The following is a 54,679-nucleotide window of genomic DNA, read 5'->3' on the forward strand; positions in this document are numbered from 1 at the left end:
ACGGATCGAGTGAACGACGAATGAGGTCGGTCATGCCGTCCAGCAGTGAGGAGATATTGACCGCTCGTGGCCGGAGGTCCTGGCGCCGGGCGAAGGCAAGGAGACGTTGCACCAGGGTTGAGGCACGGCTCGCTGCCTGCAGCGCGGCATCGATCAACCGGTGCGACTTGTCGTCGGGCGAAAGTCGCCTGCGGATCAGGTCCAGATTGCCGATCACCGGGGTCAGCAGATTATTGAAGTCGTGCGCAACTCCGCCCGTCAGTTGGCCCAGCGTTTCGAGCTTCTGCGCCTCGTGCAGCTTGGCCAGTGCAAGCTCATGCTCGCGGGTCCGCTCGTCAACGCGCGCCTCGAGCGTCTCGTTGGCTGTACGGAGCTGGTCTTCCCTTTCCTGTAGCTCCTTGAGCCGCGCCCGCGCGTCATATTGCCTCCGCCGGGCGCGAAGCGCCGCCCGCGCTAGGCTGACTAGGGTGGTGGGATGAAATGGCCGCTCAAGGAAAGTGACGTTGCCAAGCGCGTCGAGGAAACGCCCGGCCTCGGGATTGCGCTCGAGCCCGCCGCCGCGATGGGTCAGCAGCACGAACGGCAAATCCGACCATTCCGGCTGACCGTCGATCCAGCTCGCAACTGACCGCAGGTCGCGGCCGGCCAATGCTTCTTCGGTAACCAGCACGAAACCGACCTCGTGGGTCAGTTCCTCGGCCAGGCAATCGAGGTCGGGGCAGATGAGCGCCGAGATCGCCGATTCCTTGAGCATGCCGGCCGCAATGGCCGCATCTCTGCCAACCGGCGCCAGGATAAGCGCCATCTCGGACCCTTTAGGGGCCGTCACCTGCTTTTCGCCTCCATCAGCGCCTCGTCGATCCCGATCATCTCAGGAACGCCGCGAAGTACGCCCTGGAAGTTTGTAAGCGGTTCTCCGAGGGTGATTCCATTCTCCCCGATCCGATACTCGCGGATCGTGTCTTCGTGCGCGCTGGTCCGCTTCTTGATGACAGAAATCGCGCGGCGGACTCGGCCCATCGCTTCGAAGTAGCGGAGCAGGATCACGGTGTCGGCAAGATAGGTTACATCGACTGGAGCCTTCATGTCGCCGACCAGCCCATGCTGGGCGACGGTCAGGAAGGTGCTCGCGCCCTGCCGGTTCAGGAACTGCAGAAGCTCGTGCATGTGCAGGATCAGCTGCTTCTCCTCGGGCATCGCGGCCTGATAGCCGTTGAGGCTGTCGATGATGACGGTCCTCGCCTGATGATCCTCGACGCACTTGCGGACCCGTTGCGCGAATTCGCCCGGCGCGAGTTCCGCGGCATCGATTTGCTCAATGATCAGGTCGCCCCTTTCGGCGAGCCCGGCGAGATCGAAACCGAGGCCCTTCGCGCGCTCGAACAATAGGCCGAGATCTTCGTCGAACACGAACATTGCCGCCTTCTCGCCGCGTGAGATCGCTTGAATCGCGAACGACAGCGTGAGCAGCGACTTGCCGGTGCCGGCCGGGCCGAGCACCAACGTGCTCGATCCGCGCTCGACGCCGCCCCCAAGCAGGGTGTTGAGCTCGGCAGAGTGCGACTTAAGCGTTTCGCGCTCGAAGTCGGTCTTATGCTCGCCGGAAACCAGTCGCGGAAAAACCTCCACGCCGCCGGTCTTGATGATCATGTCGTGATAGCCGCCGCGGAAGTTCTGCCCACGATATTTGATTACGCGCATCCGCCGCCGGTCCGACCCGTAATCGGGCGCCAGTTCTTCCAGCCTGAGCACGCCGTGAGCGACGCTGTGCACAGTCTTGTCGTGGCTGTCGCTGGTCAGGTCGTCGAGCATGATGACCGTAGCGCCGTTGCGCGCGAAGTAATGCTTAAGTGCGAGAACCTGCCGCCGGTACCGCAACGAACTCTGCGCCAGCAGACGGATCTCGGACAGGCTATCGACGATGATGCGCTGCGGCTTGGCCTCTTCGATCGCCTCGAAGATCCGCTTGGTCGTTTCGCCCAGCTCCAGGTCGGAGGAATAGAGCAGGCTTTGCTGCTGATCTTCGTCGAGCAGGCTCTCTGGCGGCATCAGCTCGAACACCGAAATCGGCTTTTCCAATTCCCAGCCGTGCGACCGTGCGCTCTCGCGCAGCTCCTCCTCCGTCTCGGACAAGGTGATGTAGAGCCCGCGTTCACCGGCTTCTACGCCCGCCCGCAGGAATTGGGTCGCGATCGTCGTCTTGCCCGTGCCCGGGCTGCCTTCGATCAAATAGACGCGCCCGCGCTGCAGGCCGCCCGCTAATATGTCATCGAGGCCCGGGACGCCGGTCCCTGCCTTTTCGGGTTTGTCCATCGTTCCGTCCGTTTCATTCCGGGCGGCAGAACCGCCCTATTTCGGTTTGAGGATGGCAACGTTGAACTGTCGAAACGGTTGCAACTCGGAGCGCGGTCGCGCCTAACGTTCATGATGCTCGAATCGATCTTCAAGGCCGCGTTTCGCCTGCTCGTCCCGCTGGGCATTTTGATCAGCGTCCCGGCCGCCGCATCGCACCTCGTGACCGGCAACGGACACGGTTTTGCCGTCGTTGCACCCGAGCGCGGGATCGCCACCAGCTTCCTCTCCCATCCGCACAGTTACATGCGGCCCGACCCGGCCAATTCGCTTGGCGAGGGGATCGAGACTCCGAACTTCATCAAGGTGCTCGCTTTCGCGCCCGCCGGCCCGATCAGCGCCAACTATGTCGCGGACTCGCAGGTGATCCGAGCGCGCAGCGGCAAGACGACCGCGACCTTCTTCATGCCGTTCGGGCTCGAGCGTCCGGCGCTGATCATCGACACCAGTGCAAGCTGGCGCGTCGCGTGGACCAAGCCGATCCGGTCGCGCCGTTCAATCGGTGATGCGACGCTCCTGCGCTTCGCCGGCATCGACGAGCCTTTGCTGCTCGTGCCACTCTCTCCCGTTCGCAAAGGCTCAGCAGCGCAGCCGCTCGCCGGTAGCCGTGCCTGGGCGCTGATCGCGCTCGACCGCGCCGCCGATGCCCGCGCCGCGCTTCGCGATCTCGCGACGTGGCGCGCCGGTCTTTCGCCGGATGCGCTAACCGCCCGCGAACTCGCGCGGTTCGAGCGCTGGCGGGTCCCGCCGTCCGTCAAATTCGCCTCGCCGCAGGAACGCCACTTGTGGCGGCAGAGCGAAACCATGCTGCGCATCGCCCAGAGCCGCGAACCCAACCGTCCCGGGCGCTACGGAAATGGCCTGATCGTCGCCGCCCTGCCCGACGTCTACTCCACGCCGTGGGTACGGGACATGGCTTGGGCCACCGTCGCGCTCGCCCGCATGGGCCACCAGGCCGAGGCGCGCGCCGCGCTGCTCGCTTATTTCAACGCCCGCCCGACCGGCAAAATGCGGCGTGAGGTGAGGAACGTCGACTATCAGGTCTCGGTCGTCCGCTACTGGGGCGACGGGTCGGAGGAGCCCTTCTTCACCCAGGAGGGCGCGACCAACATCGAATATGACAATTGGGGCGAGGTCCTGTGGGCGGTCGGGCAATATCTGAAGCGCTACGACGACCCTGCTTTGCTTCGCGCCGCGACTTACCGTGGTCCCCTCTACGACAGTGCGCGCGACTTCATCGTCGCCCCCCTCCTAGCCAACAGCGAGCCTTATGGCGGCGGGCGGATCATGGCTGCCGACACCTCGATCTGGGAAGAGCATCAGCCCGACGCCAAGCATTTCGCATTCTCGACCGCGATGGCGATCATGGGCCTGCAAGCCTTCGCCGACTTCGCCGCCAAGGCCGGCGACCAACCCGCCCGCGCCGAAGCGCTCGCCGACGCCGCCGCCTTCCAAAAGGGCTTCGACGCCGCCTTCATCCGCGACGGCAAGCTGCGCGGCACGCTCGAACCGTTTGAAAAGAACGACATCGACGGCGCGCTGCTGCCGATCATCAATTTCGGGCTGGTTCGCGACCCCGCCGTGATCCGCGATACGGTCGAACGCATGGAAAAGCTAAAGGTCGTCTCGGGCGGCTACCGGCGCGTCACCAGCAACTACACCGACCCCAAGATCTTCGAATATTGGTACGAGCGGCAGGAATTCCTGTTCGTCGACTTCGCATTGTCGGAGCTCAACAGCCGCCTCGGCCGCACGGCTACCGCCGACGCGATGCTCGCCCGGATCGTCGCGAAGTCGGCAGCCGATCACAACATCATCCCGGAAATGTATGTCGCGCTGCCGTGCGAATTATTCCCCGGCGCGATCGGCGACCCGACCGGCGCCATCCCGATGGTCGGCTACGGCCCTAGTGCCTTCATCCTGACCCTGCTCGAGCGCTAGCGCTCTATTCGAGGAAACTCCTGACGAACGAGCTGGCCGGCGCCCGGCGGATTTCCTGCGGCGCGGCGAATTGTTCGATCTGCCCGCGGTTGAGGATCGCCACCCGGTCGGCCAGCGCGAACGCTTCTTCCTGGTCGTGAGTGACGAAGATCGAGGTCAGCCCAAGCTCGTCGTGGATGGCCCGAAGTGCGACGCGAAGCTCGCGGCGCACCTTCGCGTCGAGCGCCCCGAATGGCTCGTCGAGCAGCAACAGGCGCGGGTTGCGTGCGAGCGCGCGGGCAAGCGCGACGCGCTGGCGCTGGCCGCCTGATAACTGGCTCGGGTAGCGCGCCCCCAGCCCCGGCAACTGCACCAGCTCGAGCAGCTCATTCACGCGGGCGTCGATCGCTTGCCGTGCCGGCCGCGCACTGCCGCGCATGACCTCCAGCCCGAACGCGATGTTCTTCGCCACCGTCATGTGACCAAACAAGGCATAATGCTGGAATACGAACCCGATCCCGCGCGATGCCGGCTTGTCGCCGGTGACGTCGCGATTGCCGAACAGGATCTTGCCCCGTTCGGGCACTTCCAGCCCGGCGATGATCCGCAGCAGGGTGGTCTTGCCGGACCCCGAAGGTCCAAGCAGCGCGACGAACTCGCCATCGCGGATCGTCAGTGAAACGTCATTCAGCGCCGGATAGGCGGAGAAGCTTTTCGAAACGTGCTCGACCTTGACCGACATGTCAGTGCCGCGCCGCGAGCTCGCCTCGGTGTCGCCACTCGAGGAGGGTTTTGAGGATGAGGGTGACGATGGCGAGGAGGGTGAGGAGCGACGCAACGGCGAAGGCGGCGACAAAGTCGTAGTCATTGTAAAGTGCCTCAACTTGCAGCGGCATGGTGTTGGTCTCGCCGCGAATGTGACCGGAAACGACGCTGACCGCTCCAAACTCCCCCATGGCCCGGGCGTTGCACAGCAGGACGCCGTAGAGAAGCCCGAAGCGGATATTGGGCAGGGTAACGCGCCAGAAGGTCTGCCAGCCCGATGCGCCCAACGTTAGCGCGGCTTCTTCGTCGGCGCGCCCCTGGCTGGCCATCAATGGAACGAGCTGGCGGGCGACGAACGGGAAGGTGACGAATAGGGTCGCGAGGACCAAACCGGGCAGCGCGAAGATGATCCGGATGTCATGCTCCTGGAGCCATGGGCCGAACCAGCCCTGCGCGCCGAACAGCAGCACGAACACCAAGCCCGATACGACTGGCGACACCGAAAAGGGCAGCTCGATCAGCGCAATCAGCGCGGCCTTCCCGCGAAAGTCGAACTTGGCGATGGCCCATGCCGCGGCGATCCCGAAGATTGTATTCAGCGGTACCGAAATGGCGGCGACGATCAGGGTCAGCTTGATCGATTCGCGCGCGTCGGTGTCGGTGACCGCGGACCACCAGGCGTTCCAGCCGCCGCGCAAGGCTTCGAACAGCACGGCGCCGAGCGGCAGGAGGAGCATCAGCGCGACATAGGCCACCGCGATGACGATCAGCGCTGCGCGCGCTGCCAGGGGTTCACGAAGGCCTGCGGCGCTCATGTGCCCCTCTTTTGTTGCCAATGCTGCAGCAGGTTCAGGAGGAACAGCACCGCGAAGGAGATAAGCAGCATGACGCAGGCAATCGCCGCTGCGCCGGCATAATTATATTCCTCGAGCTGGGTGATGATCAGTAACGGCGCGATCTCCGATTTGAACGGCACGTTGCCGGCAATGAAGATGACGGACCCATATTCGCCAGCGCCGCGCGCGAAGGCGAGCGCGAAACCGGTCGCCAGCGCCGGCGCGATGCCGGGGAGGATGACCCGGCCGAACGTCTGCAGGCGCGTCGCGCCAAGCGTCAGCGCGGCCTCCTCGATCTCGCTCGACGCATTGACCAGCACCGGCTCGACCGTGCGCACCACGAACGGCAGGCCGATGAAGGTCAGCGCGACGATGATTCCCGCGGGACGATAGGCGATCGGGACGCCGGCCGGCTCGAGGAAGCGCCCGATGATCCCGGTGTCGGCATAAAGCGCGGTCAGCGCGATCCCGGCGACCGCAGTCGGGAGCGCGAACGGCAGGTCGATGAAGGCGCTCAGCAATCGCCGTCCCGGGAACCGGTATCGCACCAGCACCCAGGCAACTAGCAGGCCGAAGACACAGTTGATCGACGCGGCGATGGCCGCCGCGCCGAACGATATCTTGTAAGCGGCCAGCGCTCGCGGGGACGCCGCTGCGTCCCAAAAGCCGTGCCAACCCTGGCTGCCGCTCTTCACGAAGACGGCAGCGAGCGGAATAAGCACAATTAGGGAGAGCCACAGGATCGTGATGCCGAGCGAGAGCCCTAGCCCGGGAAGGGGCGAACGGCCGCGCGCTCCGCGCGCGCCGAGCATGGCGACGTCAGCCATTGGTGCTGAGGCTATGGCCCTCTCTCCTCTCCGGCGCCCGCGAAGCGGCCGTCGCTGAAAAATGTTCCGCGTCGGTCGGACGCCGCGGCGCCGCGCCTTTGCAGCTTTTGGTGCAGTTCGGCAATCGATCGGCTCGCCGACCGGGTACACAGGCTCGGCAGGATGGCATGCAGCGCGCAGCAGATGCTGGCCCGAGCCAGGGTCGCTGAAATGCCGAGGGCAGCGCCCAGATGCTCGAAGTAGTTTTCGCCGGCGGCCGACAGGTGGCGTTTGCTGTGCTCGATCATGGCAGGTCCCTTGGCGAAGGATGCAACTGGCTTCGTGATGCCCAGCGAAAGGCCGAACCCGGGCGGCGGGGAGTGGCGCTCGCGACGGGCAATAACGCTGGGCATCACGAACTCTAAAAGTCGAGGTGGAGGCGGGTCGCGAAAGCGTCGCCTTTGGTTTTGGATCCGACCGGGTCGAGCGGCGTATTGTCACCGTCGAACCGAACCCAGTTGAACATCAGCTTGGCGTACGGATTGAAATACCAGTTGAGGCCGGCGGTGATGCTCGATGCCTCATTCTCCGCGCGCGCCAGGACCGGCGTATTCGACAGGTCGATATGGTCGTAGCGAAGGGCGACTTCGAACGCTCCCAGGCCTCCGTTCCCGACGTCCTTGAATGGCCGCACGCGGTCGAAGTTGCCGCTCTTGAACGGGCGCGTTTCGCCGGTCAGGAAATAGGACGCATAGCCGTAATAGCCGGTGAAACGCTCGTTGCTGGCGTTGAAGCGGTCGAGCCACAGGCGCCCTGCTTCGCCGGCGATAGTCAGCGGCCCGAAGACCCCCGCCGCTTCGACCCCGGCATAGCGCAGCGAGTGCGTGTTGGTGATGACGCCGCTGTCGGCGATGTTGCCGCCGTCGATGCGGATGTTGGGCCGGTCATTGAGGCGCACCGCGTCTGGCGTATCGCCCGACTTCAGGCGGTCGCGATAATAGCCCGAAATGCCGAGGTGGATGATCTTGCCCGTGTCGAACACCGGCTCCCACGTCGCGCGGCCGTTGACGCCCCAGCTTTCGCCGGGCGCCGCACCGCTGCCGCGGCTGATGCTCTCATTGTCGCCGAAGATGCCGCCGGCAATGTTGACATTCTCCTTGGGGGCATAGGCCGCGGAAATGCCGATGCGTCGCTCCGCTCCGGCATTGCCGAACGCGTTGGTGAACATGCCGCGTTCCAGGAACGTGTTGTAATTGTCGCTATTGTTGGACTCGAGCCCGAACGGCGCCTTGTGCTGGCCGATCGTGATCACCGTCTTCGGGATCTTGGTATACTGAAGATAGAGGTCGGTGATGTTCACTGCATTGCCGGCGAAGTCGACTTCGGCGCGATAGTTGAACCATTTGAACGCCGTGCCTTCGAAGCCGAGGCGGGCGCGGCGCAGCTGCGTGCCGTCGCTGTATTTGTAACCGCCTTCGCGCTCGCTGAAGACGCCGGCATCGACCTCGATCACGCCGCGCGGCTTGAACGTGAAGTCGCCCGCGGGGTCGGAGATGGTCGGCGCCCAGCCGAACTGCGCGTTCTTCGCCGCGCGGGTCTCGACTGTCTCCAGCCGTCCCTCGTTGAGCTCGCCCTGCTGCCGGAGCTCGGCGTTCTCGGTCTCCAGCTGGCTGATCCGCGCTTCGAGCGCATTCAGGCGGTCGAGCACGGGATCGCCCGTCGGTTTTGCCGCCGCCTGGGCTGGCGCTTCATCCGCCGGGACGAGGGTGTCCAGTCCCGAATCTTCCGCCTGGTCAGTCGTCGGCGGGCTGTCGCTGGCCTGGGCGAATGCCGGGGTTGCGAGGGCGAGCGTCGAGGCGCCCGCGAGAAGCAGGATACGCATGTGCTTGTTCCTTTTGCTTTAGCTGCCGGCGCCGGTCAGCGCTTGGCCGCCTCGAATTCCTGGTCGAACAATCCGCCGTCGTTGAAGTGCAACGCCTGCGCCTTGGTCCAGCCGCCGAAGTTCCGGTCGATCGTGAACAGGGGCAGGTTGCGGAACTGGCGCTTGTACTTGGCCGCGACCGCGGCGTTGCGCGGGCGGAAGTAATTGCGCGCGATGATCTCCTGCGCCTCCGGCGTGTAGAGATACTTGAGGTAAGCCTCGGCGGCCGCCCGCGTGCCCTTCTTGTCGACCACCTTGTCGACCACCGCGACCGGCGGTTCGGCGAGGATCGAGACCGAGGGCACGACGATGTCGAACTTGCCGCGGCCAAGCTTGTTGGTCGCGAGCAGCGCCTCGTTCTCCCACGCGATTAGCACGTCGCCCTGGCCGCGCTCGACGAAGGTCGTCGTCGCGCCGCGTGCGCCGCTGTCGAGCACCGGCACGTTGCGGAACAGCTTGGCCATGAACAGCTTCGCCTGCTGCGGCGAACCGTATTTCTTCTGGGCGTAGCCCCACGCCGCGAGATAGTTCCAGCGCGCGCCGCCACTGGTCTTCGGGTTGGGGGTGATGACCTTCACGCCCGGCCGAATCAGGTCGTCCCAATCCTTGATGTTCTTCGGATTGCCGTGCCGGACCAGCAGTACGATCGTCGAATAATAAGGCGTGCTGTTGTTGGGCAGCCGCTTCTGCCAGCCCGGGCTGATCAGCCCCTTCTTCGCAATCGCATCGACGTCATATCCGAGCGCCAAGGTGACGACGTCGGCCGGCAGCCCGTCGATCACCGCGCGGGCCTGCTTGCCCGACCCGCCATGGCTCTGCTTGACCGTGACCGACTGCTTGGTGCTGGCCTGCCAGCGCTTGGCGAAGGCGGCATCGACCTGCTGGTAGAGCTCGCGCGTCGGATCGTAGGATACGTTGAGCAATTCGGTGGCCGCGCTCGCTGCCGACGCGGCGAGGATCGTGCTGCCTGCAAGCACGGCTGCGATCCCGATCTTCGTCACAAACTTCATCGTCCGACTCCCTGTTTCAGTCGGCCTACGGCTAATCCCTAGTTCTCTAGTAGGGAATAGGAGATTAGCTCAACTCGTCGCAAATTCATGGCGACTGGACGACGCTTCATCGGGCTGCCGGGTCCACGCCGATTCGCGCTTTTGCGCCTTTTAGCCTACTTTACGCGCTCAACGGGGGCAGCACCGATGAGCACGAACGCCATACAACGCCGCAAATATGCGATCGCGGCCGCCGCAAGCTTTGCGCTGGTCGCTGGCGCCTACACGCTCGCGCGCTTCTATCCCGCGCTCGGGCCGGTCGCCGGCAGCATCACGCCACAGCTTTACGTCGACACTTTGCCCAACGCGCAGATCCCGCTCCGCGGCCGCTACGTGCTGGTCGATGCAGCTTCCGCGCGACTGTACATGATGGAGGACGGCCGAGTCCTCGATTCGATGAAGGTCATCGTCGGCAAGCCTGAGACTCCGACGCCGGAGCTTAAGAGCGTCATCAACTACGAGACGCTGAATCCTTACTGGCACGTCACCGGCGACCTCACCCGCACCCTGATCGCCGCGCGCGTCCTCCAGGACGGCAACAGCTACCTCACGCAGCGCGGCTATGAAGTGGTGTCGAAGTTCGGCGCGGGCGGAGAGGTCATCCCGCCCGACGCGGTCGACTGGAAGGCGGTCGCCGCAGGCCAGCAGGAAATCCTTGTCCGCCAGCAGCCCGGCCCCGCCAATTCGCTCGGGCGCTTCAAGTTCGACCTGCCCGACGGCGACGGCATCTACCTCCACGACACGCCGAAGAAGGAGCTGTTCGCGCAGGACCAGCGCAACCTCAGCCACGGCTGCGTCCGGCTCGAGCACGCGGAGAAGCTGGCGAAATGGCTGCTCGGCAAGGAACCGCCCGCCGCCGCCGCGCCCGAAGCGCATGTGCTCCTGCCGCAGCCGGTGCCGATCACCATCAGCTACCTCGACGCGCACGACCAGATGAAGCTGGCGTCGCTGTTCTAGCGGGACTAGCGTTCCGAATGTCGCACAGGGAGGTTCCCATGCTTGTCGCATTCCTTTTCATGTCGGTCCTGGCCCCACCAGCTGCCGCGCCCGCCGCCGCGCCGATGCCCGGCGCCACCCAAACGCCCGCCGCGGCAATGGACTATCTCGTCCGCACCCTGCCGAACGTAAAGACGTTCGACGCCTGGCAGAACGGATGGCGTGAGGCGCCGCTCGACCGCGCTAAGTTCAAGGACATGTGCGAGCTGAGGACCGGCGCTCCGTTCGTGAAGGTCTATTCCGATTTCGGCGACCATCATGATGCGCCGGCTCGGCAGAACTTCGTGCTCGATTTCTCCGGCGTCTCGGCGATCGGGCAGAACGGGACCCGCGTCGGTTACAAGGTCGCCGGAGAGCCGAACATCATCATGGGCTTTACCGCCAGGGATGAGGAGACCGCGCGCGGCATCGCCGTGGCGCTGGATACGATGCGCAAGGCGTGCACCGCCTGAGCCCGCTGCCGTTCCGGCGCGCCGCCGCCGCTGTCATCTGTCTCGCCCTCGCCGCCGCGAGCGTTCCTGCCCGCGCCGACGATCCGGTGAAGCCGCCGCTTCGCGGGCTCATCTCGATGGGCGCGTACAAGTTCGTGGGACAGGGCGGCGACCCGGTGAACACGCTCGACCAGCTGAACGCGAAGCCCGGCATCTTCGGCGGCATCGTCATCGTCGCCACGTGGCAGCAGCTACAGCCCACGCCGACCTCGACGCTCGCGGACGGCAACCCGATCGACCAGGCTTTGGCCGAGGTGCGCGCCTACAACGCTCAGAATCCCGCCAAGCCGCTCGGGGTGAAGCTCCGCATCTGGGGCGGCTTCGAAGCGCCCGACTGGGCCAAGCAGCTAGGCGGCCCGGCGATCGAGACGGTCCACAACGGCAAGGCGCGAACGATCGGCCGCTTCTGGAGCCCCGAGTATCGCCGCGCCTGGGCCAAGCTGCAGGCGATGCTCGCCGCCAAATATGACGACCGGCCGCTCATCCGCGAGGTCGCGATGACGGGCTGCATGTCCTACACCGCGGAGCCGTTCTTTCTCCCGACCAACGACGCGTCGGTCATGGGCCCGCTGCAGGCCGCGGGCTACAGCGACGCGGCGAACCGGGGGTGCCTGCAACAGGGCGTCGCCGACTATGCGCCGTGGAAGCGGACGCGCATCGTGCTTGCGGTGAACCCTTTCTACGGAACCGGCGGCGCGCCGATGGGCGACGCGCAGTTCACGATCGGCGTCATGCGCGCGTGCCGCCAGGCGATCGGCGCGCGCTGCGTGCTCGACAACCACGATCTCGACGCGACGCCGCCGCGGGCGGTGCTGCCGCTCTATGCGGAGATGACGAACCTCGGTCCGGAAATCGAATTCCAGACATTCCGTGAAAACCCGGCCGACTTCGAAGGGACGATTGCAAAAGGCGTCGCGCTGGGCGCCAGCTCGATCGAGCTGTGGCAGGATTATAACGGCTTTCCCGAAGTGCCCGATGCGACGCTCCAGCGCTGGGCCGCGATGCTCGAGCGCAATACCGGGCAGCCCAACTAGGGGCGGCCCGATCGACGTTACGTCATTTGCCCCGCGTCACCTACTTCCGCTCATACCCTAACGCAGTTGAACCCTGGACACAGCTCTCCAATATCGCGCGCCCGAACAGGAGGCTTTATGAAGTTCGTCAAATACGTGGAAGAAGGTGGGCGCCGCGTGGCCGTGGCTTCAGATCCCGGCAAGCTCCCAAAGGTGGGAAGGGGCTGGAAAGAGTTCGGCCCGATCGAGATTGAGGCAACCGATGGTCCGCGTATCGGCGCTGATTCAGCCGAGATCATCGCCGCTGTCGAAAGTGACGGCTACTTCATGCTCCCCGAAGGCGAGAAACAATAAGCTAATTCCTCGGCGCGGGCGGCGACAGGACCGTCAGCTTCGCCTTTCGGTCCCCTCTCAGCGCTCATTCGGTCGTCTTACCGTCCCATTCCTCGTGAATTGCCATCGCGTCCGCGCGCGAATTCTCGATCAGTCCGTCGAGATGCTCAGGAGGCGCATAGAGGGTGTAAAGCCGGAGGGGGCCAGCCCCCGTGTTGCGGACATTATGCCGCGCACCGGCGGGCACGATCACTGCGAAATTGTCGCTGACCGCATTTTCCGCGCCGTTGATGAAGACTGCGCCTTCGCCGTCCTCGATGCGGAAGAACTGGTCTCGGTCCTGATGCACTTCCTCGCCGATTTCCTCGCCGGCCTGAAGTGTCATCAACACGAGCTGGATATTTTTGCCGGTGTATAAGACGCGGCGAAAGGCATCGTTTTTGATCGTACGATTCTCGATATCCTCGCAATAACCCTTCACGGTTGCTGTCGTGGCTTTGCCTTTCGTTGCGTTGTGCCCGGCTAAGGTCCACTCGTCCTTCTCTGTCCCGGCATCGACTACCGTCCCCTGCTCATCGATGATTAGTTGTTCACGGTGCCCAGGTCCCTGCGTGTAGTCGAGCATAGACACGTATTTGCACCTGGCGTGCATGAATGCCGCCTCGCCTGCATCGGGAATCTGGAAGCCGGCCAGATTGGCATGGCGCTCCATCAGGAGTCGCCAAGCATCCTCTCGGCCTTTCGGATCAGAGATCTCGCTAACGTGAGCGCCGGCGTAAATGGCCTGTAGTTCTCCGAGCTCCTTTGGTTCCTCCGCGATAGCGATCGAGATGCGGTCGTCCTTCTCGATATTCGCGAGCTTCTGGCTCGCGCGAAAGATCAGAAAGTAGATGTCAAAGCCGCGGTTCGCGTAGCCGACGACCGTGGTTTGGGGCCATCCATCAGGTCGAACCGTCGAGATGGCCATGATTCGCCGGGAACTGAGAATTCTGATCGCTGGGTGTTCCACGCTCGCCTCCCGTCCGACTAGCGCATTGCCGCGCGGATTGACGCTAGACCTGATATAGCGATTGGCGGTCATGCACGCCACGATCAGGACGATTGCGTTCCTCACCCTTCTCACAGGGAATCTTGCTGCTGGGCAGCAAGTTGAAATCGGCCGAGGCTCGATAGTTTCAACGGTCACGGGGCTGAAGCCCGGTCAGTATGTCTGGGCGCCGCAAGTCGCACCGCAAGGCCCCATGCTATTAATCGTCAACCTGTCGACTCAGCGCGCACTGCTCTTCCGCAATGGCGTTCCAATCGGGGCATCGACCGTCTCGACGGGCAAACCGGGCCACACTACGCCCACTGGCATTTTCACAGTGCTCCAGAAGCAGGTCGAGCATTATTCATCGAAGTACGACAGCGCACCGATGCCCTATATGCAGCGATTGACGTGGTACGGTGTCGCGCTTCACGCGGGCAATCTGCCCGGATACCCGGCATCTCACGGCTGCATTCGGCTGCCGAAGGGTTTCGCAAAGCTGCTCTACGGCGAAACAAGCGTTGGAATGACAGTCGTAATCAGCCAAGGCCGAGCAACGCCTCGCCTGGCTCCTACGCCGCAGATCGTCGCCGACACAGTGAACGATCGAGCCAGCATCGACGGTGGCTTTGTCTGGAATCCAGAGAAGGCCCCGCAAGGGCCACTGTCTATTGTCGTTAGCGGCGCGGATAAGAAGGCCGTTGTGTTGCGCAATGGCGTGGAGATTGGCTCCGCGCCGGTAGTTATTGACCGGGCTGTCGACGGGACTTGGGCTTACACGCTTCGCGACGTCGATTCTGCTGGTCAGCACTGGATCTGGGTGCCGCTTCTTTCAACCAATGCTGCTGGCGATCCGGTCTCACACGATGAATGGGGCCAGTTTCACGCGCCTGAGGCATTCAAGCAGGAGGTGGCTTCGATCGTCCGGCCGGGCACAACGATTGTCGTAACGTCCGATTCTTTAGTGAGTGGCGCCCTCGCAGTGCCCGTCACTGTGATCGATGGGGACAGCAAGGCAAGGAAATAAGGGCCGCCCGTTTCCGAGCGGCCCTTCCTTGTTCTGAACTCGCTCAAAGTACCACTTTGAGCGAAAGTCTTTAGCCCAGCATTTCCTGCTCAAGCTTCTTGGCCATTTCCTCGATATTCTCGGGCGGCCAGCCGGGGATGTCCATGCCGAGGCGAAGGCCCATGCTCGCAAGCACTTCCTTGATCTCGTTCAGGCTCTTCCGGCCGAAGTTCGGCGTGCGGAGCATCTCGGCCTCGGTCTTCTGGACGAGGTCGCCGATGTAGATGATGTTATCGTTCTTCAGGCAGTTGGCGCTGCGCACCGAAAGCTCCAGCTCGTCGACCTTCTTGAGGAGGTAACGGTTGAGCTGGTTGGTGTCGGTCGCGACCTGCTCGGCGGCCATCGGCATCGCCTGGCCGATCATCGGCGACGGCGCCATGCGCACCTGGCTGTCGTCGAAGTGGACGAACAGCTGCAGCTGGTCCTGGAGGATCCGCGCGGCATAAGCGAGCGCGTCTTCAGGGGCGACGGTGCCGTCGGTCTCGATCGTCAGCGTGAGCTTGTCGTAATCGAGCTCCTGTCCGACGCGGGTGTTCTCGACCTTGTAGGCGACCTGGCGGACGGGCGAGTAAAGCGCGTCGACCGGAATGAGGCCGATCGGCGCGTCGGCCGGCCGGTTGGCGGCGGCCGGCTGGTAGCCTTTGCCGACATCGACCATCAGCTCCATGTTGAGGTTCGCGCCCTCGTCGAGGTGGCAGATCAAAAGGTCGGGGTTGGTGACCTCGATGTCGCCCGCGGTGGCGATCATGCCGGCCGTGACGTCGGCCGGGCCGGTGGCCGAAAGGTGGAGCCGCTTGGGCCCTTCGCCTTCCATCTTGAGCGCGATCTGCTTCACGTTGAGCACGATGTCGGTCACGTCCTCGCGGACGCCCGCTAGCGAAGAGAACTCATGAAGCACGCCGTCGATCTTGATCGAGGTGACGGCGGCGCCCTGGAGCGAGCTCAGCAGCACCCGGCGGAGCGAGTTGCCGAGCGTCATTCCGAAACCGCGCTCGAGCGGTTCGGCGACGAAGACGGCGCGGCGGCGCGAGTCGCTTCCACCGACCTTCTTCTCGAGGCTGTTGGGCTTCTTGAGTTCCTGCCAGTTCTTTGCGTTGACGGCCATGTTCATCCCTTGGCAGTGCGGGGTCGGTTCAACCCCTTGTTAAAACCTGTTTTTTCTAGCCTCGGCTGAAGTACCACTTCGGCCGAAACTGTTAGACGCCCGGTTAGACCCTGCGCCGCTTCGACGGCCGGACCCCGTTGTGCGGGATCGGCGTCACGTCGCGGATCGAGGTGATCGTAAAGCCGACCGCCTGGAGGGCGCGGAGCGCGCTTTCGCGGCCCGAGCCGGGGCCCTTGACCTCGACCTCGAGGGTGCGGACGCCATGTTCCGCGGCCTTCTTGCCGGCATCCTCGGCGGCGACCTGGGCGGCATAAGGCGTCGACTTGCGGCTGCCCTTGAAGCCCATCATCCCGGCCGAGCTCCAGGCAATCGCATTGCCCTGCGCGTCGGTGATCGTGATCATCGTATTGTTGAAGCTGGCGTTCACATGGGCGACGCCGGCGGTGATGTTCTTGCGTTCGCGCCTGCGGAGGCGCTGCGGTGCTTGAGCCATTGGTTCGTCCTAAATCCTAAATCCGTATCTCCCGGCGGTGCCGGGCAGCTGGGCGAAGAAGCGGTTACTTCTTCTTGCCGGCGATCGGCTTGGCCTTGCCCTTGCGGGTGCGCGCATTGGTGTGCGTGCGCTGGCCGCGCACCGGCAGGCCCCGGCGGTGGCGGAGGCCACGATAGCAGGCGAGGTCCATCAGCCGCTTGATGTTCATCGACGTCTCGCGGCGAAGGTCGCCCTCGACCTGGTGGTCGCGGTCGATTTCCTCGCGGATGTGGAGAACTTCCTGGTCGGTCAGGTCCTGGACACGCTTTTCCGGCGCGATGCCGAGCTTCTGCGTGATCTGCTTGGCCGTGGTGCGGCCGATTCCGTGGATGTAGGTCAGCGCGATTTCCACGCGCTTGTTGGTGGGGATGTTGACCCCGGCGATACGAGCCATTCTTTACCCTTCTTCAGCTCCACAGGGCGAAATGCCCTATCTCGTCGCTAGCACCCCGGAAAAAACGAAAAACCGACGCGCGCACGGATGCGCCGCCGGAAACCGGTTGATCGGGATAGAATGCAGATAGGAATGCGGAGGCACTGAGTCAAGCGACCCTTGACCTTTGCTTTGCACCCGGGCGTTCACACGCGCGTGCAGGAAAAGCGGATACACCAGATCTTCGTCGTCAGCGTGCTTTTCAAGGGCATCCACGCGCTGATCGAAATCGCCGGCGGACTCGCGCTCTACCTCACCAGCACCGCGACCATCCTCGGCTGGATCAACACTTTCAGCCAGGGCGAGCTGACCGAGGACCCGAACGACTGGGTCGCGCTCCAGGTGCTGAAGTTCGGCCGCCACTTCTCGGTCGAGGAGCACCATTTCTACGCCTTCTACCTCCTCAGCCACGGCGTGATCAAAAGCGTGCTGGTGATCGGCCTGCTGCGCCAAAAGCTGTGGGCCTATCCGGCAAGCTTCGCGGTGTTCGGCGGCTTCATCGCCTACCAGCTCTACCGCTTCACCTTCACCCACGACGTCGGCCTCATCCTGCTGTCGATCTTCGACGCCTTCGTGATCTATCTCGCGGTCCACGAGTACCGGCTGTTGCGGAAACACCTGCCCACCCACTAAGCGCAAAGCCCATGCAGCGCCTGATCCTCGCCGACGGCATTCCCGACGACTTGAAGGGAAGCATCGTCGCGCTCGGCAATTTCGACGGCTTCCACCTCGGCCACCAGGCGGTGGTGAGCAGGGCCATCGCGCGCGGCTTCCATGAGCGGCGCCCCGTGATCGTGGCGACCTTCGACCCGCACCCGGTCACCCACTTCAAGCCCGACCTTCCGCCGTTCCGGCTGACCACGCTCGACCAGCGGCAGGCGCTGTTCGCGCATGCTGGCGCGGACGCAATGCTGGTGTTCGAATTCAACGCCAGCCTCGCCTCGATGGACGCCGACGTGTTTGTCGCCCAGGTCCTCGCGGGCGACATCGATGCGGCCGGCGTCGTCACCGGCGACGATTTCAGCTTCGGCAAGGGCCGCACCGGCGACGTCGCCTTGCTCAAGAGCCTCGGCGAGCGTCAGGGCGTCATCGCCGAAGCGGTGCCGCAGGTCCTGCTCGAGGGCGAGCGGATCTCCTCGGGCCGGATCCGCGACGCGCTCATCGCCGGCGACATCGCCACCGCGACCCACATGCTCTCCCGCGATTACGCGATTTCCGGCGTCGTCCAGCGCGGCGACGCACGTGGCCGCGACCTCGGCTATCCCACCGCCAACGTCGACCTCGCCGATTACCAGCGGCCCAAGTACGGCATCTACGCCGTGCGCGTGACCCTGGATGACGGCAGCGAGCATCCCGGCGTCGCCAGCCTCGGCGTCCGCCCGACCTTCTCGCCCCCGCAGGAGCTGCTCGAGGCCCATATCTTCGACTTCGACGGCAACCTTTACGGCCGGCAGGTGGAGATCGCGCTCCACGCTTACATCCGCGAAGAAAAGAAGTTCGACAGCCTCGACGCGCTTACCGCCGCCATGCGCGACGACGAAGCCAAGGCGCGCCAGATTCTCGCCTAGCGGTTTGCATCGCGCGAACCGACCGCTAGAGCCGCGGCGCAATGTCTGAAGCCGATACGCCTACCAAGCCCGATTACCGATCGACCGTGTTCCTGCCCAAGACCGACTTTCCGATGAAAGCCGGGCTTCCGCAGAAGGAGCCGGCGATCCTTGCCCGCTGGGTGGAACAGGACCTGTACGGCCAGGTCCGCAAGGCGCGTGCCGGGCGCGAGAAGTTCATCGCCCACGACGGCCCGCCCTACGCCAATGGCGACATCCACATCGGCCATGCGCTCAACAAGACGCTGAAGGACATGGTCGTCCGCAGCCAGACCCTGCTCGGCAAGGACGCGCCCTACGTGCCTGGCTGGGACTGCCATGGGCTCCCGATCGAGTGGAAGGTCGAGGAGCAGTATCGCAAGAAGAAGCTCAACAAGGACGAGGTCCCGATCAAGGAGTTTCGCGCCGAGTGCCGCGCTTATGCGCAGCATTGGGTCGGCGTTCAGCGCGAGCAGATGAAGCGCTTGGGCACGCTTGCCGACTGGGACAATCCGTACCTGACGATGGACTATTCGTCAGAGGCGACAATCGTCTCCGAATTGTTCAAGTTCGCCGAGAGCGGCCAGCTCTATCGCGGCGCCAAGCCGGTTATGTGGTCGCCGGTCGAGAAGACCGCGCTGGCCGAGGCCGAGATCGAATATGAAGACATCGTCTCAACCCAGATCGATGTCGCGTTCGAGATTGTCGAGAGCCCGATCCCGGAACTGGTCGGCGCTTATGCGGTGATCTGGACGACGACGCCGTGGACGATCCCGGTCAATCAAGGCGTCGCTTATGGGCCAGAGGTCGAATATGTTTTGGTTCATTACGGCGACCGCAGATATCTCGTCGCCGAAGACCTCTGTTACGCCCTTTCGCTCCGCACTGGAGTCAATGAAAGCGGCACTGCGGCACCAGCCAGTGGCGCGACAAAGGTAACGATCTACAAGGGCTCCGATCTCGCCGGCACGATCGCCCGCCACCCGATGCACAAGCTCGGCGGGTTCTTCGCCAAGCCGCGTCCGTTCCTGCCCGGCGATTTCGTCACCACCGACCAGGGCACGGGCCTCGTCCACATGGCGCCCGACCACGGCGAGGACGATTTCGAGCTTTGCCGCGCCAACGGGATCGACCCGGTGTTCGCGGTCGATGCAGGTGGATTCTACCGCGACGACTGGGCCTGGCTGCCGGGCGGCGGAAGCGTCATCAACGCCAAGTTCAACGCGCCCGATGGACCGATCTGCAATGACCTGCGCGACGTCGGCGCCTTGCTCGCCGCCTCCGCCGACTTCCAGCACAGCTACCCGCACAGCTGGCGCTCGAAAGCCAAGGTCATCTACCGCTGCACCCCGCAATGGTTCATCGCCATGGACCAGCCCCTGCCCGCCTGGCACTGCGAGAGCTTCGCCGAGCAGCGCTGGGACAATGAGGGCGGCGCGATCGAAGCGACGCCAACGCTTCGCCAGCTGGCGATGAGGGCCATCGCCGATACGCGCTTCGTCCCCGAGAAGAGCCGCAACCGCCTCGCCGCGATGGTCGAGGGCCGGCCTGACTGGGTCATCAGCCGCCAGCGTGCCTGGGGCGTGCCCATCGCGGTGTTCGTCGAAAAGAAGACGCAGAAGCTGCTGGTCGACCATGAGGTGAACCAGCGCATCGCCGATGCGATCAGGAGCGAGGGCGTCGACGCCTGGAGCGAGGAAAATGCCGGGCGCTTCCTCGGCAACCGCAATCCCGACGATTACGAGATGGTCACCGACATCCTGGATGTCTGGTTCGACAGTGGCTCAACCCACGCCTTCGTGCTCGAAAGCGGGCGCTGGCCGGAAGAGCATTGGCCGGCCGACATCTATGTCGAAGGGTCGGACCAGCACCGCGGCTGGTTCCAGTCCTCGCTGCTCGAAAGCTGCGGCACGCGCGGCCGCGCGCCGTTCAACGCACTGCTGACCCACGGCTTCTCGATGGACTCCAAGGGCATGAAGATGTCCAAGAGCCTCGGCAACACCGTCAACCCGCTGGACCTGATGCGCGATTACGGCGCGGACATCCTCCGGCTGTGGGCGCTGAGCGTCGACTTCACCGAGGATCACCGTATCGGGAAGGAGATCCTCGCCGGGGTCGCCGACCAGTATCGCAAGCTCCGCAACACCTTCCGCTACCTCTTGGGCGCGCTCGACGGATTCAGCGATGAGGAGCGGCTCGACGACGTCGCCCAATATCCCGAGCTCGACCGCTACATGCTCCATGTGACGTCGGAGCTCGACAAGACGCTCCGCCGCGCGCTCGATGAATTCGACTTCAACCATTACGTCCGCGCGTTGACCGACTTCGCCAACGAGGACCTTTCGGCCTTCTATTTCGATATCCGCAAGGACAGCCTCTATTGCGACGCGCCGGGCGCGCTGAAGCGCCGCGCCTACCGCACCGTGCTCGACACCCTGTTCCACGCATTGGTACGCTGGCTCGCGCCCGTCCTCGTCTTCACGACCGAGGAAGTGTGGGGAACGCGCTTCCCCGACGCCGGGTCGGTCCATCTCCTCGACTGGCCGGAGATCCCGCCGGTCGATGCCGACGACAGGAAGTGGGCCGAGCTTCGAGCGCTTCGCGCCCAGGTCACCGAGGCGATCGAGCCGCTTCGCCGCGACAAGGTCGTCGGGTCGAGCCTGGAAGCTGAGGTCTCGGTCCCGAGCAAGGAGGACCCCGCGCTCCTCGCCGAGTTGTTCATCACATCGACAGTTCATTCAGGCGAAGAGATCAAGGTGACAAAGACGGGGAACCACAAATGCGGCCGCTGCTGGCGTCACCTTCCGGACGTGAAGGCCGACGGTGAGCTCGACGCGCGCTGCGCCGAGGTGGTCAATGGCTGAGCGCCGCTTCGGCTTCCTCATCGCGTTGCTGGTGTTTGCGCTCGACCAGCTGTCGAAATGGTACGTGACCGGCCCGCTCAACATCAACCAGCTCGGCGACCAGCTTTACCTGCTGCCGATCTTCAACTTCACCTACACCGAGAACCAAGGGATTTCGCTGGGGCTGCTCAACGCGACCAACCCCATCGGCCGCTGGATGCTGGTCGCGCTGACCAGCGCCATCGCCGTCGGCGTTGCCGTGTGGCTGGGCAAGGAAAAGAACCGGATCGATCAGGTCGCGCTCGGGATGGTGCTCGGCGGCGCGCTAGGCAATATCCTCGATCGCGTCCGCCACGGCTTCGTGACCGATTTCCTGGACCTGCATTTCGGCGAGTTCCGCCCCTTTTTAATCTTCAATGTAGGCGATGCGGCGATTAGCATCGCGGTCGTGATCCTGTTGCTGCGTGCGTTCGTCACTCGTAAGGACGACGCGAAAGGCCCCGGGCCTGAGGAGACTATCGAACATGCGTAAGAGCCTTACCGCGCTGGTTCTCGTGGCGTTTGTCGCAACCAGCGGTTGTGCCGCGCTGCGTGGCCGCAAGAACCCCAATGCGGAATTCACCGTCGCGCGCAGCGCGCCGCTGGTCGTCCCGCCGGACTTCAACCTTGCCCCGCCGGTCACTGGCACGAACGGCCTGTCGCCCGCCGACGCGCAGCAGCAGGCGATCGACACCTTGTTCGGCGGCCCTGCCCCGCGCAGCCTCGGCGAAATGAGCCTGCTCGACCAGGCCAACCGCGACATGGCCGCCGTCGGCATTCGCTCGACCGTATGGGATCCGGATACGCGGATCGTCGACAAGGGTGCGACGACCTTGACCATCCTTTCCGCCCAGCCGACCAATACCAACGTCGCCTCCGCGCAAACCGGACAGTAAAAAGACAAACGGGGATACGAACTTTTAAAAATGGCCGAATCCAACCTTTCCGGACGCCTCGTCGAAATTGAATCGATGCTCGACCGGTCCCGCCGCCGGTTTGAAGAAGGAACGCGACTGGTCGAGGAGGCGCACAAGCTCCTCGGCGATATCCAGCAGGCGATCATCGGGTCGCCCCGCAGCGTTTCGCCCGAAGACAGCGAGGAAGCGGCGTCGAAGCTGCTCGCCAGCCTCAAGGCGACTGGCGGCGACATGCCGGAAACGCTTTGCGGCGGCCGCCTGTCAGTCGACCAGGTCCAGCGCCTGATCCGCATCGACGGCCATCCGATCGGCATTACCGAGATGGAATATCGCGTGCTCGAGCTGCTCGCCTTCGCGCGCAACAATGTCGTCACCCGGGCGATGCTGCTGAAGCACCTCTACCGGCGTTCGGACGACCAGCCGCAGCCCAAGATCATCGACGTGTTCATCTCGAAGCTCCGTAAGAAGCTTCGCAATGCGAGCGGCGGCGCGGAGTTCATCGAGACCATCCCGCAGCGCGGCTGGATCCTTCGCGACATCGACGCCAACCAGGGCGCCTGACGTTTACTAATCCTTAGCCGTACCCGGTTACGCCGGGTTCATGCTTCACTTGCTTCCCGAGTCTCAGCCGCAGTCTCGCCCCTTGGCCTATGCCGAGGCGGTGTCGCGGCTGGCCAGCGTCCGCCATGCGATGCGGCTGGTCGAGCCGTTCGGTTCAGGCCCCGCGTCCGACTTCAACCAGGACGGTGAGATCGCCAGCGCCTGGGATGACGCAGGTGAAGGCAAGCAGCGCCATTTCGACCGCCGTTCGGGCGCGCTTGTTGGCGCCGCCGCCGCCGGCCTCGAAGCCTTGGTGATCGAACGCCAGGAAGGCCGCGAACCCAACGCCGAAGCGACGCAGGCGATGGTCGACCAGATCCGCCGCGAGCTTCAGGACGTCGCCGGCATCATCCTCGCTTAAGCGGGGCCGACAGCTTTGGGCGTCGCCGGGTCGGCGCCCCACTCGCTCCAGCTGCCATCGTAAAGCTTGTGGCCGTCGCCGCCGATGAGGTGCGCGGCAAAGATCAATATCGCTGCAGTGACGCCCGACCCGCAGCTTGCGGCGAAGGGCTTGGACGGGTCGAGGCCCGCGGCCGCAAACTCAGCCCGGAGGTCTTCCGGCGACTTGAACGTCCCGTCCTCGCGATAAAGCTGCCCGAACGGCAGGTTGCGCGAACCCGGGATGTGGCCGCCGGCAAGGCCCAATCGGGGCTCCGGCTCGGTCGCTTCGAACCGGCCCCTGCCGCGAGCATCGGCAATCGCGCAGCCGACACCTTCGACAAGCTGCTCCTTGGTGACGACGTCCGCCCGCTCGGCCGCGGTGAACCCCGCGCCGCGAGGCGCAACGTTCCCGCTCTCGGTCGGCCGCCCTTCCGCCAGCCACTTCTGCATGCCACCGTCGAGCACCGCCACGTTGCGCGCGCCGAAGTGCCGCAAGGTGAACCAGCCGCGCGAAGCGGTCCGCGTCGGGCTATTGTCGTAAACGACGATGCGGTCGTCGCTGCCGATGCCTAATGCCTCCATGGCGGAGGCGAACTCGGCCGCGTTCGGCAGCATATGCGGTGCGGGGTTGGAGCGGTCGCTGACCTCGTCGATGTCGAGGAAGCGCGCGCCCGGAATATGCGCCTCCAAATATTCATCGCGGCCGCTGCGCCCGCTCGACGGCATGAACCAGGTGCAATCGACCACCGTGACCTCCTCAAGGTGGCGGGCCAGCCAGTCGGTCGAAACGAGCGATTCCATTCGGCGACGATAGGCTACAAAAGGACGCGATGATCAAGCTTCACGAAGGCTGGCTGGAGCGGCTCCGCGATGAGTTCGACCAGCCTTACATGGCCGATCTCAAAGCCTTCCTGCTGGCTGAAAAAGATCAGGGAAAACACATCTTCCCAAAGGGTTGCGACTGGTTCAAAGCCCTCGACCTGACGCCGCCCGACAAGGTCAAGGTCGTGATCCTGGGGCAAGACCCGTACCATGGCCCCGGCCAGGCGCACGGCCTCTGCTTCTCGGTGCCGAACGGAGTCGATCCGCCGCCGAGTCTCAGGAACATATATAAGGAACTAGAATCTGACCTTGGCATCGCGCGGCCGAGCCACGGCTTCCTCGAACATTGGTCGAAGCAGGGCGTGCTGCTCTTGAACAGCGTGCTGACGGTCGAGATGGGCCAGGCCGCCTCGCATCGGGAAAAAGGGTGGGAGCGCTTCACCGACACGATCATCCGCGAGGTGAACGCGCTCGATCATCCGGTAGTGTTCATGCTGTGGGGCAGCTACGCCCAGAAGAAGGCCGCCTTCGTTGATAGCTCCAAGCACCTCGTGCTGAAGGCCCCGCACCCCTCCCCATTGTCGGCGCACAGCGGCTTCTTCGGCTGCAAACATTTCTCCAAGGCCAACGCCTTCCTGCAGAGCGAGGGCATCGCCCCCATCGACTGGGCGCTTCCGGAACCCTAAGAGCCCGCGCGATGGACACGCAGCACCTCGGCAAGGCCAGCGCGCTTCCCGCATCGCCAGACGCGGCGACGCTCGACTATGTGCCGAACCCGCGAGCCGGGACGCTTTACCTTGTGCGCTTCGCCGCGCCCGAATTCACCTCGCTGTGCCCGGTCACCGGCCAGCCCGACTTCGCGCACCTCGTTATCGACTATGCGCCGGCCGAGACGATCGTCGAGAGCAAGAGCCTCAAGCTGTTTCTGGGGTCGTTCCGCAACCATTGCGGCTTTCACGAGGACGTGACGGTCGGCATCGGGCAGCGCCTTGCCGAGGAAATGAAGCCCAAATGGCTTCGCATCGGCGGCTATTGGTATCCGCGCGGCGGGATCCCGATTGACGTCTTCTGGCAGTCGTCATCGCCGCCCGAAGGATTGTGGCTGCCCGACCAGGGCGTCGCACCTTACCGTGGCCGGGGATAGAATCGCGGTCCTTGGCGCCGGCTCTGTCGGCTGCTTCATCGGCGGGGCTTGGGCCGCCGCCGGCCTTCCGGTCAGCTTCATCGGTCGCCCGAGGATCGCGCACGATGTGCGCGATCATGGGCTGACCCTTACCGACTATTCGGGCTGGCGTTTTGAGCTTCGCGACGTCGATTACGCCTGCGTCCCCGCCGCGCTTGCGGACGCCGACATCATTCTGGTTTGCGTGAAGAGCGGCGCAACCCGCGACGCAGCCCGGGAGATCGCCGAGCACGCGCGAGACGGGGCTCTCGTCATCAGCTTCCAGAACGGCATCAGCAATTACGACATTCTCGAAGCCGAGCTTGGCAGCCGCTTTCGCATCGTGCGCGGCATGGTCCGCTTCAACATCGCCTATCTTGGCGATGGCCATTTCCACAAAGGCGTGTCCGGCGATTTGTGGGTCGAGGATCGCCCAGAAACGCGGGCGTTGGCCGGACGCGTCAGGGGCACGCCGGCTTCCCTGAAACTGTCGCGCGACATGCTCGGCCTCGCCTGGGGCAAGCTGCTCATCAACCTCAACAATGCCGTCAGCGCCTTGTCGGGCCGGACGTTGGTCGAAGAGCTGAAGGTGCGCGATTATCGGCGCGTCGTTTCCGCCGCGCAGCGGGAGGCGTTAGGTCTTCTCCGTCGGGGCGGTATCCGGCCGGCGAAGGTCGGCCCGTCGCCGCCGCGCATGCTGCCATGGGTGATGAGGGCGCCCGACTGGCTGTTCAACCACCTGTTCCTGAAGGCCTGGCATATCGACGCCAAGGCCAGATCGTCGATGGCGGACGATCTCGCCGTCGGGCGAAAGACCGAGGTCGATTATATCAACGGCGAGCTCGTTCGGCTGGCCGAGCGGCTGGGCGGCGATGCGCCGGTCAACAGCGCGATCGTCCGCCTGATCCGTCTCGCCGAAGTTGACCCCAAGCCATGGCCACCGGCCCTGCTCCGGCGCGAGGTGCTCGGCCGCTAGAAGGACCCCATCAAAATACTACTTTGATGGGTACCCTAGCGGTAGGTCGCTTCGTCCGCGATCCCGGCGTCGCTTGGAGCGGGCGCATCCGAAGCCTTGCCCTTGGTCCAGAAATAGAGCGCGCCAATGGCTGCCGAAAATACGACGACGCTGACCAGCATCACTGCCGAATAGGGCTCGACCAGGCCGAAAACGTTGGCGCTGTCGGCGGACCCGGCCTTTTCCGCGCCGGCTACCGCGAAGGCATAAACCACGCCCATCAGGCTCTCGCCGACGATTAGGCCTGTCGCCATCAGCACGCCCATGCGCTCGGCGAACGCGGGGCTCTTCGATTGCATTGCCCAACGATTGTAGAACCAGCCGAGGACCGCGCCGAACGGGATAAGCAAGTCTGCTTCGAGCGGCAGGTAAATGCCCATTCCGATCGCGAGCGGCGGCAGGTGCAGGCGCTTGCCCGAGCTGCGCTTGAGCACCTCGTCGACAATTACGGCGACGACACCAATGATCGCCCCTTCGCGGATCATCGGCCAATCGAGGTTACCACCGAGCACGCCCTGGGCGATGGTCGAGATGATCGCCGCCTGCGGCGCCGCCAGCGCGCTTTCCTTGGCGCCGGGCGCACCCTGGAAGGTGAAAGCGGTATTCATGAGGTCGAGGATCGGCGGAATGACCAGCGCGCCGAACACCACGCCAAGAACCAGCGCGACCTGCTGGCGCCACGGCGTAGCTTCGACCAGCTGGCCGGTCTTCAGGTCCTGGAGATTGTTGTTCGAGATCGTCGCGACGCCGAAGATGATGGCGGTGACGAACAGGGCAAAGGCAACCAGCGCCTTGGTCGCGTCGCCGCTAGCATGCGGGAACAGCGCTGCGAGGATCAGCGCGATGCCAAGCACGGACAGAATGCCGACGCCCGAGATCGGGCTGTTCGACGCGCCGATGAGGCCCGCCATATATCCGCACACCGCGGCAATCACGACGCCGGCGATTAGCGTGTAGATGATGCTGAGAACGATCGTCACCGTCGGCTCGGAGGCGATCGGCGCGGTGTTGCCAAAAGCATAGAGCAGAAGTCCGATCGGGATCATCGACAGGAGGATGACCGCGGTGACGATGCCGATCGGAATGTCGCGCTCGGTCAGCGGCAACTCCGCGGCCCGCCCGGCCTTACGCTCGCGGCTGGCAATGAGCGCCGAGCGGATGCCCGCAACGATCGGCCCAATGATCTTGAGCAGCGTCCAGATCGCCGCGACACCGATCGTGCCCGCGCCGACCATGCGCGCTTTCTGGCGGAAGGCGGCACTGACCAAGGTTTCGAGGTCGGGCGCCGCGATCTGGGAAACGAAGGCGACATCCTGCGTCCAGTGGGGGACGATGAACACCCAGGTAATCAACATGCCGACGACCATTGCCATGCCGACGGCAACGCCGACGAGGTGGCCGACGCCGATCAGCGCCATCGACAAGCTTGCCGAAATCGCCGAGCCGCCGGTACCGACCTTGAATACCTTGCCTGCGGTGTCGGTCAGCAGTCGGGTCTTGGCGATGATGAAATAGGCCGCGGAAACGAGCGTGGAGCCCGCGATCAGCACCAGGCCACGCCGATTCTCTTCCGCGCCTCCTACTCCGCTTCCAACTTTCAGGACCTCAGCGGCAGCGACGCCTTCGGGGTATGGCAGGTCGGTCCCGGTAACCAGCGCGCGCCTCAGCGGCACCGAATACATGACGCCCAATATGCCGCCGATGCCGATCACCGCGACCGACAGCCAATAAGGGAAGCCGGTCCACCAGCCGACCATGATCAGGCCGGGAAGGACGAAGATGATCGCGGACAGCGTCCCTGCCGCCGATGCGATCGTCTGGACGATGTTGTTTTCCTGGATCGTCGCATCGCGGAACGCTTTCAGCACGGCCATGGAGATGACCGCGGCCGGAATTGAGGTCGCGAAGGTGATGCCGATCTTGAGCCCGAGATAGACGTTGGCGGCGGTGAACACGACGGTGATCAATGCGCCGAGGATGATCCCTCGGATCGTCAGTTCCTTGATCTCGCCACCGCTTCGCGCGACTTGGTCCCGAGCCATCTATTCCCCTTTCAAATTTGGACAATCACCGGGCGGTGCCGGCGTGGAGTGGCGGCGAACAGCCTGCCATCGGCCATCGTCCTTGACCCACACGTCGGTGAGCAGGACGCAATCTTCGATCACGCGGCCAAGATATTTCAGCCGCCAGCGGGCATGGACCGTGCCGATCATCACGTCGCCGACGGTCGTGGCGTCGCGGACTTCCAGCTGGATGTTGTCGACCTCGCGCCGCTGGATCGCGTCGAGCCAATCGTCGCGATGCATCTGGAACGGACCGCTCGAGCGCGTGCCGATGAGCACGAAATCTTCGTGCACCAGCGACCGAAGGCGCTCCATGTCCTTGCTGCACAGCGCATCGCGCCACTCGTGCTCAAGGCCCTCGATTACTGCACAGGATTTATCGGACACGCTTCCCCTCTGGCCCCTCTTTACGGCTCGGCGCGAAGAAAGCGAATCTCCGCGTCATATCGATCCAGCACCAGCACGTTGCCGTCCAATTTGAGCTGCTCCTCCCGGAATGCAGCATGGCCCAAGTCGTTGGGTTTGAAGCGTAGCGAGAGTTTGTGACCGGTCGTGCTTTTGACCTTCAGGGGCTCGCCGGGAATGTCGAACATCGGCACGATCGGAAACACCGAGGTCACCCCGCAATTGGGCAGGTGCACCTTCCCCTTCTCGTCGGCCTGGAGGAAGTGCAGCTCCTTGGGCGATCCCTCGTAGGTCACCAGAACGTCGGGCGGCGAGCTCCAGCTGAACCGGCCCCAGTCGACCGAGAGCGACAACGTGCATTTTGCAGCGGGCGTGTCGCGGATGACTTCGAACGTCGGTTCATTGGGCATCGGCTTGGTCGTTAGCCGCACGACCTTGCCGTCGAAGGTCCAGTCGCCCTCGCTCTCTTCATCGATGGCGCCATACGCGAGCTGGTAGCGGAAGTGCCCGTTCTTCTGCAGCTCGAGCGCCGCGCCCACTTCCATTTGCTGGCTTTGATAAAGCCCGGCGACGTCGGCCGCAGCCGGCGCACCAGCAAGCAAAACGGTCACGAATAGCATGGCACCGCGATCCCCCAACGACTCCGGCCCGCCTCATAACAACAATTCCTCTCGTGTCGGAGTCGCGCGTCGTTTAGGAAGGTCCCGTCCTGGAGCGTGTCGGTAAAGGGGATTGAACATGTCGGACGGTAAGCGGTCAGAAGAGGTCGACGTCACCAAGGAATGGCGTGCAACGCACGATCAGAAGGGCACCGCCACGCGCCTCCGCCTGTTTGCGGCCTTGGCCTGGGTCGTTGCGATCGGCGGCGAGATCGCCGGCATCGTCATGCTGCGCCAGCACAAGTTCGACCACGGAAACTTGCCGCTGCTGATCGGCATCCTGGTCGGAATCGCGATCTTCGCGATCGCCGGCAGCCTGATGTGGAAGGCCGCCAACAAGCAGGACCCGGCCCGTCAGTCCGATACCGCCCGCTTCTTTTTCCAGAACCAGCTGGGCGCGATCATCACCGTGATCGCATTCCTGCCGCTCATTGTCCTGATCTTCATGGACAAGGACATGGACCCCAAGAACAAGAAGATCGCCGGCGGCATTGGCCTCGTCTTAGCGGCCGCCGCGACCTTCATCGGGATCGACTTCAACCCGCCGTCGGTCGAGCAATACACGCAGGACATGAACAAGTGCGCGGCCGAGATCAAAGCTGGCCAACTGACGAAAGACTGCTCGCCGGAAGTGGCCGAGCAGGCCAAAGCCATCGCCGAGGATTCCGCGACGGTAGCCGAGGCGACGAAGAGCGCCGCCAATCCGAACGGCCTTGATGTCGTCTATTGGATCGCGCCTGAGAACGGTGCCAAGAAGTCAGCGACGCCGCACGTCTTCCACATCTGCCAGGGCGTGAGTCCGCTGCGCGGCAAGAGCGTGAATCAGGGCTCGGTGACGCAGGCTTATTCGGAGAATGCGACCCGGATCACCAAGCAGATCCCGATGGAACAGAAGCAGTGCGGCTTTGCCGGCGCCACGCCGGCCGAAGCCACGACTAACGCCGCCGGATAAGGCGGTCAGCGGCCGCGCGTTAACGGCCGCTGATGTCGATCCCGACGAACGCCTCTGGCGAATTTGCGCGCTTGACCAGCAGCAGGACCTTGCTGCGGCCTGCCTTGCGGGCTGCATCGACGCTCGCGATCACCTGGGCCGGGCTGGTGACCAGCTGGTTATTGACCGAAACCACGAGGTCGCCACGCTGAAGGCCTTGGTCGGCCGCGTCGCTGTTCGGATCGACCGAGGTGACGATCACACCGCGCGCCGTCGCCGGCAGGTTGCCCGCGCGGGCAAGCTCCGGAGTCAGCGGCGCGAGCGAGAGGCCGAGCGCGCGCTGCGGAGCAGTTGGCGATGCGCCGCCGTTGGTGTCGGGCGTGGTCGAGTTGTTGCCGCCGATCTTCGACAGTGCTTCCTCCGTCGGCCGTTCGCCGACGACCACATTCACCGTCTGGCGCTTGCCGCCGCGGATGATCACCAGCGGGACGCGCGAGCCCACCTGCGTATTCGCGATCAGGTAGGAAACGGTTTCCTCGGGCGTCACCGGCTTGCCGCCAACGCTGACGATCACGTCGCCCTGCTGGAGGCCGCCGCGCGCCGCCGGGCCATTGGGGACCAGCGACCGAACGATCTCGCCGCTATTCTTGGGCAGGCCGAGCGATGGTGCGAGATCCTCGTCGAGCGGCTGAAGGCCCACGCCGAGATAGCCGCGCTGCGGACGCTGGCCCTTGGCAAGGGCGTCGATGACCGGCTTGGCGAGCTCTGCCGGGATGGCGAGCCCGATGCCGACCGACGCACCCGTGGGTGAAATCAGCGCCGCATTGATGCCAATGACGTTGCCGTTGAGGTCGAACATCGGACCGCCGCTGTTGCCCATGTTAATGGCAGCGTCGGTCTGGATGTAGCGGTCGTAGGCGCCAGGGGTCGCGCCAGGAATGCCGCGGTGGATCGCGGAAACGATGCCCGCCGTGACTGTACCGCCGAGGCCGTAAGGGTTGCCGATCGCGATCACCCAATCGCCGACGCGGGCCTTGGTGCTGTCGCCCCACTGAACGAACGGCAGATTTTGGCCGTCGATTTTCAAAAGCGCGAGATCCGACGTGTCGTCGCGACCGACGATGCGAGCCGGATATTCCTTGCCGTTGGTGGTCGTGATGGTGACGCTGTCGACGGTGCCTGTGCCGGTCAGGCCCTGGATCAGGTGGTTGTTGGTGACGATGTAGCCGTCCGGCGAAATGATGAAGCCGGAGCCGAGCGAGCCCGCTTCCCGCGTCCGCGGCTGGGCTCCGCCGCCACCAGAGCTGTCGCCCTGTGGCTGACTCGGGTCGAAGCGCCGGAAGAATTCCTCGAAAGGATCCTGCTGGGCCCTGATCGGCACGCGCTGCTTGGTGGAAATATTGACGACCGCGGGGGCTAGCCGCGCGGTGAGGTCGGCAAACGACATCGGCGCACCCGGGCGCGGAGCCATTTGCGAAGGCGCGTTCTGGGCGACCTGGGCACCCGCCTGTCCTGTGGCGAGAGAAAACGCCGTTCCCCCGAGAAGCAGGGCCATTGCGACCCCGTAGGCATAGCGCACTTTTCCGGACTCCTTCGACCTCATCGATACTCCATCAATTAGCGTGGGACGCAAGGGGCGCTAATGTCCCCACCGCATTAACGACATTTGAACGCCGGAAGTTCAGCGCGAGCGTCCAGTGAATTCCTTCAGATAGTCGTTTTGCGGCGACAAAACGATGGTCGTTCCCGCGGGTTTGTCCTGCCCGTTGCCGATAAAGGTCACCTGGTAGCTCTGCATCGCCCGGTAAAAATCGTAGAAGTCCGGGTCCTTGCCGAAGCTCGCCGCGTAGATCTTGGCGGCATCCGCATCCGCTTGCGCACGGATGATCTGCGCCTGCTTCATGCCCTGGGCCTGGATCGACCGCGCTTCCTGCTCGCGCGCAGTGCGCATCCGGTCGAACGCTGCCGACAGCGGGGCACCGTCCGGGAGATCCGTGCGCTTGATCCGAACGTCGATGATCTCCACGCCATATTGGCGCGCGATGCGATTGAGCGAGGTCCGCACGTCATCCATTATTCCCTGGCGTTCAGGGGTCAGGAGCGAGGCGAATTCGATCCGCCCCAGTTCATTGCGCACCTCCGAGCCGAGGATCGGCCGCAGCTGTTCACGCAATTGCTCCTCGCTGCCCGCGCGGATGTACATCAGCAGCGGATTGACGATCCGATAGCGCGCAAAGGCATCGACCTCGAGGCGGCGCTGATCGGTCGACAGGACTTGCTGGCGCTGCATGTCGACATCCTGCACGCGCTTGTCGATCCACACGATTTGCTCGGCGAACGGCACTCGCCAGGAAATGCCCGCCCCAGCGGTGCCGATCGGCCGCCCGGCCTCATATTCGTTGAGGATTCGGACCGGCTTGCCAAAGCGGACGATCACCGCCTGTTTTGTCTCGGGAACGATTGGGAAGCTGCTCAGCAATATGGCGAGCAGAAGCACGCCGGCGATCGCGGACAGGATCGGGCGTTCGCGAAGGAACTCCGTCATTGCTGCCGCTCCTGCTGCTGCTTTTTTACTTCGGGAAGCGGAAGGTAGGGCGTCACGCCCGGAGCTTCGATGATCGTCTTGTCGACCTTGGACAGCACCTGTTCCATCGTCTCGTAATACATGCGCCGCCGGGTAACCTCGGGCGCCAGTCTGTACTGCTCATAGACCTTGTCGAACGCAGTCGCGTCGCCCTGTGCCCTTTGCCGCAGCTGCAGAGAATAGGAATTGGCGCTGTTGATGAAGGATTGCGCCTGTTGCTGGGCCGCGGTGACCTGCTTGAACGCATCGTTGACCGCGTCGGGCGGATCGGCCTGCTTAATGGCGATGCCCTGAACCTGGATGCCGGACCGGTAGGAATCGAGAATCCGCTGCATGTTCTGTGCAGCCTGAGCCTCGATCTCTGCGCGGCGATCTCCCATCGCGTCGTTCAGGGTAACCTGGCTGACGACAGCGCGCATCGCGCTCTCCGCAACCTCGCGGATGGTTTCGTCGGGCTGCGCCATCTGGAACAGATAAAGCTCCGGCGTCCGGATATTCCACCGCACCGAATAAGCGAGGTCGATCAGGTTCTGGTCGCCGGTCAGCATCAAGTCTTCGGCGCTATCCGAGCCAAGGTCGAAGCTGCGGATATTTTCGACATCGAGTTTCTTTACCCGGTCGATCGGGGACGGAAGCGTAAAGCTTACGCCGGGGCCCAGGGTCGAACTATAGCGCCCGAACCGCGTGACAACCCCGCGCTGGCCCGGCGAAATCGAATGCACGCTGGTGAACACGAGCCAAAGCAGGAAGAAACCCAGCACTGCCCAGGTGATCAGCGACCCATTCGGCCTTCCGGGCAAGCCACCCCCGCCGCCGAAGCGAGCGCGCCCGCGACGAAACAGTTCGTCGAGCGAAGACGCGTTGGAACCGGAGGTGATCGTCGTCCGTCGGCCACGCGGGGATTCCCCCCAGGGGCCGGCCTTGTCGTCCTCAGGCGGAGGATCGCCGGAATCGCCGGCGCCCCAAGGGCCCTTGGTGTCAGCAAACAAGCCGCGCGCGCGCTGGCCCCACCCCAAAAAAATACTCATCGATACATTTATAGGAGGGGCGCCTGACGAAAAACAGTGGCAAGCCTCAGCGCGCTTCCTATGTGCGAGCCATGGCGCATCCCGTCGACCCGCTGACTGGCCTCCCGCACGACGAGCGGATCCGATCTCGCAAACTCGAGCGCGGTGTGGCCACGATCATTGTCGACGCAACCGGCCTCAGCAAGAAAGACACGGAGGCACTCGAGCGGGACCTTCGCGAGGCCGCGCTGGCGACTGCTGGTATCAATGAAGCCCGCATCGCGATGACGGCCGCGCAAACCGCGCGGACCCTGATCGCGATTGGCAGCGGCAAGGGTGGCGTCGGGAAATCCACGGTGTCAGCCAATCTTGCTGTCGCGCTTGGGCGAATGGGCAAGAAGGTCGGGCTGATCGACGCCGACGTCTATGGCCCGTCCCAGCCCACCTTGCTCGGCAAAGCGACCAAGCCCGAAGCTGCCGACGACAAGCTGATCCCGGTCGAGGCGCATGGGATCAAGTTTCTGTCATTGGGCCAACTCGTGTCGCCCGGGCACGCGCTCGCTTGGCGCGGACCGATGGCGACTGGCGCTCTCGCTAACCTGATCGAAGCAGACTGGCGCGATACCGAGCTTTTGCTGGTCGACTTGCCGCCCGGCACGGGGGATGTGCAGCTTTCGCTGATCCAACGGTCACGGCCGGCGGGCGCAGTGATCGTCTCGACTCCGCAGGATCTGTCGCTGATCGACGCGCGCCGGGCCGTCGACCTGTTCAACAAGACCAGCGTGCCTGTCCTTGGCATCATCGAGAATATGGCGACCTACGCCTGCCCGCATTGCGGTGAGCAATCGCATCCCTTCGGAACAGGGGGCGCCGAAGCGGCGGCGACCGAATTGGGCTTGCCTTTCCTCGGTCGCCTTCCGCTATCGCTCGCGATCCGCGAGGGCTCGGACGCCGGCCGTCCGCTCGCGGCCGAAGGCGAGGTCTTTGCCGCGATCGCCGCGAAACTCTTGGAAGCGGTCAAACATTAAGCCACGCGAAGGAGAGCCGAATGCCGCTCACCCGCGACGAAGACATTGCCGAGCTACTGACCAGCGCGCGGACGATCGCCGTGATCGGCGCGTCTGACCGGCCCGACCGCCCGTCCTATGGGGTGATGCGGTTTCTGCAGGATCACGGCTACCGGGTCCTGCCGGTCAATCCGCAAATCACCGGCGAGCATGTTCACGGGGAGTTTGTGTGGCGCGAGCTCGCGCAGATCGGCGTGCCGATCGACATCGTCGACATCTTCCGCAGGCCCGACGCCGTCGACGAAGCCGTCGAGCAGGCAATCTTCGTCGGCGCCAAGGCCGTGTGGATGCAGATTGGCGTGATCAATGAAGCGGCTGCGGCCCGCGCCGAAGAAGCGGGCCTGAAAGTGGTCATGGACCGCTGCCCGAAGATCGAGATCCCGAGACTCGGGATCCCACCGGTCCCTGCCGAGGCTTAGGCCGCTCCGACGGTCATTTCCGGAACGAGAAGGGTCGGCGCATCGATTCCGCGCCGGAATTCGAGATCCGCGCCCGGTTCAAGGGTCGCAAACATGTCGATCAGGTTCGAGGCGACGGTGATCTCCGCGACCGGCTCCGCGATCACGCCGTTGCGGATCATGAACCCGACCGCGCCACGGCTGTAGTCGCCAGTCACGCTGTTCACGCCCTGGCCGATCAGCTCAATCACCAGCAGCGCCTCGGGAAAGGCTGCGAGCAATTCGTCGCGGCTGCGCATGCCCGCTTCCATGTAAAGGTTGCTGGGGCTGGCCGCCGGTGCGCCACCGGCGCCGCGCGCCGCATGCCCAGTGGGCGCGATACCCAATTGTCGCGCCGAAGCGCTCTCCGCGATCCAGCCGTTGAGCACGCCCTTTGACACGAGCTCCTGCCTCGAAACGCGCAAGCCTTCGGCATCGAACGGCCGCGAGCGCATGCCCCGCAGCCGCAGCGGATCGTCAACGATGGTGACGCCGTTGCCGAACACGGCTGCGCCGAGCTTGTCCTGCAGGAAGCTGGTCTTGCGCGCGATTGATGAGCCGGTGATTGCGCCTGCGAAATGGCCGAGCAGGGTCGAAGACACGCGCGGGTCGAACAGGACCGGGTAACGACTGGGCTTAGGCCTGGTAGCGCCGAGCCGTGCCACAGCGCGCTCGCCTGCCCGTTGGCCGATCTCGGCCGGCCCTTCGAGGTCTTCGAGATAGCGCGCGCTGTGCCAGGCATGGTCGCGCTGCATGGTCGCGCCTTCACCCGCAATCACGCTCGCCGAGCAGCTATGCCCAGTCGAGCTATAAGCCCCTGAAAAGCCACCGGACGTTGCCAGCGCTATGGTCGTGCCCGACGCACTCGCTCCCGCGCCGCTGGAGTTGGTGACCCCCGCGACCGCCAATGCCGCGCGCTCTGCCTCCAACGCCCGCTCTCGCAGCTCTTGTGGATCGGGATCTCGCCCGTCGCCACTCTCGAGCCGAGGCGCATCGCCCAGCTGCAGCAAGTCGTTTGGCGCGAGGCCGGCGTATGGGTCTTCCGGTGCTTCTGCCGCCATGGCCAGGCAGCGTTCGACCATTGTCGCGAGGCTTTCGTCCGCCAGGTCGGACGACGCGACACTGGCGGAGCGGTGGCCGAGGAACAGCCGCAGCCCGATCTCCTCGCCTTCGGAACGGCTCACGCTCTCCAACTCGCCGAGCCGAACCTGCACGCCGGCCGATCTCTGCTCGACGTAAAGCGCGTCGGCCGCGGTTGCCCCCGCGGCGATGCCGCGTTCGACCAATGATTCAGCGATTCGGCGGGCGTCTTCGGGGGAATGCATCGCTGCGCGCCCTAGCGGGCGGTGAGGCCGACGACCAGCATCGCAAGGAACACGAGCAGGCCGCAGGTCCGGTTCGACCGGAACAGGCGCAGCGCGAGTTCGCCATTGCGCAGATCAGCCCGGAGTGCCTGATTGGCGAGGTGGAGCGCGGCCGGCACCAAGGTTGCCAGCGCAAGCCAGTCAGGTCGGACCGTCCAGATTGCCGCCGCCCACAGGACAAGCGCCCCAAGATAAAAGATGCCGACGCCGAGGGCCGCCTTGTCGCCAAGCCGGCGCGCGGACGATTTCACCCCGACCAGCGCGTCATCCTCAATGTCCTGGATCGCATAGAGCGTGTCGTAGCCGACGACCCAGGCGATGCTTCCGAACCACAGCAGCAAAGCGCTCCAGCCCAGGCTCCCCGTCACTGCGGGCCAGCCGACCAGCGCACCCCATGAAAATACGAGTCCGAGCCACGCCTGGGGCCACCAGGTAATGCGTTTCATGAAAGGATAAGCGGCGACTGGTGCGATGCTCAGCAACGCGACAATCGCGGCGACGCGATTGAGCTGAAGGAGCACCAGCAGGCCGGCAAGGCACAGCGCCGCGATCAACATCACCGCCGACCGGCTCGATACGCGTCCGCTCGCCAGGGGGCGAAGGCGCGTGCGCTCGACCTTTCGATCAAGGTCGCGGTCGACGAGGTCGTTGTAGACGCAGCCGGCACTGCGCATCTCGAATGCGCCTAGGCCGAGCCACAGGAACAGGTCCCACCGGCCGCCTACACCCGCAAGCGCCACGCTCCACGCGCACGGCCAGTACAGCAACCAGGTGCCGATCGGCCGATCGAGCCGCATCAGGCTCGCGTAGGGCCGCAGCGGCGGAGCAAGCGCCCCGATGAAGCCGCGCCGCTCGCTGTCGGGGACGATGTCGGTGTTCGGGCTCACTACAGCCGCTTCTGGCAGCGGGTCGTCACGCCCTCAAGCGCGAGATCATTAGCTCCGTTATGGAAGTTATCCACAAAATGGGGAGCAGAAACCCAGGTTAAGCGTTTTGACCCTGTAACGACGACGACCGCGCGGCCGCCAAAAACATAAGAGGCGGCAATGTACGAGGCATATTTCACGAGGCGGCTGCTTGAAGCGCTGAACCTCGCAGAGCAGGCCACGAGCCCGAAGGAGCGCTCAATTCACCTTCGCGCCTCCCGCTACTATCGCGATATCCTGCAATCCCGCTGCAATCGCCGTGGCGCAGGAGCCGGCTCCAAAGTTCAATAGCCGGGGCCAAGCCGACCCGCTAAGCCGCCTGAATGCCCGCAACACCAGCCTGGCCACCAAAGAGTCTGCCGCGCCTATACGTCACGGCGCCGCTCAGCCAGGGCGCATCGGTCGAGCTCGACGTCGGCCAGGTGAATTACCTCGGCAATGTCATGCGCCTCGGCGAACGCGCTGAACTGCTGATCTTCGACGGACGATCGGGCGAATGGCTCGCTCGCATCGCCGAAACGGGAAAGAGGCACATGACCTTGAGCGTCGAGCGCCGCACGAGAGAGGCAGAAGCCGTCCCCGACGTCTGGCTGGCTTTCGCGCCGGTGAAGCGCGCGCAGACCGATTGGCTCGTCGAAAAGGCGACTGAGCTCGGCGCCGCGCGGCTGATCCCCGTGATGACGCAGCGCACGATCGCCGAGAGGGTGAAGCGCGAGCGGCTGGAGGCGATTGCGATCGAGGCGGCGGAGCAGTGCGGCCGAACGCGCCTGCCCGAGATCGCCGAGCCCGTGACGCTCAAGCAGCTGCTTTCCACTGAGCGCACGCTCTACTTCGCTGACGAGAATGGCGGCAAACCGGCGGCCACATCATTCAAGCCGGACGCAGCGCTGATCCTGGTCGGCCCTGAAGGCGGCTTCACGGAAGAGGAGCGCGTCACGATCCGGGCAGCGCCACACGCAGTCCCGATCTCGCTGGGACCGCGCATCCTTCGCGCCGAGACCGCCGCCCTGGCGGCGCTTGCCGCGTATATGACTGTTGCGGGCGACTGGGGTCTTATTGACTCATAAATCAGAAACGCTGGCGTCGGTCTAGCCGCGCCGCTAGTCGCGCACGACGATGACGCAACGGACCGACACCGGCGAAAGCCCGCTTATCGACAGTCGCGAAGATCTGATCTCCGTTTTCGCAGGCGGAGAGAAGCCGCGCGCGAATTGGCGGATCGGCACCGAGCACGAAAAGTTCGTCTATCGCACCGCTGACCACCGCGCGCCGAGCTATGATGAGCCGGGCGGCATCCGCGACCTGCTCGACGGGCTGACTGAGTTCGGCTGGAATCCGGTCATCGAAAACGGCAACGTGATCGCGCTGTCAGGTGATGACGGCACGATCAGCCTGGAACCGGCCGGTCAGTTCGAGCTGTCCGGCGCGCCGCTCGAAAACCTTCACGAAAGCTGCACCGAATCCGGCCGTCACCTGGAACAATGCAAGGCGATTGGGGAGCGCCTTGGCCTCGGATTCCTCGGCGTCGGCATGTGGCCCGACAAGACCCGCGCCGAGCTGCCCATCATGCCCAAGGGCCGCTACAAGATCATGCTCAACTACATGCCCAAGGTCGGCACGCTCGGCCTGGACATGATGCTGCGCACCTGTACCATTCAGACCAACCTCGATTATTCGAGCGAGGCCGACATGGTGAAGAAGTTTCGCGTTGGCCTGGCGCTCCAGCCGGTCGCCACGGCCCTCTTCGCCAACTCGCCGTTCACCGAAGGCAAGCCCAACGGCTTCAAGAGCTTCCGCAGTCATATCTGGGAAGACACCGATCCCGATCGGACGGGCATGCTGCCGTTCGTGTTCGAGGACGGGTTCGGCTACGAACGCTACTGCGACTATGCGCTCGATGTGCCGATGTACTTCGTCTACCGCGAAGGCAATTACATCGACGTCGCGGGCGAGAGCTTCCGCGCCTTCCTCGACGGCAAATTGCCGCAACTGCCCGGCGAGAAACCGATCCTCAGCGACTGGGTCGACCATTTGTCGACCGCCTTCCCCGAGGTGCGCCTGAAGAGCTTCCTCGAAATGCGCGGCGCGGACGGCGGCCGCTGGAGCCGGATTTGCGCGCTGCCCGCCTTGTGGGTGGGCTTGCTCTACGAGGATCAGGCGCTCGACGAGGCGTGGGCGCTGGTGAAGCATTGGGACATCGGCGCGCGCGAGAAGCTGCGCCACGATGTCCCTCGCCTCGCGCTCGACGCGGTGACACCAGATGGCGAAACGATGCGCGATTTCGCTGCCCGCGTGCTCGACATTGCGGCGGGCGGCCTGACCCGCCGCGGCAGGCTCAACAGCGCCGGCGACAATGAGGGTGGGTTCCTCGACCCGTTGCGGGACGTTGTATTGAGCGGCATGACGCCGGCCGACCGCCTGCTTGCGAAATATCATGGCGATTGGGACGGCGACCTGTCCCGCATCTATGAGGAGTTCAGCTTCTGATGGACATGCCCCTGAAAGCCCGCCGCACGCTCTATCCCGAGATCGAGCCCTATGAGACGGGGATGCTCGACGTCGGCGACGGCCACACGCTTTACTGGGAGCTTTCGGGCAATCCGGATGGCAAGCCGGTCGTCTTCCTCCATGGCGGGCCGGGCGGCGGATCGAGCCCCGACCATCGCCGGCAGTTCAACCCGGAGAAGTACAAGATCCTGGTGTTCGACCAGCGCGGCTGCGGCAAGTCGACACCCTATGCGAGCCTCGAAGCCAACACGACCTGGCACCTGGTCGACGATATCGAGAAGCTGCGCACCCAGGTCGCCAAGGTCGACAAATGGCAGGTGTTCGGCGGCAGCTGGGGCTCAACCCTGGCCATCGCTTACGCCGAAAAATACCCGGAGCGCGCGACCGAGCTGGTGCTGCGCGGCATCTTCCTGTTCGACCAGTATGAAATCGACTGGATGTACAAGGAAGGCGGCGCCTCGCAGGTCTATCCCGACAAATTCGACGAATTTCTCGTCGCCATCCCAGAGGCCGAGCGCGGCGACCTGGTCGAGGCTTATCGCAAGCGCCTGACTGGCGACGACAAGACCGAGCAGCTCGCGGCGGCCAAGGCGTGGAGCAAGTGGGAGGGCGACATCGTCACCTTGCTGCCGAGCCCGGAGACGATCGAGCATTTCACGTCCCCGGACGTGGCGGTCGCGGTCGCCCGGATCGAGAACCATTACATGGCGGCGCATGGCTGGATCGAGGAAGGCCAGCTGCTGCGCGATGCGGTGAAGCTGAAAGGCATTCCCGGCGTCATCGTCCAGGGCCGGCACGACACCTGCACACCGCCCGTTGCCGCATGGCGCCTCAAGCAGGCATGGCCGGAGGTCGAGCTCAACATCGTGCCCGACGGTGGACATCTGTTCAGCGAACCGGGCGTGACCGACGGCCTGGTCCGCGCAACCGACAAGTTCGCCGGACTTTAGGTCACTCGCCCGGGCGGTACGTCCGCTCGATATGACCCTTCAGCTGGTCGGGGTAGAAGTAGACTTCGCGTAAATTGCCCGACGCGTAACGTTGAGCCTGGTCCTTGAAGTGCGGGGACTTCGGATCCCCGCTTTCCCCGCCTGCCGTAATTGCGTGCGCACGGACTCGCGAACCAAATTCGACGACCGCGACGAACGAATTGCCGTAAGTGCCGTAGAGATGTTTCGTCGTTTTCGGCGACCGCATCACGAAAGACGCGAGCGAGCCATAATTCGCGTTTCCGAACGGCACCGGGATGCTCGGGCCCTCGTCGCTGAACTCCGGCTTGATTGACCGCGAGTTGCGCTGGAAGCGGTTCACTTCGCCCCACGGCACCTGCCAACGGCCGAAATCGTGCCGCAGCTTGCGCATGGCCGTATCGAGCGCATCGAGCTTCTGCGTATCAGTGGTGTCCCGCGCGAGCCGCGCCATGTACATGTTGCTGTCTTCCTCGGGCGGAGGATTAAGCGCCGCGATCAGTGCGTCGCCCCAAAAAATCCCAAGCGTTTGCGCGACCGAGTCAGCAGCCCAGCGGTAATTCCACGTGCGCAGGACTGCGATTGGTTGCTCGAGCGTCCGGCGTCGCGCGTCGGTTGCGGGCAGTGCGTCGTAAGCGCGGAGCAAGGCCGGGACGAGCAACGTGAAGCCCGGCTGATAGCTGTCGAACGCGGCGTCTTGCAGCTTCTCCAAGGTCCAACCGCGGCTTCCGCCAAGCAATTGGGTCGCATGGATACCGCGGAAGTTTTCCCCGACCGTGTCCATATATTTGGGGAAGCGCGTCTGATCGGGGCTGTTCGGGCCGGCTGCGCCATAAGGCCAGTCATTGGTGTTCATTACCCAGCCGTTCCCCGGGCGGATCACGCTCGGCAGCTCGCTCAGCGCATGCTCGCCGCGCCAATCTGTGCGCGGGTCGCTGCCGTCCACCGGGCGCTCGTAATCGAAGCGATTGTCGCGCCGCGGCACGAATTGTGGATGCAGATACGCGATTTCGCCTTTGTCATCGGCAAAGATTGTATCGTTCGAACTATTCGCTTTGAGACTCGCCACTTTCAGGAAGGATTCCAGGTCTTTGGTCCTGGTCCGCCCGAAGCTTTGCTGGAGCGCTTCGACCGGCTTGTTCATCATCGCGAACGCAATCCACCTGTTTCCATCGGCCCGCACGATCGGCCCATGATGCGTCCGCCAGGTGCGAAACGTCTTGGTCGCGAAATGGCCGTCGGCAGTGCGATACCGGATGATTACCGGCCGGACGCCAAGCGGCCGGCATTGTGCACCAAAGCGATAGCATGGCGCCGCGCCACGCTTGCGCTGGATATTCTCAGCGAACTCGTCGACGCTGTCGACGCCGCTCGACGTGTGCATCCAGCCGGCGTGTGCGTTGAACCCTTGGTAGACGAAAAACTGGCCCCAGGTGGACGCGCCGTAGACGTTCAGGCCCTCGTCGCTCGTAACCTGCGCTTCCGACCGGAAGTAATGGCTGGTGTGCGGATTGATCAGCAGCAGCGCATGCCCGTCGGCCGTGATCTTCGGGGCAATGGCGATACCGTTTGATCCCTGGCTCTCGAGCTTGGGCGGCAGGTAAGCGGCGATGCGCTTGCCAGAATAGAAAGCCTCGAGCTGGTCGAGGTCGATGCGCTCAATGTCGCCGCCGATGCTCCCCTCGGTGAAGCTCAGCACCATCCACGGCTCGAAGCGCTTGATCGCGCGCGGATGCACGTCGGGGTGCGTTGCCAGGTAATAGTTCAGCCCGTCGGCCCAGGCGTCCATCAGCCGCCGCATCGATTGTGGGCTTCGCCAATAGTCGGCCTGAAGTTCACCGTCGCTAACGTACAGGCGCGCACGCAAGTCCTGCCAGATCGCCTTCTCGCCATCGGCCTCGGCGGTTCGCCCAAGATTGGTCAGGTAATTGGCCTCGATGCGCGGAAAATCGTCTTCGGCCTGCGCGTAGATCATGCCGAACACGGCGTCGGCGTCGGTTCGACCGTGGACGTGGGCGATGCCCCAATCGTCGCGGGCGATCGTCACCCGCGCCGCCTGCGCTTTCCACTCGGCCGGGCTGTGGCGTGGAATCGGAAGTGTTGCGGCGGTGAGAGCGAAGCCGATCGGGATGAAAGCGATTGCTGTCCTACGCATCCGGCAATGCTTGCTTGGCTTTGCCCCAGCCTGCAAGCAGCTTCGACCCGGCGCGCTTCAGCAGCTCGTCCGCATCGCGGATGCTGAAGTGGTGGCCGCTGTCATATTTATCCAATTCTTCCCAGGCCACCGGCGCGGCCACCGGGGCGCCCTCGCGGCCGCGTGCGGAAAACGGCAGTACCGCGGTCGCGCCGCGCTGGTTGCGCAGCCAATCAAGAAAGATGCGCCCCTTGCGCTCTACCTTGCGGATGTTGGCGGTGAAGGTTTCGGGCTCCGCTTCCGAAATCGCGCGGCTGAAGCGGTCGGCGAAGCTCTTCACCGTCGGCCAATCCTTTGACGCGTCGAGCGGAACCACCACGTGAATACCCTTGCCGCCCGAGAGCAACGGGAAGCTCTTCAACCCGAGGTCCTCGAGCAACGCCTTCAGGCGCACCGCGGCCGCCTTCACCTTCGCGAAGTCGAGCCCGACATCGGGATCAAGGTCGAACACAAGGCGGTCAGGATATTCGACCTTGTCGACCTTGCTGCCCCATCCATGGAATTCGATCGTCCCCATCTGCACGCACGCAAGCAGGCCGCGAATATCGTCGAAGTAGAGATAATCCTCTTTGCTCCCGTCTTTCTCCTTGATCGGGATCTGCTTGACGTGCGGCCCGAACGTGCCCTTGTCGTGCTTCTGGAAGAAGCTTTCGCCCGTGCGGCCCGATGGGAAACGGATCAAAGTCATTGGCCGGTCGGCCGCGTCGACCATGATCAAGGGTTCGACGGCCGCATAATAGTCGGCAAGGTCCATCTTGGTGAGGCCAAGCTCCGGATAAATCACCCGGTCCGGACTGCTGATCTCGATCCCGAAATCCTCAGCGGTTGCGCCCGCGACTTTCTTCTTGTCGCGAGCGGCCGGCTTCTTTTCGGACTTGGTCAAATGCTTCGGCACCTCGCGCACCACATCCTTCGCGGGCTTGTCCTCGCGCAGCCCAACGAAGCTCGGGTGGCGCAATATCCCTTCGTCGGTGAATTCGGCGAAGGCGATCTCGGCCACTAGCTTGGGCTTGATCCAATGCGCGCCCTTGCGATCGGGACGCGGCACCTCGACTGGCGCCTTGTCGACCGCGAGCAGCTCCATCCGGTCCATCAGGTCCTGGATCAGCTGCCCGCTGAACCCCGTGCCGACCTTTCCGACATAGGTCAGCTTGCGCCCATCCTTGGCGGCGAGGAGCAGGGAGCGAAAGCCGATGCGCCGGTCGCTCTCGGACCAGCCGACGATCACGAACTCCTGCCGCTGGATGCATTTGATCTTGAGCCAGTCGCGCGTGCGCGCGCCGCGATAGGGCGCGCTCGCCCGCTTCGAGATGATCCCTTCGCCTTTCTGCTCGCAGACGGCCTCAAACATCTCCTCGCCGCGGCCGACGATATGGTCGCCGTAGAGGATCGGCGGAGGCACGCCCTCGAGCAGCGCCGCGAGCCGCTGCTTGCGCTCGATATTGGGAAGCTTGCGGATATCCTCGCCCCGGTCGACCAGCAGGTCGAAGGCGTAGAAAGCGAGGCTGGCGCTGCCGCCTTTGAGGGTCGACTGGAGCAGCTGGAAGCTGGGCCTGCCGTCATCGTCGATCGCCACGGCTTCGCCGTCGATCAGGCAACCCGCGGGCAGCTTCGCCGCGGCTTTCACCAGCGCCTTGAACTTGTCGCTCCAATCGAGGCCGTTGCGCGTGAACGCAGTGGCGACGCCGTCGCCAACCGAGATCAGCAATCGGTAGCCGTCATACTTGATTTCATGGATCCAGCTGTTTCCGGTCGGAACCTCATCGACCAGGGTCGCCAACTGCGGGTCCATGAACTTGGGCGGCGCCTTGGCCGTCTTGCGCTTGGCGCGACCGCCTTTCTGGCCGCCGCGGTTCGAGCGCCACTCATCCGACCCCGACGCGATCTCGGCCATCGTCCTGCCGGTGGTGACGCTGGTCACGCAATTGTCGACCAGCGCATTGCCGTCGTCGGGCTCGGCAAAATCGTCGGTCACCTTCTTCAGCATCCACGGCTCGGCCTTCTCGCCGGGCTTGGGCTTGAGGCGGAACATCACCCATTCCCCGCGCATCCGTTCGCCCTCGAGCGTGAAGTGGAGATGGCCCTCCTCGATGGTCTTCGACGGGTCCTTGCGCGGATCGGGGATCCAGCGCCCCTGGTCCCACAGCATGACCGTGCCGCCACCATATTCGCCTTTGGGGATGGTGCCCTCGAACGTTCCGTAGTCGAGCGGATGGTCTTCAGTCCGCATCGCCAGCCGGTTCTCGCCGGGGTCGAGGCTTGGGCCTTTCGGCACCGCCCAACTCTTCAGGACGCCGTCGAGCTCGAGCCGGAAGTCCCAGTGAAGCCGCGACGCCTGGTGCTTCTGGATGACGAAGCTGTCGCCCTTACCCTTGAGCTTGCGGCCCTTGGGTTCCTTCGTCTTCGAGAAATCGCGTTTCCGGTTGTAGGTCTCGATATCGAGCGGAACGCGCTTGGCCATGGCTACGCCCGTTTACGTTCGCGCGCCTTTGCCGGTTCCCTCTTGGCCGATGCCTTCTTGGCAGCCGGCTTCTTCGCGCCCTTCTTATCGTCGCCGAGACTCTTCTTGAGCGCGGCCATCAGGTCGATGACGTTGGAGCCCTTGGGCGGAGGCGCGTCCGCATCCGGATCCTCGATGATCCGCTGCCCCTTGGCCTTTTGCTTTTTTTCGATCAGCGCGTGGAGCGCATCGACGTAGCGATTGTGGAAGTCCTTGGGGTCGAACTCGCCCGCCTTCCGCTCGATCAGCATCGACGCCATGTCGAGCAGGTCCGGGTCGGGCTTGTGATCGCCGATATCGCGGAAGAAACCCGAACTTTTGTTGACCTCGTCGGCGTAGCGCAGCGTCTCGAGCACGAGCCCGCGGTCGAGCGGCTTCAGCGCAACGACATATTCCTGGCCGCGCATCGCAAGCTGTCCGATGCCGATCTTCTTGGCTGCCTTCAACGCGTCGCGCAGCACGACATAGGCCTCTTCGGCGAGATCGTCGGCGGGCACGACATAATAAGGCTTTTCGAAATACATCGGGTCGATGCCGTCGTCGTCGACGAACTGGACGAGATCGAGCGTCTTGCGGCTTTCGAGCTTCACGCTCTCGATCTCTTCCGGATCGAGCAGCACGTAATGGCCCTTCGAGACCTCATAGCCCTTGACGATCTCGTCGCGGTCGACCGGCCCGACGCCGGGCACGACCTTTTCATATTTGATCCGCTTCCCGGTCGGCTCATGGACCTGATGAAAGGCGATCTGGGCACCGCTCTTGGTCGCCGAGTAGAGCTCGATCGGAATCGAGACCAAGGCGAGGCGGATTTGCCCTCTCCAGATCGGACGCGCAGCCATTCACACTCTCCTGTTCGGCGGGATTCAATTCATTCCGTAGCCGAGTCGTTCCGTGTAAATGCTTTCATTGACTGCACAAAGTTGCCGACGTCCTCTCGTCTCGAAACGAAATCGACGATTGCGGACCCGCAAATGACGCCCTTGGCGCCAGCCCGAAGCGCCATTCGAACATGCTCCGGACGCGCGATTCCGAAGCCGAATATTGGCGGGGGCGCGCCCGCGGCCTCCACCCGCTTCACCAGCTCCGCGTCAAATTGCCCCGGCGCGTGAGTGCCGGTGATCCCGGCTCGACTGACGCAATAAGTGTAAGCTTTCGAGAGACTTGCGATCCGCGCGAGCGATTGGTCCGGCGCGTTGGCAGCGGCGATCAGCACCGGCTCGATCCCGGCTTGTTCCATCGATTGAACGAACGGTTCGGCTTCGAGCGCAGGCACATCGGCAATCAGCAGGCTGTCGGTCCCGGCCGCGGCCGCGTCGCGCATGAAACCCGGCCGAGCGACGACGATGTTGGCATAAGTCAGGATGCCGATCGGCACCTGACTGTTGCGCTCACGCAACGATGCGATGAGGTCGAGACAATCGCCGACTCGGACTCCGGACGCCAGCGCCCGCTGCGCTGCCGCCTGGATCACGGGCCCGTCGGCGACCGGGTCGGAGAAGGGGATTCCGACCTCGATCATGTCGGCGCCGGCGTCGATCACGCGTTGGAGCAATTGAGCGCTGGTCGTGAGGTCGGGATCGCCGAGCATCAGGAATGCCCCGAATGCGCCCTGGCGGCGCTCGGCCAGCCGCTGGAACATCGCCGCATAGCGGCTCATGCGAGCAGCGCCTGGGCCTGGGCGACATCCTTGTCGCCGCGGCCCGACAGCCCGACCAGGATTGCTCTGTCGGGCTCGTCTTCCGCGAGCGTCAGCGCATGTGCGAGCGCGTGGGCGGACTCGAAGGCGCACAAGATCCCTTCGCCCTCGGCCAACGCCTTGAATGCCGCGAGCGCGTCTTCGTCGCCGGCGCCGACATATTGGACCCGGCCAGTCTCCTTCAGATGGGCATGCTCGGGCCCGACCGCCGGGTAATCGAGGCCCGCCGACACCGACCAGGTATCGGCGATCTGGCCGTCGTCGTCCTGCAGGATGTAGGTTTCCGCGCCGTGCAGGATGCCGGGCCGGCCGCGCAGCAGGGTCGCGCCATGCTCCTCCCCGCTCAAGCCCTTCCCCGCCGCTTCGACCCCCATCAGGCGAACATCATCGTCGAGGAAGTCCGCGAACAGGCCGATCGCGTTCGAACCGCCGCCCACGCAGGCGACGACCGCGTCGGGAAGCCGGCCGAGCTGCTCGATCATCTGCGCGCGCGCTTCGCGACCGATGACCCGCTGGAACTCCCGCACCATGGTCGGGAAAGGGTGCGGCCCGGCCGCGGTGCCTAGCAGGTAATGCGTATTCTCGAAGCTCGCCGACCAGTCGCGCAATGCCTCGTTGATCGCGTCCTTCAGCGTCCGCCCGCCGCCCTCGACCGGCACGACCTCAGCACCCATCAGCTGCATGCGAAAGACGTTAAGCTTCTGCCGCTCGACGTCGTCGGCGCCCATGTAGATGACGGTTTCGAACCCCAGCAACGCACCGACGATCGCGGTGGCGACGCCGTGTTGACCCGCGCCGGTCTCGGCAATCAGTCGCGCCTTGCCCATTCGCTTGGCGAGCAGGCCCTGCGCGAGCACCTGATTGGTTTTGTGCGCGCCACCGTGGAGCAAGTCCTCGCGTTTTAGGTAGATGTTGCCGGGCAGGTTGCGGCAGCGGGTGAGCGGCGTCGGCCGGCCGGCATAGTTCGCCAGCAGGTCGTTAAGCTCGGTACCGAATGCCGGATCGTCCTGTGCATCGAGAAAGGCAGCCTCGAGCTGCTCGAGGGCCGGGACCAATATTTCCGGGACATAGCAGCCCCCGAACCGGCCGAAGCGTCCGCTCATGCGCATGCGCGCATCCTTTGCCGTGACGCCGGCCGCAAGGCCTCGAACAGCGCCGCGACCTTGTCCGCCGATTTGCGGCCGGGCCGCTCGTCGAGCGAGGAACCGACGTCGATCGCGTAGGCGCCGAGCCGCTGCGCCGACCTCGCGTTATGCGGGCCGATCCCGCCGGCGATCACCGCGTTCTCAAGCGCCTGACCGCGCAGCACCGTCCAGTCGAACGTTCGCCCCGTCCCGCCCGCGCCGCTGTCGAACAACAGCCGATCGGCCGCATCGAAGCGCTCGGGCCGGCGCTGTCCGACCTCGATCGCTTTCCAGATCTCGCAGCCCCTCGGCAGCTCGCGCGCGAGCGCGCGGACATAAGCCGCGTCTTCGTCGCCGTGGAGCTGAACAGTGGCCAGCCCAAGCAACAGCGCCGCTTCGCCGACGTGCGTGACCGGGGCATCGCGGAACACCCCGACCGGCGCTGGATGCAGCGGTGCGAGGCGCATCGCCTGCCCCAGGGTCAGCGCGCGCGGGCTTTCGGGCACCATCACCAGGCCGGCGAAAGTGGCGGCGCCGGCCGCCTCGAAATCCTCGGGACGATTGAGGCCGCACAATTTCACCCGGCCGAACACCAGCTCTCGGGCAGCCGCGGCCGGAATGGCGGCGCGCATCAACGACGTTCCGATCAGGAAACCGTCGACATGCGGGCCCACCCGCTCGACATCCGCTCGGGCGGCAATACCGGACTCCGACACCAACGTGCGATCGGGCGCCAGGCTGGCGAGGCGTTCGGTTGTCGCAAGATCGACCGAAAGGTCGCGCAAGTCGCGATTGTTGATCCCGATCAGGGGCGCGCCGAGCGCCAATGCCCGCCGCATCTCGACTTCGTCATGGACTTCGACCAGCGCATCCATGCCGAAGCGCTCGGCCTCGGCGATCATCGCTCGCGCATCTCCGTCGTCCAGAAGGGAGAGCATCACCAGAATCGCATCGGCGCCCGCGATCCGCGCCTCCGCCACCTGGCGGAGGTCGAGGAAGAAATCCTTGGCCAGGATCGGGCCGTCGAACTCGCGCCGGGCGGCAGCGAGGTCTCTGAGCGATCCTCCGAAATGTACGCCATCGCAAAGAACGCTCAGCGCATCGGCCACGCCGACATAGCCGCGCGCCAGCGCGCCAGCGTCAGCGCCCGGTCGGATCGACCCGTGCGACGGCGATGCCTTCTTGATCTCCAAAATGAAGCGCGCGCCGGGCTGGCCGATCACTAGGCCCAAACTTCGCCGCGTTGGAGCCGCCTTCGAGCGCAGCGCGTCGATCGATACGGCGTCGAGCCGCCCGGCGAGTTCCTGTCGCTTGGCTTCAGCGATACGGCCGAGAATGTCGTCAGCCATGACTCGCCTCGATGAAGCGATCGAGCACCCTGCCGGCCGCGCCACCGGCCAGCGCCTCGCGGGCCTGGTTGGCGCCCTCGCGCAAGCCGGGCGCCACGCCCGCCGTCATCAGCAGCGCAGCCGCGTTGAGGATCACGATGTCGTGGTCGGATCCGGTGGCTGAGCCGGCGAGCAAGGCCTTCAATCGTTCCGCATTCTCGGCCGCGTCGCCGCCCTTGACCGTCTGAAGCGGCGCACGCTCGATCCCGGCGTCCTCCGGGGCAATCTCCAATTCCTCGATCACCCCGTTCGACAGGCGCAGCGCGCGGGTTTCGCCATGAAGCGCAACTTCATCGAGGCCGGACCCGTGAACCACGAGCGCTTCCTCGACGCCCATTGCATCCAACGTTTGGGCGATGCGCCCAAGCATGTTCGGATCGGCGACCCCGAGCAGCTGGATCGGGGGCCGGGCCGGATTGATGCACGGACCCAGGAGATTCATGATGGTGCGCACGCCAAGCTGCCGGCGGACCAGCGCGGCATGCTTCATTCCAGGGTGATAGGACGGCGCGAACAGGAAGCAGAAATCGATCTCATCCAGGAGAGCCCGGGCGGTTTGGGGATCGACGTCAATCCTAGCGCCGAGCGCTTCCAAAACGTCCGCGGATCCGCAGCGTGAACTGACGCTCCGATTGCCGTGCTTTGCGATTGGCAGGCCGCACGCGGCTGCGACAAAGGCGGTCGCGGTCGAAACGTTGATCAGTCCCGAGCCATCGCCGCCGGTGCCGCAGCAATCGGCATAAACATAATCGGGGCGATCGAACTCTAGGGCAGCGCCGCTCAGCGCATGCGCCGCGCCGATCATCTCATCGGCGGTTTCACCCTTCATCCGGAGTGCGATGAGCATGCCGGCGATCTCCGCCGGCTCGAGCTTACCCAGCACAAGCCGCTCGAAGAGATGCTCCGAATCATCGATCGGCAGGTCTTTGCCGGAGAGAAGTTGGGGCAGCGGATTGGGAACAGGTTGCGAAGGATCCTGCTCTCGCGCGTGGGCAGGATTGAGAGCTGCTTGCCGAGGCAAAGCGGAAAGTTGATTCATTGATGTCACCTGGAAACAAAAAAGCCCGCCGATGACGGGCGGGCAGTTCGAATGATCGGAAAGAAGCTAGTCGATCAGTCGCGCCATCGCGCCGCAAGGGTGCAGCCGCGCCACCACAGGTGAGCGGTCGAGCTTGCAGCGATGGCAACCAGGTTCGTCATGCGAATCGCGTGGTAGGCCAGCGGCGCCGCCCCGGTCAACACTCGCGGTTGACGCGTTCAGCGCGCTAATGGCATTGGCGACGGCCAAGCGGGTGTAGCTCAATGGTAGAGCAGAAGCCTTCCAAGCTTACGACGAGGGTTCGATTCCCTTCACCCGCTCCAAAATGTGACCATCCGGGGGATGGTTGAATTTTGGAGCGCCCGCAGCGAAGCGAAGGGGCGACAATTCGCCCGCGACAACTCTTCGCGTTTCCCCGCGTTGACACGCAAAGGCAGTGCCGCCACATGGCCCGCCTGCCCACATGCGAACCCGCATGACCTCGTGGAGAGGTGGCCGAGTGGTTAAAGGCAGCAGACTGTAAATCTGCCCGCGCAAGCGTACGCTGGTTCGAATCCAGCCCTCTCCACCAATCCTGCTGACTGATCTAGGTTTGGGTAGACCGCCGGCAGCACTTCCGGGTGGCTCATAACTAATGACCGATTCATCAAGAATCGTCCAAAATCGTTGAAAATCTGGCGAAACTGCGCGGGATAACCTAGAAGCTGAACGGACTCGGTGCTCGGGGAGTAAGCGTTTGATGCTGCGCGCGGTGAGGATCAATTTGGACGAATCGGACGGCTTGCCTGACAATGACCAGGAGCCTCAGCCTCCCGCTGATGATCCGGTCGCGCAGCGCGTCGCGCGGCTAAGCGCCGGCCAGCTCGATTGCTTGCGCCTGGTCGACCAGCACCTTTCGTCCAAGGAAATTGCGACCGAGCTCAAGATTTCGCCGCACACCGTTGATCAGCGCGTCCGGCAGGCGCTCGCTATCCTCGGTGTGGAGCGCCGCTCGCAGGCTGCCCGCCTCGTGGCGCGGTACAGCGGGCCATATCAGCGTTTGATACATCAATCGCCGCACATTCCCGGCGCCTTCCAATCCGGTCACCCAGAGGCCGCGGTCAGTCATCAGATTCGGCACGCTGACCGCGCAGGGGGGACCGGGGGAGCAGGTTTCCTTACCGAGCAGAGGCCCGTTTCATTCCGGTCTTCCCTGCAATTGCCGTTCGCAACGAGGAGCAACCCCCGGAATGAGATGAGTGTCGGCCAGAGGTTGTTCTGGATTGCGGCGATCGCGATCGGAGCAGCGTTTTCGGCAGGCATGTACCTTGCCGGACTCGAAAGCCTCGCCAGGCTGCTCAAAAGCTAGCCAGACCCGACTCCATATCGGACCGATCATCACTCCGGCGCGGTGCGCTCCGGAGAAGGAGCAGTGATGCGCAAACAAATGATCGAAAACGCCGCTTTTGAGGTGGCAACTCAGGTTCGCACTGTCGAGGACGCGATCGATACCACGCTGGCGGAGGTGGCCGAGTTGCAGAGCCGTGTTATGCACGTGAATTCGGTTGCGCGCGTCGGACCCGCGCCGATCCACGCCGTGCTTCAGGAGCTTTCCGCGGCGCTTGGCAGCCTCATCTCCGCTCGCGGATCAATTGTCAGCTGCCACAGCGAGCTGGTCGTTGCGAAAGGCAAGGTGCCCGGCCTGCGCACCGTATCCTACGGTGACGAAGGGGATTGCCCCGACCCGAAGGGCGCGCGCGTCGATCTCCGTATCGTCGCCTAGCATGGGAGCTTGACCGGGCACCCTTGCCGGTGTCCGGTCCCCTTCGATGACCGCCCGCCTAATCATCTTTAACCTGCTGCTGCTAGGCTCGTGTGGCTACGCATTATTGCGTGGCACGCGTGACGCGCAGGTGATCGCGGTCGTGACCTTGATCGCGTCGTTCGCTTCTTATGCGCTCGTCTCTCGATACACCCACGTCGAGATGGGCGTCCTGATTGTGGATGTCCTCACCTTTTGCGCGTTCACCGCCGTGGCATTGAAATCCGATCGCTTCTGGCCCCTTTGGATAAGCGGGCTCCAACTCACGACCAGCTTTGGTCATCTCTTGAGGGCGTGGGAGGATCAGCTGGTCCCGATCGCCTATGCAGTCGCACTTCGATCATGGAGTTACCCCATCCAGATCATCCTCGCCGTCGCTGTCTGGCGAAGCCAGCAGCGGGCCCGCGGTTCCCATGAGGAAGCGACTGGTACCTAGACTCGCGCGGCCACGCGGCTAAGCGGTCGCTCATGGGCCGACGCAAAAAATCGCACCAAAGCCATGGCACGCCGATGCGCCCGCGACTGTGGGGCAAGCATGCGGTCGCTGCCGCGCTGGATAACCCCAGCCGGAAGGTCGTGAAGGCCTGGGCAACGCGCGATGCGGCATCGTTCATGCAATTTCCGAAGGACGTTGCGGTGACGCTCGCGGACGTCTCGGACCTCGGCCGCCTCGTCCCGAACGATGCTCCGCACCAAGGCGTCGTGATCGAGGTTGAGCCGCTTGACGATGCCTGGCTCGACGACATCCTTCACAACGCGCCCGATCGGGCCGTCTTGCTCGTTCTCGACCAAGTTACCGACCCTCATAATGTCGGGGCCATTCTCCGTTCAACTGCCGCCTTCGGAGCGATCGGCATCGTCACTCAGGATCGTCATTCTCCCCCGGAGAGCGGGGTGGTCGCCAAGGCCGCATCGGGTGCGCTCGAGCGCGTGCCGTGGGCCCGCGTCGTAAACCTGGCTCGAGCCCTCGAAGAGATCGGTAACGCTGGTTTCTGGCGCATCGGCCTCGCGGGCGATGCCGACACTGACCTTCGCGAGGCTCTCGGACCGGCCAGGGTCGCGTTGGTTCTAGGCGCGGAAGGAGCAGGGCTCAGGCCCAACACACGCGAGCATTGCGACGCGCTGGCGCGGTTGCCAATCACCGACTCGGTGGAAAGCCTCAACGTCTCCAACGCAGCCGCGGTCGCGCTTTACGCGGCGAGTATCGCCTGATGGTTCGAAGCAAGAGCAGCATCAAAACTCACGCCAAAGCGCTCGCCGAGCGCGAGCCTGCCTTTGCGCGCGTGATCGAGCAGCATGGCATTCCTGAACCGCGAAGCAGCGAACCCGGCGCGACGACGCTGCTTCGAACGATCGTCGGCCAGCAGGTCAGTGTGGCCGCGGCGCGATCGATGTGGAACAAGCTGGAAGCCGCCTTCGGCTCCCCTCCCGACCTCAATCTTCTGCTCGCCGCCAGCGACGAGGACATGCGCGCGGCCGGCATGTCACGCCAGAAGTCGGGCTATATCCGAAGCCTCGCTAGCCTCGTGCTGTCGGGTGAGCTCGATCTCGCCTCGCTACCCTCGGACAATGAGGAGGCGATCGCGCTCCTGACCAAGATCAAAGGCATCGGCCGCTGGTCAGCCGAGATCTATTTGCTGTTTGCGGAGGGGCGCGCAGATGTCTTTCCCGCGGGCGATTTGGCTGTGCAGATCGAGCTTGGCCGGCTGATGGGCCTCAAGGAGAAGCCGACCGAGAAGCAGCTTCGCGAACTCGCCGAATCGTGGAGCCCGTATCGCGGTGCGGCCGCCGTGCTCGCCTGGCACAGCTACAACAGCGCGGTTCTCTAAACCTACTTGCGAAGAGCAGTCGGCAGCAGGCGCGAGCCAAGGCCGCGGAAAATGCGCGGGCCAAGGTCGAGGCGGATCGGCGTCAGCTTGTCGCCCTGCGTGTCGCGGCCGATCAGGTAACTGACGGAGCTCTGGCCCTCCCCGCTCGGCCAACGATAAAGGGCGTTGAAGGCGATGAC

General features: G+C 64.3%; 56 protein-coding genes, 2 tRNA genes and 1 pseudogene (2 of these 59 running past the window's edge). 29 read left to right on the plus strand and 30 right to left on the minus strand.

Going from position 1 to position 54,679, the window contains the following annotated elements:
* Both AC4K8G_RS06100 and AC4K8G_RS06105 read right to left on the minus strand, forming a co-directional pair.
* On the minus strand, positions 1 to 805 hold the 5' end (the start) of the coding sequence (locus AC4K8G_RS06100) for an ATP-binding protein (protein WP_491733274.1). It extends 854 nt beyond the left edge of the window; the window shows 805 of its 1,659 coding nt (coding positions 1–805); its start codon is at positions 803 to 805; its stop codon lies off the left edge, out of view.
* 20 nt (positions 806 to 825) lie between these two features.
* Positions 826 to 2,313 carry an ATPase domain-containing protein gene (locus AC4K8G_RS06105; RefSeq protein WP_491733275.1) on the minus strand — a complete coding sequence of 496 codons (1,488 nt, stop codon included), beginning with the start codon at positions 2,311 to 2,313 and terminating at the stop codon, positions 826 to 828.
* 111 nt (positions 2,314 to 2,424) lie between these two features.
* Between AC4K8G_RS06105 and AC4K8G_RS06110 the strand changes: the two genes are divergently transcribed.
* Complete coding sequence (locus AC4K8G_RS06110; RefSeq protein WP_491733276.1) at positions 2,425 to 4,293, plus strand: glycoside hydrolase family 15 protein; 1,869 nt, start codon at positions 2,425 to 2,427, stop codon at positions 4,291 to 4,293.
* 4 nt (positions 4,294 to 4,297) lie between these two features.
* Here the strand turns inward: AC4K8G_RS06110 and AC4K8G_RS06115 are convergent, their stop codons facing one another.
* From AC4K8G_RS06115 to AC4K8G_RS06140, 6 genes are all read right to left on the minus strand, one after another.
* Complete coding sequence (locus AC4K8G_RS06115; RefSeq protein WP_491733277.1) at positions 4,298 to 5,014, minus strand: sulfate/molybdate ABC transporter ATP-binding protein; 717 nt, start codon at positions 5,012 to 5,014, stop codon at positions 4,298 to 4,300.
* Between the two features lies 1 nt (position 5,015).
* Positions 5,016 to 5,852: a sulfate ABC transporter permease subunit CysW gene (cysW, locus tag AC4K8G_RS06120; RefSeq protein WP_491733278.1), complete on the minus strand. Its 837-nt coding sequence runs from the start codon at positions 5,850 to 5,852 to the stop codon at positions 5,016 to 5,018.
* Entirely contained in the window at positions 5,849 to 6,700 is an 852-nt protein-coding gene (cysT, locus tag AC4K8G_RS06125) for a sulfate ABC transporter permease subunit CysT (protein WP_491733279.1), read from the minus strand. Before cysT ends, cysW begins: the two co-directional genes overlap by 4 nt.
* A gap of 11 nt (positions 6,701 to 6,711) precedes the next feature.
* The gene (locus AC4K8G_RS06130; protein WP_491733280.1) at positions 6,712 to 6,987 is read right to left on the minus strand and encodes a DUF6356 family protein; all 276 of its coding nucleotides are present in this window, start codon (positions 6,985 to 6,987) and stop codon (positions 6,712 to 6,714) included.
* A gap of 113 nt (positions 6,988 to 7,100) precedes the next feature.
* A complete protein-coding gene (locus AC4K8G_RS06135) occupies positions 7,101 to 8,561 on the minus strand; it encodes a porin (RefSeq protein WP_491733281.1) in 1,461 nt (486 codons plus the stop codon).
* Positions 8,562 to 8,596: 35 nt separating this feature from the next.
* The gene (locus AC4K8G_RS06140; protein ID WP_491733282.1) at positions 8,597 to 9,610 is read right to left on the minus strand and encodes a sulfate ABC transporter substrate-binding protein; all 1,014 of its coding nucleotides are present in this window, start codon (positions 9,608 to 9,610) and stop codon (positions 8,597 to 8,599) included.
* A gap of 186 nt (positions 9,611 to 9,796) precedes the next feature.
* Here AC4K8G_RS06140 and AC4K8G_RS06145 point away from each other — a divergent pair, with 186 nt between their 5' ends.
* The 4 genes from AC4K8G_RS06145 (at position 9,797) to AC4K8G_RS06160 (ending at position 12,503) form a co-directional block, all read left to right on the plus strand.
* Positions 9,797 to 10,606, plus strand: coding sequence for a L,D-transpeptidase family protein (locus tag AC4K8G_RS06145; protein ID WP_491733283.1), 810 nt, complete (start codon positions 9,797 to 9,799; stop codon positions 10,604 to 10,606).
* A gap of 38 nt (positions 10,607 to 10,644) precedes the next feature.
* Positions 10,645 to 11,097, plus strand: a complete 453-nt coding sequence (locus AC4K8G_RS06150) for a hypothetical protein (protein ID WP_491733284.1) — start codon at positions 10,645 to 10,647, stop codon at positions 11,095 to 11,097.
* Complete coding sequence (locus AC4K8G_RS06155; RefSeq protein ID WP_491733285.1) at positions 11,085 to 12,170, plus strand: hypothetical protein; 1,086 nt, start codon at positions 11,085 to 11,087, stop codon at positions 12,168 to 12,170. Before AC4K8G_RS06150 ends, AC4K8G_RS06155 begins: the two co-directional genes overlap by 13 nt.
* A 117-nt stretch (positions 12,171 to 12,287) precedes the next feature.
* Positions 12,288 to 12,503: a hypothetical protein gene (locus tag AC4K8G_RS06160; protein ID WP_491733286.1), complete on the plus strand. Its 216-nt coding sequence runs from the start codon at positions 12,288 to 12,290 to the stop codon at positions 12,501 to 12,503.
* Between the two features lie 64 nt (positions 12,504 to 12,567).
* Here the strand turns inward: AC4K8G_RS06160 and AC4K8G_RS06165 are convergent, their stop codons facing one another.
* Positions 12,568 to 13,563: a cupin domain-containing protein gene (locus AC4K8G_RS06165; RefSeq protein WP_491733287.1), complete on the minus strand. Its 996-nt coding sequence runs from the start codon at positions 13,561 to 13,563 to the stop codon at positions 12,568 to 12,570.
* On the opposite strand from AC4K8G_RS06165, the gene AC4K8G_RS06170 reads away from it, so the two are divergent.
* Entirely contained in the window at positions 13,562 to 14,536 is a 975-nt protein-coding gene (locus AC4K8G_RS06170; protein ID WP_491733288.1) for a L,D-transpeptidase, read from the plus strand. The two genes, AC4K8G_RS06165 and AC4K8G_RS06170, sit on opposite strands and share 2 nt — an antisense overlap.
* 70 nt (positions 14,537 to 14,606) lie before the next feature.
* Here AC4K8G_RS06170 and AC4K8G_RS06175 read toward each other — a convergent pair whose 3' ends face one another.
* The 3 genes from AC4K8G_RS06175 to rpsM all read right to left on the minus strand — a co-directional run bounded on the left by AC4K8G_RS06175 (position 14,607) and on the right by rpsM (position 16,606).
* Complete coding sequence (locus tag AC4K8G_RS06175; RefSeq protein ID WP_491733289.1) at positions 14,607 to 15,680, minus strand: DNA-directed RNA polymerase subunit alpha; 1,074 nt, start codon at positions 15,678 to 15,680, stop codon at positions 14,607 to 14,609.
* Between the two features lie 103 nt (positions 15,681 to 15,783).
* Positions 15,784 to 16,173, minus strand: a complete 390-nt coding sequence (rpsK, locus tag AC4K8G_RS06180; protein WP_241447108.1) for a 30S ribosomal protein S11 — start codon at positions 16,171 to 16,173, stop codon at positions 15,784 to 15,786.
* Positions 16,174 to 16,237: 64 nt separating this feature from the next.
* The gene (gene rpsM / locus AC4K8G_RS06185; RefSeq protein WP_491733290.1) at positions 16,238 to 16,606 is read right to left on the minus strand and encodes a 30S ribosomal protein S13; all 369 of its coding nucleotides are present in this window, start codon (positions 16,604 to 16,606) and stop codon (positions 16,238 to 16,240) included.
* Positions 16,607 to 16,765: 159 nt separating this feature from the next.
* On the opposite strand from rpsM, the gene AC4K8G_RS06190 reads away from it, so the two are divergent.
* From AC4K8G_RS06190 to AC4K8G_RS06220, 7 genes are read left to right on the plus strand one after another with little or no spacing between them, the layout of a single operon-like run.
* Positions 16,766 to 17,278 carry a DUF2127 domain-containing protein gene (locus tag AC4K8G_RS06190; protein ID WP_491733291.1) on the plus strand — a complete coding sequence of 171 codons (513 nt, stop codon included), beginning with the start codon at positions 16,766 to 16,768 and terminating at the stop codon, positions 17,276 to 17,278.
* Between the two features lie 11 nt (positions 17,279 to 17,289).
* Positions 17,290 to 18,213 carry a bifunctional riboflavin kinase/FAD synthetase gene (locus tag AC4K8G_RS06195; RefSeq protein ID WP_491733292.1) on the plus strand — a complete coding sequence of 308 codons (924 nt, stop codon included), beginning with the start codon at positions 17,290 to 17,292 and terminating at the stop codon, positions 18,211 to 18,213.
* Between the two features lie 41 nt (positions 18,214 to 18,254).
* A complete protein-coding gene (gene ileS, locus AC4K8G_RS06200; RefSeq protein WP_491733293.1) occupies positions 18,255 to 21,095 on the plus strand; it encodes an isoleucine--tRNA ligase in 2,841 nt (946 codons plus the stop codon).
* Positions 21,088 to 21,606 (plus strand): signal peptidase II, encoded by a 519-nt coding sequence (gene lspA, locus AC4K8G_RS06205; RefSeq protein WP_491733294.1) that lies wholly within the window; start codon positions 21,088 to 21,090, stop codon positions 21,604 to 21,606. Before ileS ends, lspA begins: the two co-directional genes overlap by 8 nt.
* Entirely contained in the window at positions 21,599 to 22,009 is a 411-nt protein-coding gene (locus tag AC4K8G_RS06210) for a DUF3035 domain-containing protein (protein WP_491733295.1), read from the plus strand. The genes lspA and AC4K8G_RS06210 overlap by 8 nt, the downstream gene beginning before the upstream one ends.
* 30 nt (positions 22,010 to 22,039) lie before the next feature.
* Positions 22,040 to 22,591 (plus strand): winged helix-turn-helix domain-containing protein, encoded by a 552-nt coding sequence (locus AC4K8G_RS06215; protein ID WP_491733296.1) that lies wholly within the window; start codon positions 22,040 to 22,042, stop codon positions 22,589 to 22,591.
* Between the two features lie 40 nt (positions 22,592 to 22,631).
* Entirely contained in the window at positions 22,632 to 22,991 is a 360-nt protein-coding gene (locus AC4K8G_RS06220; protein ID WP_491733297.1) for a hypothetical protein, read from the plus strand.
* Here AC4K8G_RS06220 and AC4K8G_RS06225 read toward each other — a convergent pair.
* Positions 22,988 to 23,812, minus strand: coding sequence for a sulfurtransferase (locus AC4K8G_RS06225; RefSeq protein WP_491733298.1), 825 nt, complete (start codon positions 23,810 to 23,812; stop codon positions 22,988 to 22,990). The genes AC4K8G_RS06220 and AC4K8G_RS06225 overlap by 4 nt on opposite strands.
* Before the next feature lie 29 nt (positions 23,813 to 23,841).
* On the opposite strand from AC4K8G_RS06225, the gene ung reads away from it, so the two are divergent.
* Genes ung through AC4K8G_RS06240 form a run of 3 tightly spaced genes read left to right on the plus strand, consistent with a single transcriptional unit; the run spans position 23,842 to position 25,971 of the window.
* The gene (gene ung / locus AC4K8G_RS06230; RefSeq protein ID WP_491733299.1) at positions 23,842 to 24,519 is read left to right on the plus strand and encodes a uracil-DNA glycosylase; all 678 of its coding nucleotides are present in this window, start codon (positions 23,842 to 23,844) and stop codon (positions 24,517 to 24,519) included.
* An 11-nt stretch (positions 24,520 to 24,530) separates the two neighbouring features.
* Positions 24,531 to 24,977: a preQ(1) synthase gene (gene queF, locus AC4K8G_RS06235; RefSeq protein ID WP_491733300.1), complete on the plus strand. Its 447-nt coding sequence runs from the start codon at positions 24,531 to 24,533 to the stop codon at positions 24,975 to 24,977.
* Positions 24,964 to 25,971 (plus strand): 2-dehydropantoate 2-reductase, encoded by a 1,008-nt coding sequence (locus tag AC4K8G_RS06240; RefSeq protein ID WP_491733301.1) that lies wholly within the window; start codon positions 24,964 to 24,966, stop codon positions 25,969 to 25,971. The genes queF and AC4K8G_RS06240 overlap by 14 nt, the downstream gene beginning before the upstream one ends.
* A 35-nt stretch (positions 25,972 to 26,006) precedes the next feature.
* On the opposite strand, the gene AC4K8G_RS06245 is transcribed toward AC4K8G_RS06240, so the two are convergent.
* Genes AC4K8G_RS06245 through AC4K8G_RS06255 form a run of 3 tightly spaced genes read right to left on the minus strand, consistent with a single transcriptional unit; the run spans position 26,007 to position 29,098 of the window.
* Complete coding sequence (locus tag AC4K8G_RS06245) at positions 26,007 to 28,052, minus strand: OPT family oligopeptide transporter (RefSeq protein WP_491733302.1); 2,046 nt, start codon at positions 28,050 to 28,052, stop codon at positions 26,007 to 26,009.
* Positions 28,053 to 28,460 carry a nuclear transport factor 2 family protein gene (locus tag AC4K8G_RS06250; RefSeq protein ID WP_491733303.1) on the minus strand — a complete coding sequence of 136 codons (408 nt, stop codon included), beginning with the start codon at positions 28,458 to 28,460 and terminating at the stop codon, positions 28,053 to 28,055.
* Positions 28,461 to 28,480: 20 nt separating this feature from the next.
* Complete coding sequence (locus AC4K8G_RS06255) at positions 28,481 to 29,098, minus strand: hypothetical protein (protein ID WP_491733304.1); 618 nt, start codon at positions 29,096 to 29,098, stop codon at positions 28,481 to 28,483.
* 118 nt (positions 29,099 to 29,216) lie between these two features.
* Here AC4K8G_RS06255 and AC4K8G_RS06260 point away from each other — a divergent pair, with 118 nt between their 5' ends.
* On the plus strand, positions 29,217 to 30,089 hold the full coding sequence (locus tag AC4K8G_RS06260) for a hypothetical protein (RefSeq protein ID WP_491733305.1): 873 nt from the start codon (positions 29,217 to 29,219) through the stop codon (positions 30,087 to 30,089).
* A gap of 19 nt (positions 30,090 to 30,108) precedes the next feature.
* Here the strand turns inward: AC4K8G_RS06260 and AC4K8G_RS06265 are convergent, their stop codons facing one another.
* From AC4K8G_RS06265 to hflK, 3 genes are all read right to left on the minus strand, one after another.
* Positions 30,109 to 31,671 carry a Do family serine endopeptidase gene (locus tag AC4K8G_RS06265; RefSeq protein ID WP_491733306.1) on the minus strand — a complete coding sequence of 521 codons (1,563 nt, stop codon included), beginning with the start codon at positions 31,669 to 31,671 and terminating at the stop codon, positions 30,109 to 30,111.
* A 78-nt stretch (positions 31,672 to 31,749) separates the two neighbouring features.
* Complete coding sequence (gene hflC / locus AC4K8G_RS06270) at positions 31,750 to 32,613, minus strand: protease modulator HflC (protein ID WP_491733307.1); 864 nt, start codon at positions 32,611 to 32,613, stop codon at positions 31,750 to 31,752.
* Positions 32,610 to 33,680, minus strand: a complete 1,071-nt coding sequence (gene hflK, locus AC4K8G_RS06275) for an FtsH protease activity modulator HflK (protein ID WP_491733308.1) — start codon at positions 33,678 to 33,680, stop codon at positions 32,610 to 32,612. Before hflK ends, hflC begins: the two co-directional genes overlap by 4 nt.
* A gap of 263 nt (positions 33,681 to 33,943) precedes the next feature.
* On the opposite strand from hflK, the gene AC4K8G_RS06280 reads away from it, so the two are divergent.
* Positions 33,944 to 34,687, plus strand: coding sequence for an Mrp/NBP35 family ATP-binding protein (locus tag AC4K8G_RS06280; protein WP_491734423.1), 744 nt, complete (start codon positions 33,944 to 33,946; stop codon positions 34,685 to 34,687).
* A 20-nt stretch (positions 34,688 to 34,707) separates the two neighbouring features.
* Complete coding sequence (locus AC4K8G_RS06285) at positions 34,708 to 35,145, plus strand: CoA-binding protein (RefSeq protein ID WP_491733309.1); 438 nt, start codon at positions 34,708 to 34,710, stop codon at positions 35,143 to 35,145.
* On the opposite strand, the gene AC4K8G_RS06290 is transcribed toward AC4K8G_RS06285, so the two are convergent.
* Positions 35,142 to 36,488: a TldD/PmbA family protein gene (locus tag AC4K8G_RS06290; RefSeq protein WP_491733310.1), complete on the minus strand. Its 1,347-nt coding sequence runs from the start codon at positions 36,486 to 36,488 to the stop codon at positions 35,142 to 35,144. The two genes, AC4K8G_RS06285 and AC4K8G_RS06290, sit on opposite strands and share 4 nt — an antisense overlap.
* Positions 36,489 to 36,499: 11 nt before the next feature.
* Complete coding sequence (gene ubiA, locus AC4K8G_RS06295; protein WP_491733311.1) at positions 36,500 to 37,414, minus strand: 4-hydroxybenzoate octaprenyltransferase; 915 nt, start codon at positions 37,412 to 37,414, stop codon at positions 36,500 to 36,502.
* A gap of 362 nt (positions 37,415 to 37,776) precedes the next feature.
* On the opposite strand from ubiA, the gene AC4K8G_RS06300 reads away from it, so the two are divergent.
* The 3 genes from AC4K8G_RS06300 to pip are packed head-to-tail and all read left to right on the plus strand — an operon-like array spanning position 37,777 to position 40,911.
* Positions 37,777 to 38,520 (plus strand): 16S rRNA (uracil(1498)-N(3))-methyltransferase, encoded by a 744-nt coding sequence (locus AC4K8G_RS06300; protein ID WP_491733312.1) that lies wholly within the window; start codon positions 37,777 to 37,779, stop codon positions 38,518 to 38,520.
* 49 nt (positions 38,521 to 38,569) lie between these two features.
* A complete protein-coding gene (locus AC4K8G_RS06305; protein WP_491733313.1) occupies positions 38,570 to 39,940 on the plus strand; it encodes a glutamate--cysteine ligase in 1,371 nt (456 codons plus the stop codon).
* Positions 39,941 to 39,945: 5 nt separating this feature from the next.
* Positions 39,946 to 40,911, plus strand: a complete 966-nt coding sequence (gene pip, locus AC4K8G_RS06310; protein WP_491734424.1) for a prolyl aminopeptidase — start codon at positions 39,946 to 39,948, stop codon at positions 40,909 to 40,911.
* 1 nt (position 40,912) lies between these two features.
* Here pip and AC4K8G_RS06315 read toward each other — a convergent pair whose 3' ends face one another.
* The 8 genes from AC4K8G_RS06315 to AC4K8G_RS06350 form a co-directional block, all read right to left on the minus strand.
* On the minus strand, positions 40,913 to 43,084 hold the full coding sequence (locus AC4K8G_RS06315) for a penicillin acylase family protein (RefSeq protein WP_491733314.1): 2,172 nt from the start codon (positions 43,082 to 43,084) through the stop codon (positions 40,913 to 40,915).
* Positions 43,077 to 45,584: a DNA ligase D gene (gene ligD / locus AC4K8G_RS06320; RefSeq protein WP_491733315.1), complete on the minus strand. Its 2,508-nt coding sequence runs from the start codon at positions 45,582 to 45,584 to the stop codon at positions 43,077 to 43,079. Before ligD ends, AC4K8G_RS06315 begins: the two co-directional genes overlap by 8 nt.
* Before the next feature lie 2 nt (positions 45,585 to 45,586).
* Positions 45,587 to 46,462: a non-homologous end joining protein Ku gene (gene ku / locus AC4K8G_RS06325; RefSeq protein ID WP_491733316.1), complete on the minus strand. Its 876-nt coding sequence runs from the start codon at positions 46,460 to 46,462 to the stop codon at positions 45,587 to 45,589.
* Between the two features lie 29 nt (positions 46,463 to 46,491).
* Positions 46,492 to 47,280 carry a tryptophan synthase subunit alpha gene (trpA, locus tag AC4K8G_RS06330; protein ID WP_491733317.1) on the minus strand — a complete coding sequence of 263 codons (789 nt, stop codon included), beginning with the start codon at positions 47,278 to 47,280 and terminating at the stop codon, positions 46,492 to 46,494.
* A complete protein-coding gene (gene trpB, locus AC4K8G_RS06335) occupies positions 47,277 to 48,428 on the minus strand; it encodes a tryptophan synthase subunit beta (protein ID WP_491733318.1) in 1,152 nt (383 codons plus the stop codon). Before trpB ends, trpA begins: the two co-directional genes overlap by 4 nt.
* Positions 48,419 to 49,792 carry a bifunctional indole-3-glycerol-phosphate synthase TrpC/phosphoribosylanthranilate isomerase TrpF gene (gene trpCF, locus AC4K8G_RS06340; RefSeq protein WP_491733319.1) on the minus strand — a complete coding sequence of 458 codons (1,374 nt, stop codon included), beginning with the start codon at positions 49,790 to 49,792 and terminating at the stop codon, positions 48,419 to 48,421. Before trpCF ends, trpB begins: the two co-directional genes overlap by 10 nt.
* A complete protein-coding gene (trpD, locus tag AC4K8G_RS06345) occupies positions 49,785 to 50,870 on the minus strand; it encodes an anthranilate phosphoribosyltransferase (protein WP_491733320.1) in 1,086 nt (361 codons plus the stop codon). The genes trpCF and trpD overlap by 8 nt, the downstream gene beginning before the upstream one ends.
* A 74-nt stretch (positions 50,871 to 50,944) precedes the next feature.
* On the minus strand, positions 50,945 to 51,073 hold the full coding sequence (locus AC4K8G_RS06350; RefSeq protein WP_491733321.1) for a hypothetical protein: 129 nt from the start codon (positions 51,071 to 51,073) through the stop codon (positions 50,945 to 50,947).
* Positions 51,074 to 51,119: 46 nt separating this feature from the next.
* Here AC4K8G_RS06350 and AC4K8G_RS06355 point away from each other — a divergent pair.
* From AC4K8G_RS06355 to AC4K8G_RS06385, 7 genes and pseudogenes are all read left to right on the plus strand, one after another.
* Positions 51,120 to 51,193, plus strand: a tRNA-Gly gene (locus tag AC4K8G_RS06355).
* A gap of 162 nt (positions 51,194 to 51,355) precedes the next feature.
* Positions 51,356 to 51,441 (plus strand) — tRNA-Tyr (locus AC4K8G_RS06360).
* A gap of 168 nt (positions 51,442 to 51,609) precedes the next feature.
* Positions 51,610 to 51,819, plus strand: a pseudogene (locus tag AC4K8G_RS06365) (helix-turn-helix transcriptional regulator); the annotation flags it as partial.
* A gap of 465 nt (positions 51,820 to 52,284) precedes the next feature.
* On the plus strand, positions 52,285 to 52,632 hold the full coding sequence (locus tag AC4K8G_RS06370; protein WP_491733322.1) for a hypothetical protein: 348 nt from the start codon (positions 52,285 to 52,287) through the stop codon (positions 52,630 to 52,632).
* A 46-nt stretch (positions 52,633 to 52,678) separates the two neighbouring features.
* The gene (locus AC4K8G_RS06375) at positions 52,679 to 53,107 is read left to right on the plus strand and encodes a hypothetical protein (protein WP_491733323.1); all 429 of its coding nucleotides are present in this window, start codon (positions 52,679 to 52,681) and stop codon (positions 53,105 to 53,107) included.
* Positions 53,108 to 53,139: 32 nt separating this feature from the next.
* Positions 53,140 to 53,883 carry a 23S rRNA (guanosine(2251)-2'-O)-methyltransferase RlmB gene (gene rlmB, locus AC4K8G_RS06380; RefSeq protein ID WP_491733324.1) on the plus strand — a complete coding sequence of 248 codons (744 nt, stop codon included), beginning with the start codon at positions 53,140 to 53,142 and terminating at the stop codon, positions 53,881 to 53,883.
* Complete coding sequence (locus AC4K8G_RS06385; RefSeq protein WP_491733325.1) at positions 53,883 to 54,500, plus strand: DNA-3-methyladenine glycosylase family protein; 618 nt, start codon at positions 53,883 to 53,885, stop codon at positions 54,498 to 54,500. Before rlmB ends, AC4K8G_RS06385 begins: the two co-directional genes overlap by 1 nt.
* 2 nt (positions 54,501 to 54,502) lie before the next feature.
* Here AC4K8G_RS06385 and AC4K8G_RS06390 read toward each other — a convergent pair whose 3' ends face one another.
* Positions 54,503 to 54,679: the end of a hypothetical protein gene (locus tag AC4K8G_RS06390; RefSeq protein WP_491733326.1), read on the minus strand. The gene runs 1,035 nt beyond the window's last position; 177 of the gene's 1,212 nt are visible here — the last part of the coding sequence; its start codon lies beyond the right edge, outside the window; it ends in the stop codon at positions 54,503 to 54,505.

Source organism: Sphingomonas sp. SP3, assembly GCF_058514305.1.

Excerpts from the sequence above, each read along its gene's own strand:
- rlmB (WP_491733324.1), top strand. The coding sequence starts at position 53,140 with ATGGGCCGACGCAAAAAATCGCACCAAAGCCATGGCACGCCGATGCGC.
- AC4K8G_RS06210 (WP_491733295.1), top strand. The coding sequence starts at position 21,599 with ATGCGTAAGAGCCTTACCGCGCTGGTTCTCGTGGCGTTTGTCGCAACC.
- pip (WP_491734424.1), top strand. The coding sequence starts at position 39,946 with ATGCCCCTGAAAGCCCGCCGCACGCTCTATCCCGAGATCGAGCCCTAT.
- AC4K8G_RS06215 (WP_491733296.1), top strand. The coding sequence starts at position 22,040 with ATGGCCGAATCCAACCTTTCCGGACGCCTCGTCGAAATTGAATCGATG.
- AC4K8G_RS06285 (WP_491733309.1), top strand. The coding sequence starts at position 34,708 with ATGCCGCTCACCCGCGACGAAGACATTGCCGAGCTACTGACCAGCGCG.
- AC4K8G_RS06260 (WP_491733305.1), top strand. The coding sequence starts at position 29,217 with ATGTCGGACGGTAAGCGGTCAGAAGAGGTCGACGTCACCAAGGAATGG.
- AC4K8G_RS06195 (WP_491733292.1), top strand. The coding sequence starts at position 17,290 with ATGCAGCGCCTGATCCTCGCCGACGGCATTCCCGACGACTTGAAGGGA.
- AC4K8G_RS06165 (WP_491733287.1), bottom strand. The coding sequence starts at position 13,563 with ATGACCGCCAATCGCTATATCAGGTCTAGCGTCAATCCGCGCGGCAAT.
- AC4K8G_RS06245 (WP_491733302.1), bottom strand. The coding sequence starts at position 28,052 with ATGGCTCGGGACCAAGTCGCGCGAAGCGGTGGCGAGATCAAGGAACTG.
- AC4K8G_RS06220 (WP_491733297.1), top strand. The coding sequence starts at position 22,632 with ATGCTTCACTTGCTTCCCGAGTCTCAGCCGCAGTCTCGCCCCTTGGCC.
- AC4K8G_RS06140 (WP_491733282.1), bottom strand. The coding sequence starts at position 9,610 with ATGAAGTTTGTGACGAAGATCGGGATCGCAGCCGTGCTTGCAGGCAGC.
- AC4K8G_RS06375 (WP_491733323.1), top strand. The coding sequence starts at position 52,679 with ATGACCGCCCGCCTAATCATCTTTAACCTGCTGCTGCTAGGCTCGTGT.
- AC4K8G_RS06145 (WP_491733283.1), top strand. The coding sequence starts at position 9,797 with ATGAGCACGAACGCCATACAACGCCGCAAATATGCGATCGCGGCCGCC.
- cysT (WP_491733279.1), bottom strand. The coding sequence starts at position 6,700 with ATGGCTGACGTCGCCATGCTCGGCGCGCGCGGAGCGCGCGGCCGTTCG.
- trpCF (WP_491733319.1), bottom strand. The coding sequence starts at position 49,792 with ATGGCTGACGACATTCTCGGCCGTATCGCTGAAGCCAAGCGACAGGAA.
- AC4K8G_RS06225 (WP_491733298.1), bottom strand. The coding sequence starts at position 23,812 with ATGGAATCGCTCGTTTCGACCGACTGGCTGGCCCGCCACCTTGAGGAG.
- AC4K8G_RS06280 (WP_491734423.1), top strand. The coding sequence starts at position 33,944 with ATGACGGCCGCGCAAACCGCGCGGACCCTGATCGCGATTGGCAGCGGC.
- AC4K8G_RS06130 (WP_491733280.1), bottom strand. The coding sequence starts at position 6,987 with ATGATCGAGCACAGCAAACGCCACCTGTCGGCCGCCGGCGAAAACTAC.
- AC4K8G_RS06315 (WP_491733314.1), bottom strand. The coding sequence starts at position 43,084 with ATGCGTAGGACAGCAATCGCTTTCATCCCGATCGGCTTCGCTCTCACC.
- AC4K8G_RS06150 (WP_491733284.1), top strand. The coding sequence starts at position 10,645 with ATGCTTGTCGCATTCCTTTTCATGTCGGTCCTGGCCCCACCAGCTGCC.
- rpsK (WP_241447108.1), bottom strand. The coding sequence starts at position 16,173 with ATGGCTCAAGCACCGCAGCGCCTCCGCAGGCGCGAACGCAAGAACATC.
- ligD (WP_491733315.1), bottom strand. The coding sequence starts at position 45,584 with ATGGCCAAGCGCGTTCCGCTCGATATCGAGACCTACAACCGGAAACGC.
- AC4K8G_RS06170 (WP_491733288.1), top strand. The coding sequence starts at position 13,562 with ATGCACGCCACGATCAGGACGATTGCGTTCCTCACCCTTCTCACAGGG.
- AC4K8G_RS06105 (WP_491733275.1), bottom strand. The coding sequence starts at position 2,313 with ATGGACAAACCCGAAAAGGCAGGGACCGGCGTCCCGGGCCTCGATGAC.
- AC4K8G_RS06305 (WP_491733313.1), top strand. The coding sequence starts at position 38,570 with ATGACGCAACGGACCGACACCGGCGAAAGCCCGCTTATCGACAGTCGC.
- hflK (WP_491733308.1), bottom strand. The coding sequence starts at position 33,680 with ATGAGTATTTTTTTGGGGTGGGGCCAGCGCGCGCGCGGCTTGTTTGCT.
- AC4K8G_RS06135 (WP_491733281.1), bottom strand. The coding sequence starts at position 8,561 with ATGCGTATCCTGCTTCTCGCGGGCGCCTCGACGCTCGCCCTCGCAACC.
- AC4K8G_RS06290 (WP_491733310.1), bottom strand. The coding sequence starts at position 36,488 with ATGCATTCCCCCGAAGACGCCCGCCGAATCGCTGAATCATTGGTCGAA.
- ileS (WP_491733293.1), top strand. The coding sequence starts at position 18,255 with ATGTCTGAAGCCGATACGCCTACCAAGCCCGATTACCGATCGACCGTG.
- AC4K8G_RS06160 (WP_491733286.1), top strand. The coding sequence starts at position 12,288 with ATGAAGTTCGTCAAATACGTGGAAGAAGGTGGGCGCCGCGTGGCCGTG.
- trpD (WP_491733320.1), bottom strand. The coding sequence starts at position 50,870 with ATGAATCAACTTTCCGCTTTGCCTCGGCAAGCAGCTCTCAATCCTGCC.
- queF (WP_491733300.1), top strand. The coding sequence starts at position 24,531 with ATGGACACGCAGCACCTCGGCAAGGCCAGCGCGCTTCCCGCATCGCCA.
- trpA (WP_491733317.1), bottom strand. The coding sequence starts at position 47,280 with ATGAGCCGCTATGCGGCGATGTTCCAGCGGCTGGCCGAGCGCCGCCAG.
- AC4K8G_RS06255 (WP_491733304.1), bottom strand. The coding sequence starts at position 29,098 with ATGCTATTCGTGACCGTTTTGCTTGCTGGTGCGCCGGCTGCGGCCGAC.
- lspA (WP_491733294.1), top strand. The coding sequence starts at position 21,088 with ATGGCTGAGCGCCGCTTCGGCTTCCTCATCGCGTTGCTGGTGTTTGCG.
- AC4K8G_RS06265 (WP_491733306.1), bottom strand. The coding sequence starts at position 31,671 with ATGAGGTCGAAGGAGTCCGGAAAAGTGCGCTATGCCTACGGGGTCGCA.
- cysW (WP_491733278.1), bottom strand. The coding sequence starts at position 5,852 with ATGAGCGCCGCAGGCCTTCGTGAACCCCTGGCAGCGCGCGCAGCGCTG.
- AC4K8G_RS06115 (WP_491733277.1), bottom strand. The coding sequence starts at position 5,014 with ATGTCGGTCAAGGTCGAGCACGTTTCGAAAAGCTTCTCCGCCTATCCG.
- ku (WP_491733316.1), bottom strand. The coding sequence starts at position 46,462 with ATGGCTGCGCGTCCGATCTGGAGAGGGCAAATCCGCCTCGCCTTGGTC.
- rpsM (WP_491733290.1), bottom strand. The coding sequence starts at position 16,606 with ATGGCTCGTATCGCCGGGGTCAACATCCCCACCAACAAGCGCGTGGAA.
- hflC (WP_491733307.1), bottom strand. The coding sequence starts at position 32,613 with ATGACGGAGTTCCTTCGCGAACGCCCGATCCTGTCCGCGATCGCCGGC.
- AC4K8G_RS06110 (WP_491733276.1), top strand. The coding sequence starts at position 2,425 with ATGATGCTCGAATCGATCTTCAAGGCCGCGTTTCGCCTGCTCGTCCCG.
- AC4K8G_RS06175 (WP_491733289.1), bottom strand. The coding sequence starts at position 15,680 with ATGGCCGTCAACGCAAAGAACTGGCAGGAACTCAAGAAGCCCAACAGC.
- trpB (WP_491733318.1), bottom strand. The coding sequence starts at position 48,428 with ATGCGCATGAGCGGACGCTTCGGCCGGTTCGGGGGCTGCTATGTCCCG.
- AC4K8G_RS06370 (WP_491733322.1), top strand. The coding sequence starts at position 52,285 with ATGCGCAAACAAATGATCGAAAACGCCGCTTTTGAGGTGGCAACTCAG.
- AC4K8G_RS06300 (WP_491733312.1), top strand. The coding sequence starts at position 37,777 with ATGCCCGCAACACCAGCCTGGCCACCAAAGAGTCTGCCGCGCCTATAC.
- AC4K8G_RS06385 (WP_491733325.1), top strand. The coding sequence starts at position 53,883 with ATGGTTCGAAGCAAGAGCAGCATCAAAACTCACGCCAAAGCGCTCGCC.
- ung (WP_491733299.1), top strand. The coding sequence starts at position 23,842 with ATGATCAAGCTTCACGAAGGCTGGCTGGAGCGGCTCCGCGATGAGTTC.